Source organism: Sphingopyxis sp. Q841, assembly GCF_052384365.1.
Taxonomy (GTDB): Bacteria; Pseudomonadota; Alphaproteobacteria; order Sphingomonadales; family Sphingomonadaceae; genus Sphingopyxis; species Sphingopyxis terrae_A.
Genome location: NZ_JBQSUM010000006.1, coordinates 1 through 57,671, shown reverse-complemented (window position 1 = coordinate 57,671; position 57,671 = coordinate 1). Strand labels below are relative to the sequence as shown.

Genomic DNA, 57,671 nt, shown 5'->3' with positions numbered 1-57,671 from the left:
ACGTCCACTACGGCAAGGATGACTTCTCCAGTCAGGCGAAACTAGTGCGCACGCTCGGCCGCGAGCGCGGCAAGGACATGGCGAGCGATTACCGGGCCAAGAATATCGGGACGGAGCAGTCTCAGAAGGTGGCCGAACCGAGGCGTAGCATGTTCGACGGCCTGAAACTGACTGTCTCGCGGGCGGCGCTCGGCGACGTCGCGCCTGAGTGGCTACCTGAGAAAGAGCCGGCAAAGATACGTATCAGCGCGCGCGGCCTTGGTGCCCCGTCGCGGTACCCGCTCGACAAGGCGGTCGAACGCTATGCCCGCGCCCAGCGCGATATAGACCGCATGCATGCCAAAGGACTGTCTCCGATCAGCCACCAGCTGCGAAGCCTCGAGGCCGCGGCCCGCGACGTCGATGCACTCGGCAGCGGAGGAGCCAAAGATCTGGCCGCGGCGCTCCGCAAGGATCCCTCTCTCGCCAACGAGGCGGTAGCGGGCCGCACACAGCGCGCGGCGGAAGCAATGCGCGCCGAGACCAGGCTGCGGATCGAGGCGCCGGCGCGGGCGGATCGCTTCGTTGCCGAATGGCAAGCACGATCGATGGCGCTACGCGAACACAAGGCCGCCTATGACCATGCCGGCGCGAAGCGTGTCGGGGCAGAGCTTAACGACATGGCGAAGAGCCTGCACCGCGACCCGCAGCTCGAGTCGCTGCTCCGGAACCGCACCCACGACCTCGGTCTGAAATCACTTGAGAAAGGATCGGTGTCTCAGGCTCTCCAGGATTATCTCCGCCCCTCGCGTTCGCTTGGGCTGGGGCTGTAAGCCCCGGCTCATGACCGAAAATACATCCCAAGAGACCGGCGATGACCCGATCTCTCCCGATGACGTCCCGCTCGATGCCGCCTTTGGGCGGCTGTCGGGCCGGATCTCTACGCTGACGAGAGCGGTGGACCGCTTTGCCGATCGCCAGGACGAGCTTGTCGGCCGCGATTACAGCGAGGATCTTGCGAAGATCGCGCAGCGGTTCGAGGAAACGAGCGAGGAGCTTGAGAATCTCGCACGCCAGCCAGTCCTTCAGCTGACGCTCGACCGGCTCTCTGAACAGCTCGGAACTGCTAGCGCCCGCGTGCGAGCGGACGATCACGCCAAATGGCAGAGTGCCCAGAATCAGCTTGAAGGCGTTGCTCGCGCGCTGGGGCAAAGGCTTGGCGCCGCGCGCGCCCGCGACGAGCAGAACAGATGGATCGCCATCGGCGCCGGGATCGCAGCGGTCCTCGCCTTTGTTGCCGGATGCACGATACCGCCCGTCATCGCTCGCACGGCGCCCGAAAGCTGGCAATGGCCCGAGCGCCGCGCCGCCGACCTGCTCTCCAGCGATATGTGGGGCGCCGGCGTTCGGCTGATGCAGGCAGCAGACCCCGAGCGTTGGAATGTGCTGGCATGGGCATCTCGAATCCACGGTCAGAACGACAAGGCTATTGAGGGCTGTCGCAAGCAAGCTGACCGCCGGAAGAAGCCCGTAGCTTGCTCCATCCAGATCGAGCCGAGCAAGGTGTCATCCTAAATTTCGGCTTTGCGCCCGATCCAGGTCGTAGCCGGCTCCGGGGCCGCCGCCTGAAAGCTGCCACTCGCGAGGTCGCGACTATGTGGCAGCAATGCGCCTGATCGCGCGGGTTCCGCGACCTATCGGCCTTGAGCAGATATTCTTTTGGTACCTGACGGAGGCTGATGGCGGCGACGATGTTAACCGAAGCATGGCCGGGGAGCTCTCAAGATTTGGCTGTCTGCTGAATTGAAGCGCATATTCGCCAATCAACCCCCGCTTCAGCTCTGCATCCGCCCACGCTCGGTGACTTCCGTTCGTTGGCGCGCGATGTCCATTGCCTTTACGTTTCGGTTAGCCCGCGCGGCCCATTCGCTTTCGAGATTGAGGCCTTCGCCCAATGGCAACATATAACCATCGTCGATGAGCTGCCGATACCGCCGCACTGTGGGCTGATCTGCGCTTGCAATGTCCTTACCTAGGTCTACCGCAGCGGATAGGAGCTCCGCAGGCTTGAAAACCTGATTTACTAACCCCCATGCCAGAGCATCCTCCGCGCCAAGAAAGTTGCCGGACAGAGACAGCTGCTTGGCTCGGCCTAAACCGATCGCGCGCGAAAGTTTTTGCGACAGCCCCCATCCCGGCATCACGGAGCGGTTTACAATCACTTGGGACATGAGGATGCCTTCTTGACCGAGCGCGGCATCAAATCGCCCGGCCGACTACAAGTTTCAAAATCTCGGAGGTTCCTCCGTATATTCGCTGTACCCGCGCGTCGCGCCAGAGGCGGGCAATCGGATATTCGTTCATATATCCGGCGCCGCCGTGGATTTGCAGGGCCGCATCGACGATGTCCCATTGGCTCTCCGTGTGCCAAAGCTTGGCCGCTGAAGCTTCGACTGTCGAAAGTTCCCCCGCGACATGGCGTGTGATGGCCCAGTCGAGATGAGCCCATCCGACCTGCAGCTTTGCCGCGATATCGGCGAGAGTGAACCTCGTATGCTGAAAGTCTATGACCGTTTTACCGAAAGCCTTCCGGTCCCGCGCGAACCGCACGGCTTCGTCAAATGCCCTCTGAGCGCCGGCTTGGCCCATGATAGCCTGCGATAATCTTTCTTGCGGAAGAAGGTTCATGATCGAGGCGAAACCTCGACCCTCAGGGCCGAGCATGGCTGATGCCGGCACGCGGACGTCGGCGAAAAAGAGTTCCGACGTGTCCGCTGAATGCTGACCGATTTTGTCCAGCTTACGTCCGCGCTTGAAGCCGTCCATCCCATCGTCGACAATGAAGAGGCTCACGCCCTTCGCCCCGAGCGAGGGATCGGTCTTGGCCGCGACAATCACGAAATCGCAATTTTGCCCGCTCGAGATGAATGTCTTGGAGCCGTTGATCAGGAAGTCCGCGCCGTCGCGAACCGCGGTGGTGCGGATCGCCTGAAGATCGGAGCCGGCGCCCGGTTCGGTCATCGCGATGGCCGCGATTATGCTCCCGTCGACCATCCCAGGGAGATAGGAACGGCGCTGCGCCTCGCTGCCGATATGAACGAGATAATCGGCGATGATATCCGACTGTAGCGGGAGGCTCGCCGAGGACCCGCAGTAGCTGAGCTCTTCGGTAATGATCGCATTGAAGCTGAAATCGAGCCCCGGACCGCCATAGGCCTCATCAACCGTCGGGCACAGGAGCCCTGCGGCGCCGGCCTTCCGCCAGAAGGCCTTGTCGACGATTCGCTCCGCTTCCCATCGATCGAGGTCCAGTTCGGCAGCAAAGAATTTGCGCACGCTCTCGCGAAAAATGGTGTGTGTCTCGGTTTCAAATGAACGTCGCTGGGGGATGGGCATTACGCAAGCTCGATCCAGGCTGTGGCGTCGCATTGAACCAGCATGTTGCCCGGCAAACGCTCGTTCACGATAGTGTGGCGTGCGGGGCGTGATTTTGCGTCGGGAAAAACATGACGCCATACGGGATTGATGACTTCTCGTACCGCCGCGTCTTTCACATAAACCGTAATTTTGGCGATCGATTCCGCGGATCCGCCCGCAGCTTCCATGATCGAGACCAGATTGTCGAACATGAGGCGAGCTTGCTCGCTAGCCTCGTCGGGAATCACGCCGCGCGCGCGGTCCACGCCGAAAACGCCGCCCGTCATGAGCAAAGGGCCAACCAGAGACGCGGCGGGAATGGGCTGGTCGCCATGGCGAAAGCCCTCGATCTCGATGCTTCTTCTGAGCCTCATCTTTCCAACCTCTCCTTTTCTCGTCATCCGGCCCCACACAGTGGATCGCCGGTGCGCACTAATGTCGACCAAAAGGCGCAGAGCCCTTGGCAGGGCGCATAACCCAGCGCGCCAAGGCGAGCGCCGTCACGGATGCCGTCCACCCGCTGGACCGAGTTTTACTTTCCATCTGGACTATAATAAAGAGAAATATATTCCTCAAGGAGTGCGTAGGGAAAGGGTGGCGGGCATCGCTCGCCACGCCGTCCCATCCGGACATGCGTGTCAGCCTTCGCTCATGGCCACATATATTTTCCGGATCGACGATCTTGTTGTTGCTAAATTGTCCAATAGGGATAATATAGCGCAAAACTTATACCGAGGGGGTGGGTACATGTCGGAGGCTGAGGGCCTGTTTCGTCGCGCTTCAGGGGTTGGAACGGCGTCGTTACACGAGGCCGCGAAACGTCGCGGCGCCTTGCCCTGGTCGCTGAAACCCCTCTCGCCCCAAATGGCTGTCGCCGGTCCCGCCTTCACGGTCCGCTCGCCTTTGGGAGATAATCTCTGGCTCCATCGCGCGCTCGAACAGGCCGCTGCAGGCGACATCCTTGTCGTGGATGCGGGAAACGGGTCGGGCTTCGGATATTGGGGCGAAGTCATGGCCCGCGCTGCGCTTGCCCGGGGCATCGCAGGCCTCGTCCTGAGCGGCGGCGTTCGGGACAGCGCGCGTCTCATCGAGCTTGGCCTTCCGACATTCTGCCTCTCGGTCGCCATCCAGGGCACCGGCAAGAATTTCGCGGGCGATGGGGCGCTTGGCGAGCCCGTCCGGTTTGGTGACGTGCTTGTCAGGCAAAATGATCTGATCGTCGGCGATGCGGATGGTCTCTTCACGATCCCCATCGCCGAAGCGCCGGCGGTCATCGCCGAAGCCGAACGCCGCGAAATCGAGGAGAGCGCCATATTCGCGCGCTTGGCCGCCGGCGAGCTCACCCTCGACATCTACGGTCTACGCAACGGAGAACCGAAATCATGATCATCGACGCGCACGCCCATCTTGTCGCGCCTGCCTCCTTCTACGCCCATCGCAGCAATCTTCTCGTATCGGGAGGACAATATGGCGATCATCTCCACGCTGTCGTAAGCGACCGGGATCTTGCCGCCTGTGCCGACCAGAATGTCGAAATCATGGACGGCGTTGGCACCGACGCCCAGCTCCTCTCGCCGCGACCATTTCTGATGGTCAACGGGACGGCCCGTTGGCACGACATCATCGACTGGACAGTCGACAGCAACGACCTGATCGCGCGAACCGTGAAGCTGCACCCGACGCGCTTTCGCGGCGTCGGGTCGCTCCCGCAGCAGGCGGGCCGGCCCGTGGAATCCCTGTTTGACGAGATAGACCGGCTCGTCGGGGATCTTGGCTTTGTCGGCGTACTGCTCAACCCGGACCCGAGCGAGGGCATGAACGGCAGTCCGCCGCTCGGCGATCCCTATTGGTACCCGCTCTATGAACGGCTCTGCGAGCTCGATTTGCCGGCGCATATCCACTCCGGACAATGCTGCAACGGCCGCGAAACCTACGACGAGCACTTCATGGCAGAGGAGGGGCTCGCGATCACCTCGATCTACCGCGCTGGCGTATTCGACCGATTTCCGGACCTCAAGCTGATGATCAGTCATGGAGGCGGGCCGATCCCCTATCAGATCGGTCGGTGGCGCTCGCATCGCGAAATGGCCCGCGCGGGGGGGCGCGTGCCGCAAGATGCCCCGACGTTCGATGAGGTGCTACGCAAATTCTGGTTCGACACCGTCGTGCACAATCAAGACTCGCTCGAACTGCTGTTCAAGACCGTCGGGCACGATCGCTGCTGCTTCGGCACCGAGCGCCCGGGCTCGGGAGGCGGCATCGATCCCGTATCGGGTCGGCCCTACGACGATATCAAGCCATTTATCGATGCCATTCCTTCGCTCGGCGAGGAAGCCCGAACCGCGATTTTCGAAGGAAATGTCCGCCGCCTCTTTTCGCGACTGGATCTCTGATGGCTGAGATTGTCCTCGGTGTTGCGACATCGCACAGTCCGATGCTCACCCTTGAAGGCGATGATTGGCACAATCGTGCCAAAGCAGATTTGAAGAATGACCGGTTGAGCCTCGCTGACGGCAAGCTAGTCGATTATGAGACGCTCGTCGCAATTCGTGGAACGCCCTTTGAGCAGGACGCTCAGCTCGACGTCTTTCGCGAGATTTCCACGCGGTGCCAAGCCCATCTCGACCGGCTCGCCGAGGATATCGCCGAGGCGGCTCCCGACGTCATTGTCGTCATCGGAGACGATCAGGACGAGCTATACGCTCCCGGCAACATGCCTTCGGTTGCGATCTATTGGGGCGATGAAATCACGACCCATTCCGTGGATGACGAATTGCCGCCCTGGATGCAGCGCGTTGCCGAAGGCTATGGGATGGACGAGGTTCATGTCTTTCCAGGGCATTCGGCGCTCGCCCTCGATCTGATTGACGGGCTCATGGAGCGCGAGGTCGACCTCGCGATTGCAGATCGGGTGGCCGACCCGGACAAGGCCGGCTTCGGCCATGCATTCGGCTTTCCGGCAGAACGGCTGTTCGGCGGCAAGGCGATCCCGATGGTCCCGGTGCTGCTCAACACCTATTTCCCGCCAAATGTGCCCAGACCCTCGCGCTGCTTCGACATCGGACTGAAAATCCGCGAAGCGATCGAGGCGAGTCCTCTCGACCTCAAGGTTGCCATCATGGCTTCGGGTGGATTGAGCCATTTTGTCGTCGAAGAAGAGCTCGACCGCAGAGTGATCGAGGGGCTGCGCGAGCCCGAGGGGCATATCCTCCGTTCGCTGCCTTTCGAGGCCCTGAAGGAAGGCTCGTCGGAAATCCTCAATTGGGTGATGACTGCCGGAGCGGTGACGCATCTGCCCCTGTCGTGGATCGAGTATGAGCCCATTCGGCGAACCCCCGCGGGCACCGGGATCGGCTGCGGCTTCGCGACATGGAAGCCCAAGGCATGACTGCTCCCGACCATCATCTGCAGACCTTTCCGAGACCGGAGTTCGACCATGTCGTCTATTGATCACGCCGCGCGACTGCTCGCGCTGGACACGCCGACGCTGTCCGACGCGCTGGACGCTCTGGCGCTATCCGGTGCCGTTTTCGGCATCCGGGCGCTGACGGTGAAGACCAGAATAGCGGGACGAGCGCGCACGGTGAGCCTTGGCGCCCCGAAACAGCACGCGTCCAAGGTGCATCTCGGCACAGGAGCGATCATGGCGGCCGAGGCCGGGGACATCATCGTCGTCGACCATCGGGGCCGCCTCGACGTCTCGGGATGGGGCGGCCTGCTCTCCCGCGGCGCTATCGCGCGAGGGGTCGCGGGGGTCATCGTGGACGGCGCCGTTCGCGACGTGGACGAGGCGGCTGAGCTTGGCCTTCCTGTCTATGCGCGCAGCGGCGTCCCCATCACCGCGCGCGGGCGCGTTGCCGAACTCTCGTTCGAGCAACCAATCAGCTTTGCCGGCGTCGCGGTGGCCCCGGGCGACTGGGTGCTGGCGGATGCGAGTGGCGTCGTCTTTCTTCCGTCGGGCCGTATCGATGAAATCCTTGCACTCGCTGAGCGGATTTTTGCCCGCGAGCAGTTGATGGCGCGCGACATCGAGGCCGGAAAGCCGATCACCACGGTGATGGGCACCGACTATGAGGACATGCTTTCCAAGGTGACATCATGAACGACAATGACCTCGCAGCGCGCTTGCGTGACGCCGGAACCACGGCGCTTTCCGATGCGCTCGACAAGCTTTCCATCGACGGCCAGATTCTGGGCGTCATGCCGGTCATCCGGACGATGAAATTCGCGGGCCGCGCCTTCACGATCCGCATGCTCCCAGTTGGGGCGACGGGGGGCAGCGTCGGCGATTATATCGACGAAGTGCCCGAGGGCCAGGTCGTCGTGATCGACAATGACGGGCGGCTCGATGCGACCGTCTGGGGTGACATTCTGACGTCCGTGGCTTCCACCAAAGGCATCGCTGCCACGGTCATCGACGGTGTCTGCCGCGATTCCGACCGCTGTGTCGAGCTCGGATACCCGGTCTTTGCGCGCGGAAACACTATGCGTACCGGCAAGGATAGGGTGACGGCCGACAGCTATAATGTCGCGGTTCAGATTGCCGGCATCCGCGTCGAGCCGGGAGACTGGCTCGTCGGCGATGCCGATGGCGTCGTTGCCATTCCATCGTCAAAGGCATTCGAGGTTCTCGCTACCGCTGAAGCCATCGAAGCCACCGAGCAGAAGATTCGCGACCTGGTTCGCGGAGGCATGCGGCTGGACGAGGCGCGCCAGTCTCTCGGCTATCACAGCCTTCAAACTCCGACGTCTGAAGCCGCTCGGTTGGGAATCTAAAATATTCCAAATGGGAAGGTTTAGATTGCTAATGAGTTCTAGTTGTGAAATTATACAAAAAAATAATCTTCAAAGGAGGGGACTATGAGTCGTTATATCGGCCTTTTTGTCAGCGTATCGCTGTTGGCGTTTTCGGCGCCTGCTTTTGCCCAAACGGAGGAGGGTGTTGCCGCGGCCCCGTCCGATACCGCCGATGACGGCGAGGCCATTGTCGTCACCGCGCTAAAACGCAGCAGCAGCCTTCAGGACACGCCCGCCACCATCCAGGCGATCGAGCCGGAGCAGCTGGCGAATGCGCAGATTTCCGAGCTTACCAATCTCGGTCGCGTTGTGCCGAGCATGCAGATTTATACCAGTCCGCTCGGCAACCCCTCGCTCTTTCTGTACGGCATGGGCACGTCCGCAACCGGAACGACATTCGAGCAATCGGTCATGCCGTTTTTCAACGGCGTGGCAAACGGCCACGGGCGCTCGCTGCTGGTCGGAACATACGACCTCTCGAGCATCGAAGTGGTCAAGGGCACGCAGGCGATCCTGGGCAAGAATGCGAGCCTCGGGGCGGTGATGGTGAATACCCAGCTACCGCGCGGCGAGTTCGCCGCTTCGCTCACCGGACGTTACGAGTTCAATCTCAATTCGCCCTATATCGAGGGGATGGTGAATATCCCCGTCTCCGACACCCTTTCCGTCCGCTTCGCCGGGCAGTGGAAGAATGACAAAGGCTGGGTGCGCAATAGCTTCCTTGGCCGGGACGAGCCGCGCACCAAATCCTACAGCCTGCGCGCTTCGTTGCTGTGGGAGCCGAGCGACAATTTCAGCTATTCGCTCGTCTATCAGCACGATCAACGGCACCAGCGCGGCGTCAGCTTCGAGTCCGTCGGCTTTACGCCGAGCGCCGGAAATGGTCAGGCGCTCTGCGCGCTTGCCGGGATTACCTGCGATTTCACGCTGAACTTCGAGAACCAGCAGAATCCGGGAACGCGGTTTGGCTCCACGCGCGACTATCAGGAAGGGGACCGGGTGATCGGTACCGGGACGCTCGATCTTGGAGGGCTCACGCTGACCGCGATCAGCGGCTTCATCCGGTACGAGGTGGACTCGGTCGTCGACGTCGACCAGATGCCGCTGCCGCTCTTCACCGCCAACTTGCGCGAATCCGACACCCTCTACTCGCAGGAGCTGCGCCTGGCATCGGCGGAAGACCAACGTTTCCGCTGGCTGATCGGCGCCTATGTCGGGCATGACCGGTTTGCCTTGCCCATCACCTCGATCACCTCTCCGGTCATTGTGTCCGGTGGCACCACATTGTGGGCCATCAATGGCTCGGTGGACTTCGCCTATAGCCAGCGCGCAACCACCTTGTCGGCCTTCGCGCAAGGGTCGTACGACATCACCGACTCTCTCGAGCTGACCGGCGGCCTGCGCTACACAGATGAAACCAAAAAGGCGGTGATCGGCAATACGACCATCACGCCCGGGCTTTATTCCAATGTGCTCCAGCCGCCTTTCCCGCTCACCAAGGTGTCGCGCCACGACGCCACGCCCGACTATGGCGTGTCGCTGAAATATGAAGCCAATCCTGACCTCACCTTATATGTGTCGTACGGGCAGGGCACCAAGAGTGGCGGTTTCAACAACCAGCCGAAGCCTGGCGCAACCTATCAGACCTTCCGCGACAATGCGGAATATCAGGAAGAAACCGCACGGACGATCGAGGCCGGCGTCAAATATTCGCTCGGCCGAGCCGGCTATGTGAACTTGTCTGCCTTCCGCGTGAAGGTCAGCGATTTCCAGAACTCGACCAGCGTCGGTCCGCTGCTTGTTTATCTCTCACGCAATCAGCGCTCGCGTGGCGGTACGCTCGATGCGCTCATCCGGCCGATCCCCGACCTGTCGTTGCGGGCGCAGGTAACCTATGCCGACACGCACGACACCACGGCGAATTTGCCGCTCACCTATGCCCCCAAATGGAGCGGCATCGTCGGTGCCGATTATAAGGGCGATCTCGGCGGACTAAAGCTGGGGGCGGGGATGGAACTGGAGTTCCGCTCGAGCCAGTACAATCGCCAGCCGTCGTCCCCGACCCCGCCGCCGACCGAGTTCATCTACAACTTCGGCTCGGCCCAGCGGCTCAATGCTCGCGTAAGCCTCGCTACGGACGATGATCGTTATGAAATCGCGCTGCTGGGGCGGAATCTGACGAACGAACGCATCGTCGACAGCGCATATGGCGGAACAGGTTTCAGCGGCATTGGCGCAAGCTACGAACGCCCACGGACGATCGCCGTCCAGGTGACCGCCCGCTACTAAAGGATCCGCTTCTCCCAAAGCCTTGGTGCCCCGGCTCTCCTTGCGCCGGGGCTCTTTTTTGCGTGCGCGCGGCTCAAATGAGAGGAACGCGGTCTGTCAGTTGACCTGCCGGTTTCGACCCGCCCAATAGGGCTCGCGAAGCTCCTTTTTGAGTATCTTTCCGCTCGCATTGCGCGGCAGCGTATCGACGATATCAATGGACTTCGGCGCCTTGAAGCCCGCGAGCCGCTCACGCGTGAAGGCGATGAGGTCCTCAGGCGCAATGATCGCGTCAGGCTTGGCAACGATGATCGCCTTGACCGCTTCTCCCCATTTCTCGTCGGGTACCCCGATCACGGCTGCTTCTGCGACCTGAGGGTGAGCATAAAGAACCGCCTCGACTTCGGCAGGATAGACATTCTCGCCGCCGGTAAGGACCATGTCCTTCACCCGGTCGCAAATATATAGATAGCCGTCCGGGTCGAGGTAGCCCGCGTCGCCGGTTCGAAGCCATCCGTCTGCATCCACCGTGCTCCCCGTTGCTTCGGGAAGCTTCCAATATCCGGCCATATTGGCGTCGGAGCGCGTGGCGATTTCGCCGACTTCATTGGCGCCGAGCACTTCGCCCTCGTCGCCGAGAATGCGAATTTCGACGCCGGGAAGCGGCTTCCCAGCCGATTTCATCCGCTCATTGCCTCGGACATCATGATCCTCGGCGCCGAGTGCCACGATCGTTCCCGATGTCTCTGTCATTCCATATTGCTGAACCAGTCCGGCTCCGATGACGTCGATCGCTTCCTGCAGCAGTGGCAAGGGCATCGGGGACGCCCCGTACAAGATGTGGCGGACGCGGCTATAGTCGGTCGACCGCGCCTCGGGATGCCGTACGAGGATCTGGAGCGCGGTAGGGACGATGAAAAATTTGCTGACGCGCTCATTGCGGATCGTCTCAAGCACGATTTCCGGCGTGAACTCGCGAACGATAAGCCCTGTCGCACCGTGGAACAAGGCCATCAGGCCATAACCCGAACCACCGATGTGACCGACGGGCATGGCGATGAGCGCGACTTCATCCTCGCCCCATATATCCCAGTCGATGCGAGCCGCCTTGCATCGCATTCGCATCGCGAAGATATTGCGCGCGGTCAGCATGACTCCTTTGGGCTTGCCCGTGGTACCGGACGTGTAAAGCTGCAGAAAGACGGTGTCCGGGTCTTCGACCGGCGAGCCGGATGGGGTCAAGGCTCCGGCAAGAAACGTCTCGAAAGCCCTGGGATCCTCTGCGCCACCAACCGAGATGACGCGGCGCAGCGCCTTCGCCCGTTCCGAAACATATTTGCCGATCGCCGCCGTTTCGCTTTCCACGAACAAAAGCCGCGCTTCGGTGTCGTTGACGATATATTCGACCTCGGCAGACGCGAGGCGCCACCCGATCGGGACCATCACGGCCCCGAGCCGTGCCGCGCCGTAAAGCAGCAAAAAATAGGCGGCCGAGTTTTTTCCATAATAGGCGATGCGGTCGCCCATCGCGACGCCATCGGCTTCCAGCGCCGCGGCCGTCCGCGCGACCTCGCGCTCCAACGCCGCATAGCTGAGATCGCTTTCTTCGAAACGAAGGGCAAGCCGGTCGGGGTTTGCTTGCGCATGGCGCGCGATCAGCGAGCTTACCGTCGGGACGCTCGAGTCCTGACTGCAACTCGCACTGGCATTTACGGACATCAGGCTACCTCGGGGTCAAATCGATGAATCAGGTGTTGGCGGCAGGAAGCGCCGACGGCGCAGCCTTGAGGATCTGCGCCAGGTCGCCCGCTGCTGCCTCGATCATGGCGGCGTCGATCCGGAGGTGTCGCTGAAGCGCTCGCCGGATCACCTGAATGTCGCGCGGCCGATTGGCGGCGACGATACCGACGAGGCGGCCTTCGCGGAAATAGCACCAGCTTGCCTCGCCGCGCGATGCATCGCCGATCAGCATCGCGTCCGGCGAAGACACATCGCCGAGAATCTGCAAATTTATGTCATATTGGTCGGACCAGAACCATGGCGGCGACCGCTCGGGTCGCGGCAATCCCAGCATCGCCGCCGCGACCGCTTCGGCTTGCTCATTTGCATTTGCCCAGGACTCGGTGCGCACGAGGCCATGGTCGCGCTTCTCTTCGGCGACGTCTCCCGCCGCGAATATCCGGCGATCGCTCGTCCGTCCCTCGGCATCGACCACGATCCCGATCTCCACCGCAAGCTCGGCTTCCGCCGCAAGCTCCACGTTCGGGACCATGCCTACGCCAACCAGAACCATATCGGCCTCGATCGATTCCCCATCGTCCAGTTCGACGCGTTCGACGCAGTCGACCCCGGCAATCCGGCGGGCCTGCACACCGAGGCGTACATCAACGCCATGGTCGGTGTGAGCCTGCTGCAGGAAATTGGCAGGGCCCTCCGGTAATGCGCGGGCACACAGGCGGCTGCTGGTCTCGATCACGGTGACGGACAGGCCGGCCTTTCGCGCCGAGGCAGCTACTTCGAGGCCGATCCAGCCGCCGCCTACGACCACCAGTTTTTTGCCGGCAACCAGACGCGCGCCGATCGTTGCGGCGTCGGCCAGGGTCCGCAGGACGACAACGCCATCGAGAGTGATGCCGTCGATCGGCAACTCGCGTGGGCGACCGCCCGTGGCGAGAAGCAATCGATCATATGCAATCCGGGCGCCGCCTGGGGTATGAAGCATTGTCTGGTTGCGATCGATGCGTGTCACCCGATCGATGATCCACACGATGTCCAGCGCGGCGAGCTCGGCCTCGGTGGCGAAATAGGTCTCGTCGGCCTTCATCGAGCCAAGGAGCAGGGCTTTCGACAGGGGCGGGCGCTCATAGGGTGGATGATCCTCATCGCCGATAAGCGTGATGCGTCCCGAATATCCATCGCGGCGAAGAGCCTTTGCGGTCATCCAGCTTGCCTGGCCGCCGCCCACGAGCACGACCGAGCTATTCGCGTCAGCTATCACATCGTCCTGATCGCTCACGATCCCTCACCCCTCGCCATAAATATACCATCTTGCTTTGATTGGTATCGTTAGACTATCCAAAAGGAAAATAAATGTCTACATCTGCCGGCGCGATTTGTGCCGGCGGCAGAACCGGGGAGGGAGATGGCATGTTCGAAAGCGGGCGCGCGCAGCACGAGGCATCAAATGGTGCGGCATATGGCGCCTTGGCCATGCTGACCCTCATCCTCATCGTCTGCAACATCGACCGGATGATCATTGCGATCCTGTTCGATTCCATCAAGGCGGAGTTCCGCCTTCAGGACTGGCAGCTGGGGATCCTGTCCGGCCTGGCATTCACACTGTTTTACGGTGTCGGCAGCCTGTTCATTGCCCGGGTCGCCGAAAGACGGGATCGCATTGCGATTCTCTCGGCATCCCTTGCCGTATGGAGCGCTCTGACCATGGCGTGCGGCCTGGCGACCTCTTATGTTCAGCTGCTTGTGCTGCGGATGGGCGTCGGCCTGTCCGAGTCCGGCTGCCAGCCCGCGTCCCATAGCCTTATCTCGGATCTGTTCGACGAGGACCGCCGACCATTTGCAACGGGGATTTACGCCGCCGGAGCCTTGGCGGGCGGATTGGTGGCACTTCCGCTGGGCGGTATCCTCGCACAGCATTACGGATGGCGGGGCGCGCTCCTCATCGTCGGCGCGCCAGGGCTGATCATCGCCGTACTGGTACGATTTGCCATGCGCGACCCGCGCCGTCGGCGCGGCGCAGCGCAGGCGGCCGCGACCAAGCCCGAACCAGCCGCGGCGGCATTCCGCACAATTTTCAGCGACCGCGCAATGCGGAACATCATCCTCGCCGGCGTGCTCTACGCCATGGCGAGCGCGGCATCACTCTCCTTCGGTCCGGCATTTCTGATGCGCAAGTTCGACATCAGTCCCGCCGAGGCCGGTATTTATTTCGGTCTGCTATCGGGAATCCCCGCCATCGTCACTAATGTCGTCGTGGGGTGGTTCGCCAGCCGACTCGCGCGCCGCGACCTTGCGTGGCTGCAATGGATCGCCGCTGCGGGGGCGCTTCTCGCAATCCCCGCGACAATTGTTTTCCTGCTCGCGCCATCGCTCGAAATCGCTCTGGCGGGTCTCGTCATCCAATCCTGCTTCTCGGTCTTCTGGCTCGGGCCGTCGATCGCGGCAATGCAGTCCGCAGCGGGCGCCGAGCGCCGCGCGACTGCCGCGGCTTGCTTTGTTGCGAGCTACACGGTGCTCGGTTTCGGACTTGGCCCCGTGGTCGCGGGCGCGATCAGTGACGTGCTCACGCTGCGGCTCGGAGGACAAGGGCTTGGCGGCGGACTCCTCGCGCTGCAGCCGCTGGCCGTCTGGGCGGCCGCGCATTTTCTTTTAGCGGCCAATGCCTTGCGCGCGCCGCGGGCTGAAGTGGAGAAATGATGCGAGCCTTGTTGAGCAAAGTGCCTGGAGGACCGGACTCTCTTGAAATCTCGGAGTTGCCGGATCCAGACTGCGGTCCGGGGGAGGTCGTCGTCGATGTGTACGCATGCGGCGTGAATTTTCCCGATCTTCTGATCATCGAAGATCGGTACCAGTTCCGGCCGCCCCGTCCCTTTGCACCCGGCGGCGAAGTGGCGGGAACGATCCGCCGCGTCGGCGAGGGCGTGGAAAAATTCGCTGTCGGCGACCGCGTCATTGCAGGGGTCGGATGGAACGGCATGGCCGATCAGGTGGCATGTGACGCCGCCAAATGCGTCGCGATGCCGGAGGCCATGTCCTTTGAGCACGGAGCCGCGTTCTTCGGCACCTACGGCACATCCTATCATGCGCTCAAGCAGCGCGCGAATTTGCAGCCGGGAGATCATCTCTTGGTGCTCGGCGCTGCGGGAGGCGTGGGTAGCGCTGCCGTCGAACTGGGACGCGCCATGGGCGCCGACGTGGTCGCCGCGGTATCGACCCCGGAAAAAGCGGATTTCGCATTGGCCCATGGCGCGCATCGCTCGCTTGTCTATCCGTCTGACACAATTGACACCAAAGCACTTGCGCGATTGTTCAAGGAAGCCGCACCAAGTGGCGGTTTCGATAAGGTCTATGACAGTGTGGGCGGCGCCTATGCCGAGGCCGCCTTCCGCTCGCTCGCTTGGCGCGGCCGCTTTCTTGTCGTCGGGTTTCCGGCGGGTATCCCGTCGCTTCCGTTAAATCTTGCCCTGCTTAAAGGCGCCGAGGCCGTGGGCGTCTTTTACGGCGCGTTCGTCGAAAAAGAGCCCGAGGCCTATCTCGAAAATGTCCGCGATCTCTTCGGCCTTTATGAGGCGGGCCGCATATGTCCCGCCATATCTCATGTCGCGGCGCTCGAAGAGGCTGGCTCGGCGCTGAAACTCCTCGGCTCGAGACAGGCCCGGGGCAAGATCGTCATCAAGTTGCGCTAACGTCATGCCCCAAGCTACTAAAATACCGAAGCAAATCTCGCTTTCGACAATCCGCGATCATGTCGGCTGCGAACTCGGCGTCTCGGGCTGGATAGACGTCGATCAGCCTATGATCGACCTGTTCGCCGATCTCACCGGCGACCGGCAATGGGTGCATGTGGATGTGGCTCGGGCCCAAAAGGCGCTCGGACACACCATCGCCCATGGCTATCTGACCCTGTCTCTTCTGCCGGCCTTTACAGCCGAGATATTCGAGCTCACCGGTGTCGGCCACGGATTGAACTACGGTCTCGACAAGGTGCGCTTTCTGGCCGTCGTGCCGGCAGGGGCTCGCTTGCGGGGACGGCAAACACTGACGGGAGCCGAGGCCAAAGGGGATGGCATTCTTCTCTCGCTTCGGACCATCATCGAGATCGAGGGTGGCGATAAGCCGGCCGCCATATCGGACTCGCTCGTCCTTGTGTTCCCGGATGGCGCTGATGCTTGAGCCTTCCCCTCCGTTAGACGGCCTTGAGGCCGGACTGGACCGGACCCTGCGCCGCTGCGGCCTTGGGAGGATCGTCCCGGAAAGCCTGGTAAGACTGACAGCGGGGGCCAGTCAGGAAACCTGGGCCTTTGACGCCAAAGGCAACCACCAGCAGATTCCGTTGATCCTGCGCCGGCTGCCCGCGGGCGCGTCGCCGCTTGACGCAGCAATCGGGCCCGAACTCGAAGCCATCGTAATCAGGGCCGCGGATGCCGCTGGCGTGGCGGTCCCTTCGGTCCGGCACGTCCTCGAGCCAATCGACGAACTTGGACGCGGGTTTATCTGCGACCGGGTCGAAGGTGAGACGTTACCGAGAAAAATTCTCCGGGATGCGAGGTTCGACGCGATCCGTCCGCGCATGGCGGCCGAATGTGGAACGATCCTCGCCCATATTCACGGCGTGCGCCTGGACTCGCTTCGGGAGCTCCCTGAAGTCGGCCCGCGTGAAAAGCTGACACGTCTCGCGTCGCTTTATCGGCGACTGGGGATGCGCCGGCCCGTCTTTGAAGCGGCGTTTCGGTGGCTGGAAGATCGCTTGCCGGATCCCGGGCCTGTGACGCTGGTCCATGGCGACTTTCGAAACGGCAATCTCATCGTCGGGCCCGAGGGCGTACGCGCCGTGCTCGATTGGGAGGTCGCGCACCTCGGGGACCCGGCCGAGGATCTGGGATGGATCATGGTGAACAGCTGGCGCTTCGGCAACCGGGACAAGAAGGTTGGCGGATTTGGCGACCTGTCCGAACTCCGCTCGGCATATGAACAAGCTGGCGGCAGAGCAATATCGGAGCGCCATATTGCATTCTGGCGGACGCTCGGTTCCCTGAACTGGGGGATAGGCTGCCTCGAAATGGCGTTGCCGCCGAGTACCGAACAAGCTGCAACCATCGAGCGCTGCATGATCGGCCGCCGGTCGTCAGAGACTGAAATCGATATTCTGGACGAGATCCTTTCCGATGAAACATCACGATAATTATCCGGATGCCAGCGAAATCCTGGCAGCAGCCGCGCGCTTTTTGCGGAATGAGCTCATGCCGAAGCTCGCGGGGGGTGATGCGTTCAACGTGCGCGTAACGGCGAACGCCCTTGATCTGGTCCGCCGCGAAATTGCGCTTCGAGCGGACGCCGAAGAAAAGGAGCGGACCCTGCTGGTCGCCGCTCTGAAGCGTGAAGGCGATATATATTCGCTGCGCGACGAGCTTTGCGATTTGGTGGCGTCGGGGCCGACGGCTCTCGCCGATCCGCTCGTCCGTTCGGCACTACGGGAAACGGTTCTCGATCGGCTCGCGATCGATCAGCCATCCTACTCGGGCTATGTCGCCGGCAGGTCTTAATAAGGCTCGAGATTCGGCTCCTTGCGGAAAAACAGCCCGAGACATGTTTTGGCATGCGTTTCGACGAAGGATGGATCGAAAGGCGAGCGCCCCAATATTTTCTCGACCTCGGCAGACAGCATGAAGACGCGTGTCACCATTCCGATGAAAAGATAATAGAGATATTTCGGTTCGCCCTCGACGAAATGCCCCGACTTCTGCGCGCCTTCGATCATCGTCTCGACCGTCGAGAAGCCGCGGTCGAGCTGTGTCTCGTAAAGCCAATCAAGCTGCGGGTTCGGCGTGGAGGCCACATGACCCATGATCCATGCGAACTCCGGGCAATCAGCAGAATAGTGCACGAAGTCTTCGAGATAGAGGTAGAGCTTGATCGCCGCCCCAACACCGCGCAGGCCTTCCAGCCGGGCCTGCAGACGCTCGAACCTTTCGTGGGAATAATATCTGAGCGTCTCCTGCCAAAGACCCTCCTTGCCCCCGAAATGATAGGTGACCAGCGTGTGCTGCACGCCTGCTGCGGCGGCAATCGACCGCGTGGCTGCGCCATCGAAACCCTTGGCCGCAAACTCGCTGCCCGCGGCCCGGATGATCCGCTCGCGCGTTTCGACGGCGCGCTTTTGCTCGCGGCGCTTTCGCGGGGCCTTTGTTGCCTCCAATGATGCTTCTGCGCCAGTCAAGCGATTTTCCTCGTTTCGTATCAGCGTTTGCGCGTGGATACGGGACACACCAAACTAGGGCAGAAACGACAAAGCGGTCAAGTTGACAAACCGGGAGAGGAAACGCGCTTGGGCTGACATCCAATTTCGGAACGGATTTTTTTATAGTCCACTGTGATAGAGTCGACTTGTTTTATTGACCTAAAGGAAAAATTTTATAAAGGTTGATCGACTGGCGAAGACGCCGGGCCGCGCGCAGGTGGCGGCAAAGGGAGAGAGGGAGTGGCATGCTGAGCGATGAACAGAATGAACTGATGTGCCGCGTCGAGGGCGATGCCCCGATGGGGCAGATGATCCGTCAGCATTTTTGGCTTCCCGCATGCCGCTTGGCGCGCATCGAGGCCGACGGCGCGCCCGTCCGCGTCCGTCTCCTTGGGGAAGATTTTGTCGCCTGGCGAGCAACCGATGGACGCGTTGCCTTCTTTGACGAGGGGTGCCCGCATCGAGGCGTGAGCTTGGCGCTCGGCGTGAACAAGGATTGCTCGCTCACATGCATTTTCCATGGCTGGCGATTCGGGGTAGACGGCAAGGTTCTCGAAGTGCCCACCGAGGGTGAGAATAGCGACGCCTTCGCGCAGACCGTGCCGCTCAAGCATTATCCTGTACGCGAAGCAGCCGGAATTCTCTGGGTCTGGCTCGGCAGCGGCGTTGAACCCGCTTTCTGGAACCTGCCGTTCATGGATCTGCCGGCGGACCGATATTATGTCCAGTGCCAGCCCCTCGATGCCAATTGGGTTCAGGGCGTCGAAGGTACAATCGATTCATCGCACGTGGGCGTTCTCCACCAGAGCTGGATGGTACAGGACTGGGCCAAGGGCATGTCGTCCACGCAAAAGTCGACGGCCGTCGAATATGAATTCGAAGACCGACCCTATGGCTACACCGCGTCGGCTACCCGCCACATCGGCGATGACCAGAAATATGTACGTGTGACCGAGTTCATATTGCCCTGGTTTGGCATGATCCCGCCGGAAAATCCGCCTTACGGCGACCGCACGGCAATCTTCGCGGTGCCCACCGACGATACGCACATGATGCAGTTTTTCGTGCGGTTCAATCCTTACACCAGCGCCGGTCTCGATGGCGCGACCAAGCCTGACAGCAACCCTGATGCATTTGCACCGATCGGAACGGCAGAAGATCATTGGGGGCAGGATCGCGCACTGATGAAAGAGGGGCATTGGACCGGCTTCAGGCATCTCGTCGCCGAAGATTTTGCAACCCAGGTCAGTCAAGGCGCGCTCGTCGACCGGAAGAAGGAATATCTCTCCTCGAGCGACCAGTTCGTCATTCGTGTACGCCGGGGTCTGCTACGCGCGGTGCGCGAGTTTATCGATGGCGGTCGGCCGCGATGTGCTCCAGGGGGCGATGTCGATTTCTCGGAAATCATGCCGCGTGCCGCTACCATCGGCGCGGACGAGTCCTGGCGGGAGATCGCGGCACCCGAACCGCTGCAACAGGCGTGAGCAAGATGGGCACGGATGTAATGACTAATTGGCATAAGCTCGTCGAAGCCGAGAAGGTTGTCGACGGACGTCCATATTCCGCAACGATCGGAAATCTGAAGATCGGGGTTTTCGAGGTCGACGGCGACTATTACGCGATCGGAAACGTCTGCACCCACGCCTTCGCGCTGCTGACCAATGGTTTTCAAGAAGGATGTCTGGTCGAGTGCCCGCTCCATGCCGGCTTCTTCGACATCAAGACGGGTCGCGCCCAAGGCGGCATCGTCGACAAGGACGTCGACACCTTTTCCGTGAAGAAAGAGGACGGGTGGCTGTACATAGCCGTCGACGATGAGCGTGCCGGCTGATTTCTGACGACCGCCTTCCTAGCCACCCAATTTCAGGACTAATCACGCGGCCTCACGGCCATGTGGGGGCGATCTGGCGCATTCTCCAAAAGGATCTGGACGATGGATTTTGCCGTACCGGCCGATTTGCAGGCCTATCTGGACGAACTCGACGCCTTCATCGAAGCGGAGATCAAGCCGCTGGAGTTGGCGGACGACAATATCCGTTTCTTCGACCATCGCCGCGAGCACGCGCGCACCGACTGGGACAATCAGGGCCTGCCGCGCCACGAATGGGAGCAGCTGCTGAAGGCCGCGACGCGCAAAGCCGATGCGGCAGGCCACTGGCGCTTTTCGGCGCCCAAGAAATACGGCGGCAAGGACGGCAGCAACCTTTGGATGGCGGTGATCCGCGAGCATTTCGCGGCCAAGGGCCTCGGCCTCCACAACGACCTTCAGAACGAGCATAGCATCGTCGGCAATTTCCCCTTCGTCGAGATGTTCGAACAATTCGCGACGAGCGACGAGCAGAAGCAGGAATTCATCCTCGGCGGCTTCGAGGGCAAGCGCCGCACCGCCTTCGGCCTGACCGAACCCGACCATGGCAGCGACGCGACGCATATGGAAACGCGTGGCGTTCGCGAGACCCGCGACGGGGTCGAAGGCTGGCTAATCAACGGCCGCAAGATGTGGATCACCGGCATGCATGTCGCGACGCATTGCGCGACCTTCTGCCGGACCGACGGCAAGGACGGCGATGCGAAGGGCATTACCTGCCTGCTCGTGCCGACGGGCACCGAGGGCATGACGGTCGACGAATATATGTGGACCTTCAACATGCCGACCGACCATCCGCGCATGACCTTCACCGATGTGTGGGTGCCCGACAGCGCGCGGCTCGGGCCCGTCGGCGGCGGGCTGTCGATCGCGCAGAGCTTCGTCCACCAGAACCGCATCCGCCAGGCGGCAAGCTCGCTGGGCGCCGCGGTCTTCTGCATCGAGGAAAGCGTGCGTTACGCGCGCGAGCGCAAGCCGTTCGGCGAGGCGCTGGCGAGGAATCAGGCGATCCAGTTCCCGCTGGTCGAACTGGCGACGCAGGCCGAAATGCTGCGCCTGCTGATCCGCAAGACCGCGTGGGAGATGGACAATATGCCGCACAAGGAGGTCGAGCATCGACTGTCTGACCGTGTGAGCATGTGCAATTACTGGGCGAATCGCCTCTGCTGCGAAGCCGCCGACCGGGCGATGCAGGTGCATGGCGGCATCGGCTATTCGCGGCACAAGCCGTTCGAGCATATCTATCGCCACCACCGTCGCTATCGCATCACCGAGGGTGCTGAGGAAATCCAGATGCGCAAGGTCGGCGCCTACCTGTTCGGCTATCTTGGCCCACGCCGCGAGACGTTGGGGAAGATCTGAAGCAATTTTTGGAGCGGCGAACGCTGAGTTTCGCTACTTGAGTAAGGACTTTTGATGGACGCCGAAACCGCCGCAGCAGTGCTCACGGAGCGCCGCGGTCACATCCTGATTGTCACCATCAATCGGGCAGACGCCCGTAATGCCGTAAATGCCGCTATTCATGTCGGCCTCGGTACAGCGTTGAAAGAGGCGGACGAAGATCCGGAAATTCGTGCCGTCATCTTGACGGGGGCGGGCGATCGGAGTTTTTGCGCTGGTGCCGACTTGGTCGCAATTTCTCGCGGGGAGCCAATCGAGCCGGGTGATGACGAAAGAAGAGCGTGGGGTTTCGGGGGAATGGCCTCTCACCCGATTTCGAAGCCCAACATCGCAGCCGTCAATGGCTATGCCTTTGGCGGAGGTTTCGAGCTAGTCCTCGCGTCCGACCTGGTTGTAGCTGCCGAGCATGCGAAGTTCGGTCTGCCCGAAGTTAAAGTCGGTCTGTTCGCTGCCGCAGGCGGAGCGTTCCGGATCATCGAGCAGCTTCCCCGCAAAATTGCTCTGGAACTTCTTCTGACAGGCGAGCCGTTTGATGCGGAGACCGCTCAGCGCTTCGGTTTCGCGAACGCGGTCGTGCCATCTACCAAGCTTTTGGCCACAGCAATTGATTTGGCCGAACGGATATGCCGCAATGCACCACTCTCTGTTCAGGTTTCGAAGCGCGTGGCCTATGGTATTTTTGCTGGCTCGATTGCAGGCGAAGAGCCGAAGTGGAGTGTAAACTCGGCAGAGCTTGGATTGCTGTTGCAGAGCGAAGACGCGCACGAAGGTCCGCGAGCATTTGCCGAAAAGCGTGACCCGATTTGGAGATGCCTTTGAGTCTCGATTGACACCGTGGGATATAGAATCTGGCTCAACGAGCGGCTCCGCGGTGCGATACATTTGCCCGCGATCGATGGAAAGTTTGGACACAGGTAGCGACCGCTTGGCGCCTCTTGTCGGCCGTTCCGGTGCTGATTAAGCCGTGCCCGAAAGCGGTCATTTGATCGCAACAAGGTTATGCCCCGGCCCGATCAATCCGATCGGATCCCTTTCCTGGTCCTGGCAAATATCAAATCGATGATACTTGACCGCAAGGTCGTCGCGGCAGGAATGGGTGATCGCTTCGTCGAAATTCATCTCATCTCACAATCCGATGTCGGGCGACCGACCTAGCGCGCCGGCGGCCCGCGCTCAATCTTGGACCGACTGCTGCAACGGGGCGCCGCACGCCAGCGATCGCCGCCGCCTTCGACCTGTCGGCCTCTCCCGCGACTACATTCGAATAAACGCGTCGCCGCCCTTTTCGACATGCCGGTGGTTGAGCAGCAGCGTCGTGATGTAGCAGCTGAGGCCGTAGGACGTCTTGTGACTGTGATAGGGGAAAGGCTCATAGACATAATGGGCTTCAGTCGATCTCACGGCCATGACCGCGGCGAGCGCCGACACTTCCTTCGCGACGAGGGGCTCCTCGAACGTGACCGGCAAGCGGGCATGCGCAAAGCAGTTCCGGATCCGGCGAATACGTTGCATATCGTCCGCCACGCGCTCCGCGATCAGCCCGAAGGCCTGCGCGATCAGGATCTTCGAGTTGAAATCGGACAGCGGTCCCCGATTCTCGAAGAGGCGCTGCTTGAGCGTTCTAGCGTTGCTTTGAACGGCCGCAACCAGGAGATGCTCCAGCGCCGATTCAACAAGGGACGCCCCAACGATCGCGGCCGTCCGGTCATCCTGCGTTTGAAGGCCGAGCAGCATGGTTTCAACTTCCGCAGGGTCCGGATTGCGGACCGAGAGGCTGTGCAGCGTTTCCTTGGCCAGTGGCTCGTCCTCTCGTCGTCCGTTTGGAACTTTGAATCCAGAATGCCGGTCAGGGCAGCTGATCGCGCAGCCATGTTGTCAGCCCGGCGTCGATCTGCGCGTCGACATAGACATCGCAGCGCTCGACATGGCCAGCCGTCATGTCGATCACGAGGTGAAGTCCGGCGGCATAGCCGTAGGATCCCGCTTGCTCGGTCATCCCCTCGAGTTTCCAGATGTCGCCCTCATAATCGTCGTTGCTCGATTTCTTGACCTCGACGACGAGCAGATTCTCGCGCTTGCCGACACGGTGGATCAAAAGGTCGGGTACGATCGCGCCTTCGCGCTCGAGCTCCTCGTCGGTCAGCCCGTAGCGCAGGCGCTTGACCATATTCTCGCGCCGATTCCATTCGATGCTTATCGACCAGCCCGGGAACTTGCCTTCGAGCAAGACCGCAAGCCGGCCGACAAGTGCGCGCTCCGCGGGGTCGGCATAAGCAAGATCCTCGTCCAGCAGCAGTTCGACGACCGCTTTGGCGAAGATGGCAAGCGCCGCTTGTGGATCGGCGATCATCCCATACATGTAGCATCAAATCATCGCAGCGGAAGGATCTATGGTGCGGATCGAACAGGGAGAAGTGCAGGACTATGCTGTCTATCTGAAGGACAAGTCGCGCCCGCCGAGCCGCGGTGGAAACAGCCGCGCATGGCATCAGCATGTCCTGAAAATCGACGGCGAGACCTATTCCTTCCTCGCTCCATGGTCCGGAAAATTCGTGTACAAGGGCGAGACCGCAAGCTTCGACTGGGATTGGGACGCCACCCAAAGCTATCGCAACATTGAGGTTCTTACCGTCGTCGCATCGGCGCGCGACGGGACCGAAAAGCGGCGCGGCGAGCGCGGACAGAAGACCTGGCGCACCGCGAACACCCGGCCTCCCGGGCGGCGCAGCGAGTGCAAAGACTGACCTAGCGCCCCGGTCTGCAAGTCAGGCGAGGGATTCTTCGGGCATCGGGGGCGGGGACACGAGGTCGATAATATTCCAGCCCTGCTGTTCGGCGGCGAGCAAAACCGGCGCTGGCATCGCTGCCTTGCGAACGGCAAGCCCAAGAAGCTCGCGCGGACGGGTTATCGCGACGAAGATGTTCGTCGCGGCGGTCAACTCGACCCCGGCAAAATTCCTGTTCGCGACGCCAAAGGCATGGGGAAGGACCGTTGCCAGATCCATGCACCTGTCCTTCGCGGCAACGCCCTTCCAGACCTCGCTTTCGACGACGAGAATGCCGTCAACGCTCTTGCCCTTCACCGAATGGATCGAACCCAAGCGGATGGTTGCGTGGTCGCTTCTGAAATACTTTGTCGAGCCGCGCTCGGGATCGAGCGTATCGGCCTCCTGCTCTGCGACAAACTGGCAAAAATCCGCGATGTCGGTCGCGGTCCCGAGTGGCGGCGGATCAAAAAGCGGCCGCAGCGCGCCCAGGAAATCGATCCAGCTTTCCTTGTTCCATACCGCGTCGCCGGCAAGCACATGGTCGCGGAGCAGGCGCCTGACCTTGCGCGGCATCGCGAGATCGCAATGAGCGAGGGCGGCCCATATATTATGCGTGTTGATCGGCCGATCATTCGGCGCTCTCATTCGATAGTGTCGCGCCAGGCCGCCGATGCCCGTCGCCAGCATGTCGGCCACTTCGACCGGTGGACGGCCTGCCGCATGATGCAGTGCAGCTTTCTGGAGCTGGCGGCAGAGCAAATTCGCCTTCCCGCGCGTGCCGCTCTCGGCGCGATAGGGGGGATGATAATCGACTAGGCTCTTGGGCAGCCAGCCGCCCTTCGCCTGTGCGGGCTGGCTGTGCCTCGAAGCCACTGCCCAGAGGTCGCGATCGGGACAATCATCGCCCCAATGAGCGCGCGCGGATGTCGCAAAGGCGGGGATGACGCGATCGATCGTCGTCTCGTCGAACAGATATAGGATGCGCGAGCCGGGGTGTGAGGCCTGGCCGACAATGACTTGCGCTTTGCGCGCTGTCAGCCGGCTCGCGAAACTGGCGATGTCGGCTCCGAAGCGCCGGCTCGTATCGAGCGGAATGCTGTCGGACGAAGGCGTCCAATAGGATGCGAACTCGGCGTCATCCTCATACAGGGTCTGGTTGCTGTCGCCGAGCCTCTGAAACGCCGTCTCATCCCGCTTGAACAAATATTCGAGCAATTTCAGCTGCTCGCCATGGGTGTCTTGGGCTTCGTCGAGGATCACCAGCGGGAAGCGCGCGCGAATGCGATCGGCGAGGCCTTCGCTGGTCCGCAGCGCGCGCCAGGCGAGCGCGGTCATATCCGCATAACGGTAGAACCCGCTGCGAACCATGCTTGCCTTCAGTCGCGCGAGCGCGGCCCCGATTTTCGTGTCGGCGCCATGCTGGCGCTTGCGGCGAAGGACCGCGAGACTCGCGGGCGTGGGGCCGCCGTCCGCAAAGGCGGGGTCGAGGTTGAGCCCCGTGATCCACTGCTCCAGCAGGGTCTTGCTTCCGTGCTGAGCCTTGTTCGCGAACCAGTTGAGGATATCGTAGGACGGGTAACGCCGCAGCGCTTCCGCAGCAAATGCATCATCGTCGATCTGGCGGACCGACCAGCCAAGCCCGCGAAGATAGGGCAAGGCGATGAACTGGTTGACGAACGCGGTCACCGTGCCGGTGAAATGAGGATAACTCATGAGGCGCGCTGCGGCGGGATGGCGGGCGACCAGATCCTCGACTTCGGTGCGTGCGGCATTGGTATGCGAGATCACGCATACGCCGTGGCGCCGGCTCGACCAGTTTCGCGAGAGCAGGGCGAGCTTCGCGGCGAGCAGCGTCGTCTTGCCATTGCCGGGCGCCGCCTGAACATCACACGCGCCGACGTGCGCGAGAAATTCGGATTGGCTCCTTTCGCTGAAATCACAGCCGCCAATCTCGGCGCCGAGCGCGTCGAGAAGGGCAGGCGTGACGGGCAATATCTCAAACATCGGCTATTATGCCGGTCTAGCGGCGGCCGGATCGATGGTCTCCGGCTCCGCTTTAACGGCGGCCTGATAGCCCCCCGTGACATAGTCGATCGCACGCACGAGATAGGGCGGCAGGATCTTGCGCATCGCATCCGCGGTTTCGGTCCGTTTGCGCAACAGAGCTGCGAGCTGCTCGGCGGCTTCGGCCTTCGATGCCTCCTTGTTGAGGAGCGGCTCATAGATACGGACGGCGATCTCCGTGGCCGAAAGTCCGGCCTTTTGCCACCCGCCATAGGTCTCGCTCGCCCGCTCGCGTATCTTCGCCAGCCAGTCGGGATTGCGGCTCGTGGTTTTGGCAAGCTGGATCGCCTGATGGACATTCTCGGCGATTCCGGGCGCGCGTGCGAGATCATATTCGAGGGTCCAATGATCGGCGATGAAGGCCTCGACGGGGTCGCCGACATCGCGCCGCAGCGTTTGCACATGTGCGGCAATGTCCTCCACCGACCATTCATCCTCGGTCCTACGTTTTCCGACGAGGTGCTTCGCCTCCGAAGGCGGAATATCGCGATCGGGGACAAGCGCGACCGGGATGCTCATCGCCGGGCCGCTGCTGCGCTGAAGGATGCGGCTGTAGCGAAACAGGCCCCGGTGGCCGACGTTGATCGTCGACACCCCATGGCGGCTGAGCGGCCGTCCGATCTTCTCGGCGAGAGCCGGCAGGAGAAGATGCTCGCCATCGCCTTCGACCATGATCAGCCCGCGGGCAAAAAAGAGATTGGCCTTCGTCGCGTCGAGAAAGCGGCGCAGGAATTCATAATCTCCCGCCTCAAGCTTCGTCTGCGCTTGGGCGAGCGGATAGGCGCGATGGCCCACGACCATCGTCATCGTTTCGAGCTCGGCGCCTGCAGCGAGCTGCGGGCTGTGCGTCGTGAGCAGGATCTGCACCTGCTGCTGACCATTTTCCTGTTCGGGATCAGCTTTTGCCGCGCGCGCGGCCAGCACCTCCATGAACAGCGTTTGGTGTTGCGGATGAAGGTGCGCCTCTGGCTCTTCGATCAACAGGAAGGGCACTTGGTCGGGATGCGACTGAAGCAGCAGCAGTTCAGCGGCCATGAAAAGGAGATTATTATACCCGAGGCCGCGTTGAACGCGCTCGGTTCCCTTCCTGGCGTTGAGGTAGAGCTCGAAGCGCTCGAGGATCTGATCGAACGAACCGCCCGAACCTAGATCGAGGGTCGCCATCAGCGGATCGTCGGCGAACGACAATTTCCCCAGAAAGTCGCTGTTGACGCTCAATTCGACCCCACCGATGGCCGGGTTTTGCCGGACAGCCTTGTCGGCTGCAAACAGCGTGTCGTGCAATGTCGGCGCAGCCCCCGGCGGTGCACTCTTATTCTCCGCCCCCATCGCCGGCATGGCACCGAGAATGCGGGACAGGCGGGACCGGCGGCCAGCGCGCAATTCGCGTTCGGCATCGCGCAGCGGCTTGAGATAGGTCGCCTTGAGATATTCGCGAAGTTCGCCATCGAGCGGCAGGCCCTCGCCGTCCACGCCCGAGCGGTGCTGGCTTGTCACGACGCTGCCTCCGCCGGCCGACGCGCGCAAAGCGCCGCGCATGCAGACATGAAGCCGAAGCGTTCCATTCTCGTTGGTACACCATTCGAGAAAACGGGACTCTTCGTCCGGCGTCAGTCCATCGAAGGAGCAGCGGATGAGAAACTCGGTGGTCCGGGTTCCGTCGTCAGCCACATGGAAGTCATGCAGATCGGCGCGAATATAGTCGTCGCCGCGGGTCCAGAGCACATAGCGCGCGGCATCCACAATTGCGCTCTTGCCCGCGTCGTTCGGGCCAACCAATATGTTGAGACCCGGCGAAAGCGGCAGCTTTAGCGGAGCCGTCGCTGCAAAGCAGCGAAAGCCGCTCGCGAAGATCTCGGAAATATGCACAGCCCCTCCCTGGGTTCAGCAGCCTGAATTCATCAATAATGCCTTTATACCGTCTACGAGAGGTCAGCCACGTTTGGGAACTGACGATCGCGTGATTAATAGCCAAACTGGAAGTATGTTTAATTTGGCAGCCTGACCCCATGTCATGCAAGTGCAAGCGAGACAGGGGATGCTCGCGAGCGTCGTGTCATGATCGGACTTTGCCGACAACTACCGCATCGGCCGCGCCAATTTCGTCAAGAACGGCACGGCGCCCGATCTACACGATCCTGCCGAGAATCACTTGGGCCGGTCGTCGCGCGACGTCTGTTCTCCGGATTTGCGTTTGAGCTCAGGGGGCGTTCCCGGCCAGCCGACCTAGGGGGTCAAGGTCAATCCGCGCGATTTTCGCTGAGCGGATTTGTGGCTAGAGAGCGCTGGAGGGAGGAATGCGTTGACCGAAAACAGTCTGGATCCGCAGCTCGAGCAGCTCGCGGCGATGGTCGACGAGGCCGCCGATACGGGCGATGCCGCGCGCACCGATGCGGCGTTGGTCCTGTCGGAAGCGATCGGCGTGCGCACCGATCTCGGGGATGACAACCGGGCGCTGCTCCATTATTTCCGCGCCAACGCGTATAGCAATAAATTGCACGAAGCTGGTCAGACCGGCGGCTGGCAATGGGATATCCCCCATCTCGAAAGCATATTGCTCGAACTGCGCAGCGCCGTACGTCACGAGGGATTCGAGGCCATCGGCCGGTTCCGCCAGTGCCAGATCCTGACCAATCTCGGTAACAATCTGAGCTCGGTCGGCCGTCCCGTCGAAGCACTGGCGCATTGGGACCGCGCGATCGCGCTCATCCCGCACTTCGCCATGGCGCAGGCCAATCGCGCGCACGGACTCATCGCCTATAGCCAGTCGCTCTACGATCGCGGCCATTCCGGCCTGCTCATGCTTGCCGCCTACGACGGCTTTGTCGCCGCGTGCGACGAGAATGCCCTGTTCGACGCGCCCGAGAATCTCGCGCACACGCGCATGTTCGAGGGGACGGCGACCCAGATCGCCGAGCGCCTGTCGCTCCCGGCGGCGCGCGAGGATCTGGCGCGCGAATATTCGCTCGGCCGCTCGAAGCTCGAGCGCCGGTACCGGCGCTGGGCGCTCGACCATCGCCTGTTCCTCAACCCGCTCAACGATCTCGGCGCCTATACGATCGCGGCCAATGACGTGCTGCACCTGCCATCTCTCAGGGTGTCGATCGACGAGGGCGGGCCCGGCCCGCCGACCGCTTTTGGCTTCTTCAACCAGCTCAAGCAGGAATTTATTTCGGCGCGGCTGCTCTACTTCGAGGGACAGGATGCGATGCGGCCGCATTTCAGCGACCGCGATGCGCATCTGTTCGACCTGCTTAATCTTCCGGCCTATTCGCTCGGCGTCGAGAAGACGAAGATCGCGCTGCGCCTCGCTTACTCGCTGCTCGACAAGATCGCCTTCTTCATCAACGATTATTTCGCCGTCGGCCTGCCCGAAAAGGCCGTGAGCTTCCGCAGCGTCTGGTACGAACGCCGCGGCGATCCGAAGGCGCTCGCGGCGGTCTTCAGGGACCGCGAGAACTGGCCGCTGCGCGGCCTCTACTGGCTCTCGAAGGACATGTTCGAGCCGAGCTTCCAGGACGTCGCCGAGCCCGAGGCCGAAGGGCTTGCCCAGCTTCGCAACCATATCGAGCATAAATATTGCCAGGTTCATGAGGATCTCGGGCTCGGCTACAGCCGCTTCGCGCTCGCCGAAAACGACGGCCGGCTCGGCTATCGCATCGGCCGCGACATGCTCGAGGCCAAGTCGCTCCATATCCTCAAAAAGGCGCGCGCCGCGCTGATCTACCTGTCGCTCGCGGTCCACCGCGAAGAGCGGGTGCGCGCCAAGGCCTCTACGGGACTCATCATACCCGCCATACCGCTGATGCCCTATCGCGACATCGGGCGTCTCGACGGGTAGCCGGGCGGGGCGTTTCGGGCGCGGCCCGGGATGGGCGGCTACGGCGCGAAGCCCATGCCGGCGGGTGCGGGCTGTATCGGACAAGGATGCCCCGGCAGCGCAGTAACGGAGATTCGCGGTGTAGTGGCGCCGTACTGGCACCATACTAGCACCGCGGTACGATATGCTGCGCCTGGGGGATGAAGGGGGTCACCGGACGTTAATGTCCGGTGTATATAAGAAGGACCCATCCCCAACTACTGGACATGGCTGTCCGGTGCGTACTTGAACCGAACGGCCGTATCGACTACATAGGGATGGCAGGGAGACCTGTAAGGCGACTTGTCCCGACCGCGTGTTGGGCGGGCGCCGTGGCTACCCAGGGCTACATACCCTGGTTGCCGGCCACCATCTCCCGCACTACTTCTGAGCCGCCCTTCGGGGCGGCTCTTTCCTTTAAAGCACCGCGATTCCGAAGCGATCGCGCAGCCCCTGCGCATTGAGCTCCTCCGAGACGATCCATTTGCGCGCGTGCGCGACGACGTCGGCGAGCTGCAACAGCCGCGACGCCGCCGAATCGATCGTCACGACGCGATTGACGCCGCGAAAGCGGCCATCCTCGCGTTGCGCGCGCGCGATCTCGTTTGCGAACAGCGGATGGTCGTTGTGCTGGTTGACGTCGGTGACGATATCGACATTCGCGATCCGGTCGCGGCCAAGCTTCTTGCGAAAGCCTTTGAGCCCGATCTTCACCGTCTCGACGACGGCCTGCGCATAGAGAAGCGGCGCTTCGCCCGGCCGCGGCGCGAAGCGCTGGTTCTGCAGCAGCAGGCGATCCTGCGGCGCGGCCGCCTTCAGCCGCTGCAGCAGCCCCTGCAGATAGCCGTCGGCCAGATGGACGCCATGGATCTCGTTCGCGTTCGGCTCGAGCAGGTCGCTGAAGCATTTATCGAGCCGGCCCGCATCCTGCGCGAGCACGAATACGGCGCCTAGATGGAACGGCCCCATCCCCGCCGTGCCATGCTCGTCGATGAAGCACAGAATTTTCTTGTTGAGACGGATAGCCACTTAAACCTCTTCGGCCGCAGCCGTTTTGGGCCGGCGCAGGCGCAGGCCGGGCCGCGCCGCCGCGGCGCGTGCCGCCTGCGCGCGTTCCTTGCTCTCGCGAAAGTCGGGTTCGATCTCGCCGAGCTTCTCGACGAGCCCCGACAGATCATATTCGTTCGAGATCTTGCCGCGGTGCGCCGCGCGGCGCTCGATCCGCTTGACAAATCCCGCCTCTTCGAGCTCGGCGATATAGCGCTGCACCTGCCTATCGCTCAGCCCGAGCCGCTCGGCGAGGTCGGCCTTTTTGGGAAAGGGCTTGCGCCCCGCGTCCCACCAGAAATCGGCCAGCTGGATCAGCACGGCGAGCTGCGTCGGGTTGAGCCTGAGCCGCCGCTGCGCACGCAGCAGCAGCGACGGCAGGATGCAGAAGCCGAGCGCGATCACCTTCTTGCCCCATTTGTCGGCCGATGCGGTCTTGGCGGCGCTGGCGGCGGGTTTGGATTTGGTCTTGTCATTCACCATCATTCTCCTTACCGTCCCAGATGCGGTCGAAAACAGCGGCTGGCAAGAGCAGGCGACCGGACATACATGTCCGATAGGGACTGGTCAAGGATGACCGGTAGGTGGAGGCCTGAATGTCCGGACTTAATAAGGACGCAGGGAATCCGGATAATTGGGAAGCGGATTAACCGAGTAAGAGAAGGTACCGGACGCCGGTGTCCGGTCGGTAGGTTTAATTTTTCCGAATCGCCTTTCGTGTGCGACTCAATCAATCGTTGTTGTTTTGGCGATCGGGCCACTGTCGTTGCTGGCCGGATAGGAACGCGCTCCGTCCGCTGTATTTCTGTAACCGATGCGGTTCTGGCTGGATCGTCTTGATCGGCGCGCGCGGCCACTGAGCTCACGCGACGTCCTCAATTGGTCGCTTTACGTCGTCCACCGCGATACTGGCGAATGTCGGCTATCTTGGATTGGCGCCCGGAAGCTGCCTGTCTGAAATCGGCCATCAGCGGAGATAGCGCCGAACCTTCTCCGACAGCTCGGCGACATAGAACCCGCTGCGGCAGACGAACCATATGTGCCCGGTTTCGGGCACGAAGCTGTTGATCGACATGCAACTGTCGGTCTTTCCTGAAAGCGGGCCGGGAGGAGATGGCGCGTCGATTACGCCAGGATGATAATAGGCCACCTCGCGCGGATGGGTCGGATCTCGAAGGTCGACGATTCGGACGCCCGAACCCATGAAACTGAACATGCCGATCGCGGCATCGCCCCAAGCATCGTCAACGACGGCATTATAGTGGAGGCCATACGACCCCGCCGCGTTCGCCTTCGCCCAAATCGGGTCTTCAAGGCAGCGGTCGTTCGCCTCGAGCCGGAACTCGCCGACCATGCGCAGCGCCTTCTCGTCGGTCATGTCGAAGATGCGCGGAAAGGCCGTGCAGCGTAGCTCGTTCGCGGCGACGAGATATGAACGGCCGCGCACCCGCAGCAGCGGCGCGTGATGATCGCCCTGGCCGCGAACTTCGCTGGTTCCCACGAACGCGATCGTCGGCCACTGCGGATTGGGCTTGCCGATCTGGCTAATGTCCCAGATGCTTGGTGCGGAATCGCCCTTGCGCGCCTCGATCATCGGGACGCTGCCTGCGCAGATCAGTCGTGTCTGTTCCTCATTGATCCACATATCGTGGCAGCGCTGCGCCTTGCCGTCGGGCAGAACGAGCGGGAACTCGCCCATATAGACGGGCTTGGCAGGGTCGCTGATGTCGAGGGCCATCAGCCCGTCGGTGCCATATTCCCGGCTCGCATAGACGCGCATGCCGTCCGGGGAAATTTTGGGAACATGGATGTTCGCGGGCCAGTAAAACGTCGTGAGCAGCCTGGGCTTGGTGCAGTCGCTGATATCGTAGATGTCGAGCGGTGCAGGGCCGGGCGGCTTCAGCCCGCCGCTATAGTCGCCGGCAACAAGCAGATGGCGATTGCCGACATCCATGACATCCATCGTCTCCGAGCCGCCTATGGCGCCCGGAGTGTCGAGCAGTCCGACGGCCTTCGGCGCTTTGGGATCGCTTGCGTCGATAACCGCTATCCCTTTGCGTTCGCCCGAGCCGTGGACATAAGCGCACTGGCGCGAGCGCTTGAGCATGAAATTGTCGCCCCGACCCCACGGGTCGAGCTTGCCGACGATGTGCAGCCCGCAGACATAAGGCTTGGCTGTCCGTCCCGCTTCGAGGTCGGCGAGCGGGGTTTCGCCCTGCATGCCGGGTTCCGGATTGTCGCTGGGACCGCAAAGCGCCGTCGCGCGGCCGGGCGCTTTCGCGAATGCCGGAACGGTGGGGAAGGGCAGGGGAGCGGCGAGCGAACACAATGCGGCGGCTCCGGCCAGTAGCCGGGCGGGGCGGCTCATTTGCCGCCCTTGGCCGCGGCCGCTTCCTGCTTCTTCAGTTCCTCGACAAAGTCGAAGGCACGGGCCGCGACGAGACAGCGATAGCCTTGCGGATCGATGAAGGGATTGCTGCCGGGCTCGGCGAGCATCGCTTCATATTTGTCGACATTGTTGTGCTGCCAGGGGTGGCCGCCAAACCAGACGTCGGGTTTCAGCGACAGAAGCTTTTCCCACCCTTCGATCTGGTCTTTCACGATGCCGGGATAACCTTCGGGAACGAGCTTTTCGGCGGCCTGCTGGCTGCCCAACAAAAGGACGTCGTATGTCTTGCCATTCTCGGTCGTCTTCCATTCGAACGACGATGCGCCGGGGGTATGGCCGGCGGTTTTCCAGACGAGAATGGTTACGTCGCCGAGGGTCACCTTGTCGCCGTCATGGAGGATCTGGTCGACTTTCACCGGGGGCATGCCCCGGCCGATGCCGGCAACGCCGGGAGCGCCCTTTTCGACCGTCTCGGCATCGCCCTCCATGATCATCAGCTTCGCGCCCGGCACACGCGCCTTCATCCAGGCACTGCCGCCCTGATGGTCGAGATGGGCATGGCTGCCGAGGATGATCTTGATGTCTGCAAGTCTGAAGCCGAGCTTTTCAATCGATTCCGCCACCCAAGGCGCCGTATCGTCGAAGGTGGTGTCGATCAGAATGAGGCCATCGCTCGTCTTGATGAGATAGGCGGTAACCGCCGAGATGCCCACCGAATAGGTGTTGCCGATCACCTTGAAGGCGGGAAATTTCCGATGGTCCCAACCTGTCGTTGTGCGCGTTGCATCCATCAGGGCGATAGCCGGGCGGCCGCACTCCACCTCTTTGGGATCGATATGGAGGAGGGGCGAGCCGGGTGCGATTTGTGCCGGAGCTTGAACGGCCGGCGCGGCGATCGCCAGCGGACCCAGCGCCAGTGCGCACAGCGATCCGGCCAGTCGCCAGCCCGTCATAGTCAAATTAGACATCTCTTCTCCCATTATTCGGAATGCGAATTTATATTTGTCAAGATTGGTTTTGATATCCCGTCGCTGACCGTTGTCAAGCTCGGCGGGCGCGTGGCCGACTCGCTACTGGCGCAAATTCACGCTCCGCCAGATGGGCGCGCTGCTTGCCGGAGATCGCCTGCGCCTTCGCGGAATCCAAGAAAATCAGGCGCTTCCGCTTTTTGACGAGACGCTATTTACAAGCCGCCCAAAATCCATATGCTTAGAAATGCGAATATAAGTTCGCTATCCGAATAATGCATTTTTGTTTCGGCATAGCAGAACCGCCCGACGATCGGGCACGCTTTGGGAAACCGTTCGGGAGGGATGAATGAGAAGCCAATTGTTTACATCGAAGATCAGGCTCGCCTGCGGTGCTGCCGCTATTTTGCTTACTGGCGCACCGGCAATGGCGCAGGAAGCGCCCGCCGATGCCGGATCGGCCGATGGTGCGGCGACGGCCGATGCGGGCAATGCTGCGATCATCGTGACCGGCACGCGCGTTAATCGCGAAGGTTATCTTGCCCCGACGCCGGTTACCGCCATCGGCCGCGACACGATCGATGCGCAAGCGGCGACGACGATCGCGGATGTTCTTTATGATATTCCCTCGGTTCGCCCGTCGCCTAACTTTCCCGCGACGTCGCAGGCGAGCGGCAACTATGTAAACCTGCGCGGTCTTGGCGCTACGCGCACGCTGACGCTGGTCGATGGTCGCCGCTTCGTGCCCTCGAACGGCGCCGAAAACACCGGTGGCAGCTCAGTCGACATCAACCTTATCCCCGAAGCCCTCGTCGAACGCCTTGATGTGGTGAGCGGCGGCGCTTCGGCCGCCTGGGGCTCGGACGCCGTGGGCGGCGTCGTCAACATCGTCCTCAAGCGCAAGCTCGAGGGCATCCAGGGCAAGGTTCAATATGGTGTGTCGGACTATGGCGACGCCCAGGAAATCAGTCTCAGTCTGGCAGCCGGTACATCGTTCGCCGACGGGCGGGGCGAACTCATGCTCGCTGGCGAATATAGCAAATCCTGGGATGTCCCCACGACCAACGATCGGCCATATGGCAAGGACCAATGTGGCTGGTTTCCAGGCACCGTCAACGGGACCTTCTATCTCGGGCTGCAAACCTGCGGGCTCACGCACAATAGCTACACGCGCGGCGGGGTTCTGGTCGCCGCCGACGGCAATCCCCTCGCGTCGACCGATCCCCTTTATGGTCGGCAGTTCCTGAGCTCGACGAGTTCGTCGCCGTTCGACTATGGCCAGATCGGTCCGATCAACCGCAGCGTCTCGATCGGCGGCGATGGCGAGTGGCGCGGCGTGCGCAATCTCCAGGCGCCGCTCGAGCGAAAGATCCTGTTCGGGCGCGCGCTCTACGAGTTTTCGCCCGACCTTTCGGGCTTCCTCGAAGCCTCCTATGGGGAATCAGGCACCAAAACCGACTTGTTCGTAAATGCGATTCCGTCGTCGACCGACTATCCGATCGCGATCAAGAACGGCAATCCCTATATCCCCGCGGACATCCAGGCGATCATGGATGCCAACGGTATCGACACAATCTATCTCTCGAAGATCGCGCCTGAACTGGGTTCGGCGACGTCGGATTCGAACAACCGCGTATTCCGCGTCGCGTCCGGGCTCGAAGGACAACTTGGCAAGGGCTGGTCGTTCAAGGCTTATGGGACCTTCGGTCGCGACTGGTACGATACCGTTCTCGGCAACAATATCGTGGTTTCGAACCTCGCCGCGGCGACCGACGTCGTCATCAACCCCTTGACCGGCCAGCCCGACTGCCGCGTGAATGTTGAGGGCCCCGCAGCCCCTGGCGAACTCGCTTATGGCGCCGCGTCCTTCTGTGTGCCCGCCAATCCCTTCGGCCCCGGTTCGCTTGCCTCGGCGAAAGACTATATTGTCGACGATCTGCACCAGAACTCAGTGTACACGCAGGTCGCCGCCGGCGCGTCGATCAACGGCGAACCCTTCTCGACTTGGGCGGGGCCGGTCTCCTTTGCCGCCGGCATCGACTATCGCTGGGAAAAGGTGACGCAGGATGTCAGCTTCTATGCCGACTTTCTCAATCCGCCGCTCTTTGCGTCGGGAGGCTTCCAGCAGTCCAACCCCAAGAGCTTTGCGGGTGACTACAGGGTGATCGAAGGGTTCAGCGAAGTCGTCGTCCCGCTCCTGGCCGACATGAAAGGTGCCGAGGCGCTGGATCTCAATGGCGCGATCCGCGTGACAGACTACAGCACCAGCGGCACCGTCGTGACCTGGAAGGTCGGCACGACCTACGAACCCCTCCCGGGCCTGCGTTTCCGCGCCGCATACTCGAAAGACATTCGGGCGCCTTCGCTGTTCGAATCCTATGGCGCGAATACCACCTACTCATCGGTGATCACGCGCGGACCGGGCGGCGTGGAAACCGGCTCGGCCAATGCCGTCTCGCCTGGGCGCAACAACCTCGGTCTCAGCCCCGAGCGCGCGTTCAGCACCACGGTCGGCGTCACCATGGAGAATCTGCTCACGCCCGGGCTCAATCTCTCGATCGACGGCTACCGCATCAAACTTAAGGATGTGATCGGGAAGCTCGGTGCGCAGGGTATCATCGACGGCTGCTTTGGCGGCGGCACCGCTGCGGGGCGCGATCCCAATCCGGCGCTTTGCGATCTTATCAACGCCGATCAGACGGTCATCATCGATCCGTTCCTCAACCTCGGTTCGATCGAGACCCAAGGCATCGAATTCGACCTTGGCTATCGCTTCGGCGCCGATGTCCTTTTTGGCAATTCGACGGGGCAATTCTCGGTCCGGCTTCTCGCGAACTATGTCGACAAATATAAGGAGAATAGTTCGGGTCTCAATCCACGCGATCTGGCGGGCGATCTGTCGGGAGTGCCGCATTGGCGATGGAACGCGACGCTGGCCTATAATGACGAAAAGCTTGGCGTCAGTCTGCGCGGCAACTTCATCGACAGCATGTACAGGTACAAGTTCGCGGCCGCGAACACCTATCTCGACGAGAAGATCCCGGCCTACTTCTATCTCGACGCGAACATTCGCTACAATCTCGTTTCGGGCGACACGTCGAAGGTTCAGCTCTTTGCCAACATCGACAATATCCTGAACACCAAGCCGCCCTTCTCGCCGGGGACCGGATCGACCGGATGGTTTGGACTGCCGGGCAAGTTTGCGCAGTACAGCTCATATACCAATGGCACCTTCTATGACGTGCTCGGACGCACGTACAAGATCGGCGCCCGGTTCTCCTTCTGACGATGATGCACCTCGCTCCATCCTGGCGGTCGGGGGACGCCGAACAGTCGATGCTCGGGCCTCGCGCGCCCGAGCGCCGGACGCCGGCTTCTCGTCGGCCGACCGCGCCAAGGCGCCCGTCAGGATGGAGCTGTGCGTCATACGCTGTTTTTGGCCGCGCCGCGCTGATAGGAACCGACCGCATGAGGATTTCGAGCGGGAGTTTCCTGATGAGCGACGAAAAGAACGAGAAGAATACTGTCAAGTCGGTGGCCAAGGCCTTCGCTGTCCTGAAGGCGTTCGGACCCGACAGCGAGGAACTGGTGATTGCCGAAGTGGCTCGAGCGGCCGGAACCGACAATGCGACCGCCTTCCGGATGCTGAACACGCTGGTCGATCTTGGCTATGTCGAGCGGGTAGGCGAGACGAAGCGCTTCCGGCTGACCCTGAAGTGCCTCGACCTCGGATTCAACGCCATAGCCCGCTCGGATATCCGAAGCCTTGGTCGGCCATTGCTTCGTTCGCTCGTCGACGATCATATCGAGGCCGCATCGATCGGCGTGCTCGATGCTTATGAAGTTGTCTACATCGAACGTATTCAGGCCGGATTACAGCGCCTCGCCGTGGATGTCCGGGTAGGCAACCGCGTTCCCGCCTTCTCTTCGGCGCTTGGGCGCGCGATCCTTGCGCATTTGCCGGTCGCGACCGAGCGCGAGATACTGGAAGCGAATCCGCCGAAACAGCTCACCGAATATACAATGGTCGATATCAACCGGCTGCTCGACGAGATCGCGAAGGTCCGCGCCGACGGCTTTGCGGTATCCGACCAGGAAACGGTGACCGGACTGCGCGTTCTGGCTGCTCCAATCACCGACATCGACGGCGTGCCCCTTGCAGCGCTCAGCGTGGCGGCGCCGGCGTTCGGTCAGACACTCGAAGATTTTATCACGCGCGCGCGCGACATCACCTGCGAGGCCGCGCGCCAGCTTTCATTCGCCGTTCGCGCCGCAGGCGGAACGGCGGCTCAATCCTTAGCACCATAGCAACAATTGGAGACTTTTACCGGTGACTTCCGCTATCGATTTCAAGGGCCTGATCCCCGCCATCGCCGTCCCGTTCAATGAGGATTTCAGCATTGACGAAGGCGGCCTCGCACGGCTGGCGCGCTGGCTTTCCGAGCAGCGCCACATCAAGGCGATCATGACGAACGGTCACACCGGCGAAGTCTTCTCGCTGACCCCCGCCGAACGCGCCGAGGTTACGTCGATCGTCGCAAAAGCCGTCGATGGTCGGATACCCGTTATTTCCTCGATCGTTTGCGAAGGCATCTTGGACGCCTGCGAACAGGCTGTTGTCGCGCGTGAAGCGGGTGCCAGCGCGCTCGACATCATGCCGCCGCATCATTGGCTCCGCTTTGGTTTCCGGCCCTCCCATGTCACGGAATATTTTGAAGCGATCGGCAAGGCATCGGGCCTGCCCCTCATCGTCCATGTCTATCCCGCCTGGACCAAGGCAAGCTTCTCGTCAGAACTTCTCGCTCAGCTCGCCGGGCTCGACGCGGTGCAGGCCTTCAAGATCGGCACGCGCGAGATGAACAAATATGATCGCGACCTCAAGGCGATCCGAGCGGTTGCGCCTGGAAAGGCGTTGCTCACCTGCCACGATGAGTATCTGCTCGCCTCTATGGTACAGGGCGTCGATGGCGCGCTCGTCGGCTTTGCCTCGGTCATCCCGGGCCTGATAGCCGATCTGCTCGACGCGGTGAACGGCGGTGATCTCAAGGAAGCGCAGCGCGTCCAGGCGCTGATCGATCCGCTCAAGCAGGCCGTCTACGGCGATGGCGAGCCGACGGGCGAGGCGCATGCGTGCATGAAAGCCGCAATGGCGGCGGCCGGCCTGATCGCGCGCGGCACCGTGCGTCCGCCGACGGTGCCGCCGAGCGCCGAGGAGCTTCGCCGCATCGACGCTGCGGTGCGCGGTGCGGGCCTCGTCGAACCGGCGCTCGCCTGATCCATGGCGTCGCTTGCGCCTCGAACCGCGGTAGTTACCGGTGCGGCTTCCGGCATCGGGGCGGCGATCGCCGGGCGTCTCGTTCGTGATGGCTGGTCGGTGATCGGCATCGACCGGACCGAAGCGCAGGACGCCGCGGGGGTGCGCTTCGAGATCGTGGACCTGGTCGATCCAAATGCCATCAAGACGGCGTGCGATCGCATCGGAAAAGTCGATGCTCTGGTTCATGCCGCGGGCTTCATGCGGACGGGGGCGATCGACGAGTTCGATGCGGCCGACGGCGACCTTATGTACGCCGTGCATGTCCGCGCGCTCGCGCTTCTTGTCCAAAACCTGACACCGGACATGGGCGCGGGCGCGCGGATCGTTGCGATCGGCAGCCGGACCAGTCGCGGTGCGAAGGGCAAGGCGCAATATGCCGGGACCAAGGCCGCGCTGACGGGCCTCTTGCGCTCTTTTGCAATTGAACTCGCGCCGCGCGGAATCACCGCCAATATCGTTTCGCCCGCCGCCACGGCGACGCCGTTTCTGACCCGCGGCGATCGGGCGGGCGTCCCGCCCGTGCTGCCGCCGATCGGGCGCTATATCGAGCCCAGCGAAATCGCAGGGACCGTGGCGTTTCTGCTTGGGCCCGATGCCGTTGCCATAACCGGGCAGGACATTCTCGTTTGCGGCGGCGCGTCGCTCTAACGCCCCCCATCAGCTTCAAGGTAAGATACAGTGACCCAGCCCCAGATCATCGACATCGTCGAGGTGACCAAGCCCATCTCGTCCCCTATTCGCAATGCCTATATCGATTTTACGAAGATGACAGCGAGCCTCGTCGCGGTCGTCACCAACGTGGTGCGCGACGGCCGCCGCGTCGTCGGTTACGGCTTCAATTCCAATGGCCGTTACGGACAGGGCGGGCTGATCCGTGAGCGTTTCCGAGATCGGCTGATTGAGGCCGAGCCCGCGAGCCTGCTCGATGCGACGGGCGAGAATCTCGATCCGGAAAAGATCTGGAAAACGCTGATGACCAATGAAAAACCCGGCGGTCATGGCGAACGCTCGGTCGCGGTCGGGACGATCGACATGGCGGTATGGGATGCGGTCGCGAAGATTGCCGAAAAGCCGCTGTTTCGGCTGCTCGCGGAGATGAAGGGTCGCGAGGCGAACCCGCGCGTCTTCGTCTATGCCGCCGGCGGCTATTATTATCCGGGCAAGGATGATGACGCGCTGCGCGCCGAGATGCGCGGCTATATCGACCGCGGCTATAACGTCGTGAAGATGAAGATCGGCGGCGAAAGCCTGGCGATTGACCGGCGCCGCATCGAATCCGTGCTGAAAGAGATCGAAGGCGATGCGCAACTTGCGGTCGATGCCAACGGCCGTTTCGATACGCTGACCGCGATCGAATATGCCAAGGCGCTGCGCGAATATCCGCTCTTCTGGTACGAGGAAGCGGGCGATCCGCTCGATTACAGGCTCCAGGCCGCACTCGCCGAATTCTATCCGGGTCCCATGGCGACTGGCGAAAATCTCTTCAGTCATCAGGATGCCCGCAATCTGCTGCGTTACGGCGGGATGCGGCCCGACCGGGACTATCTGCAGATGGATTGCGCGCTGTCCTATGGGCTCGTCGAATATCTGCGTACCCTCGATGCGCTCGCCGAATGCGGTTGGTCGCCGTCGCGCTGCATCCCGCACGGTGGGCATCAGATGTCGCTCAATATTGCGGCCGGTCTCGGGCTGGGCGGCAATGAGAGCTATCCGGACCTCTTTCAGCCCTATGGCGGATTTCCCGATACGGTGAAGGTCGAGGACGGACACATCGTCATGCCCGATCTCCCGGGCATCGGCTTCGAGGGCAAGAGCGATCTCATCAAGGTGATGCGCGAACTTGCCGAATAATTTGGGTTACCGCTGCCGCACGAACGGCTGATTGGCGGAACGGGAGAGAAATATGGGTCATTTTGCGCCGTCGGCGACGATTTTCATCATGGGATCGGTCGTTCTCTACATCGCCTTCACCAGCTGGTTGACCTACCGGCTGCGCAGCAAGAGCAATGCCGACTATATGGTGGGTTCGCGCGCGCTCCCCGCCATCGTCGTCGGCGTTCTTCTGATGTCGGAATTCATCGGCGCGAAGTCGACCGTCGGCACCGCGCAAGAGGCGTTCAACTCGGGCATGGCGGCCACATGGTCGGTGCTCGGCGCGTCGATCGGCTTCCTGCTCTTCGGCCTCTTCTTCGCAAAGAGGATCTACGGATCGGGCGAATATACGATCTCTGCGGCGATCGAGAAGAAATATGACCGCACGACGATGACAGTTGTCTCGCTCATCATGATCTATGCGCTGCTGTTGGTGAATGTCGGCAATTACATTAGCGGCGCGGCGGCGATTCAGGAGGTCATGAAGATCGGTCTTCTGCCGGCAATGGCGATCATCGCGGTGGTCAGCACCTTCTATTATTTCTTCGGGGGACTGAAAGGCATTGCTTATGTGACCTTGCTTCACAGCGGCATCAAGCTGGTCGGTATCGCGATCCTTGCGGCCGTGGCGTTGACGGCGACGAAGGGCTTTGCGCCAATGCAGGCCGGGCTGCCGGCGCATTACTTCACATGGGACGGCACGATCGGTTTCGCCACCATCGCGGCGTGGACGATCGCGACCATCGGTGCGATCTTCTCGACGCAATATATCATCCAGGCGATCTCCTCGACAAAAAGCCCGGCGGATGCCGCCAGGGCTGCGCTTTGGGCGTCACTCTTCTGCTTTCCGATCGGCTTCGCGCTCGCCGCGATCGGCGTTGCGGCCCGCTATCTGCGTCCCGAACTCGACAGCCTCTACGCGCTGCCGATGTTCCTCGAAGTGATGCCAACCTGGGCAGCCGCGGTCGTAACGGTCTCGCTGGTCGCCTCGATCTTCGTCAGCGTCAGCACGGTCGCGCTGGCTATCGCATCGCTGGTTATTCGCGACTTCTACGTGCCCTATCGCAATCCCAGCGAGGAACAGCAGTTCCGCATGACGCGGATGGCGGCGATCGTCATCGCCTTTGTGCCGCTGATCTTCGCGCTGTTCGTGCCCGAGATTCTCAAGCTGAGCTTCTTCACCCGTGCGCTGCGTCTGTCGATCTCGATCGTTGCGGTGATAGGCTTCACCTTGCCTTTCTACGCCAGCTCGCGCGGGGCGACCCTCGCGCTCGCCGGATCGGCCATCCTGACGACGGTCTGGTACATGCTCGATAACCCCTATGGCATCGACAATATCTATATCTCGCTTGTCGTGCCGCTTGCCGTGATCGTGCTGGAAAGGCTGCTTCGACCGGGCGGCTCCGCTGTGCCAGAGCCGGTCACCGTGCCGAATGAGGAGAAAAGCCAATGATGGGAAAACTCGGCATTGCAGCGGCGCTTTTGATCCCGGCCATATCATCGGCGGGGGCACAGGATGTGGCCGTCAGTCCCGATGGCGCCATCACTTTCCCGGCGCTGACCGTTCCAAACAGCGACCTGATGAGCAACGAAGGCAATCGTTCGCGCGTCGAGCATATCTTGACCGAACGGACGCTGAAGGGGCGGTCGGTCGAGGATCTCAACGCCGCGCTCTTTGGACCTCGTCTCGGGTATATGAAGACCGCCTATCCGGACGTCTCGGTCCGCGAGGATCGCATCGCCGGGGTCCGTGTCTTAATCTACGAACCCGGGCGCGCGAAGCTCAAGGCGCGCAACCCGCGGCTGCTGATCAACGTCCATGGCGGTGGTTTCGTCGGCTGTTTCACCGAATGCGGCGGCGTGGAGTCGATCCCGATCGCCGCTTTGACTGGCGTACCGGTCGTCAGTATCGACTATCGGCTTGCCCCGGGCGCCCGCTTTCCCGCAGCGTCGGAGGATGTCGCTGCGGTCTATGGCGCCCTGCTGAAAAGCACAGCCGCGAGACGCATCGGCCTTTACGGCTGTTCGGCGGGCGGGCTGCTGACGGCCCAGTCCCTCGCCTGGTTCCAGTCGCACGGGCTACCGGCGCCTGCCGCCGCCGGAATCTTCTGCGCGGGCGGCGATCCGTCGATGAGCGGTGACAGCCGCTACATCGGTCTCGTCCTGGGCGATGGCGAAGCGCCGCGTGCCGGTCCCGGTCTCGCGCCGCGGCTCGGCTATATGACCGGCACGTCGGACGACGATGCGAACGCCTTTCCCGCGAAGAACCCCGCGGTTCTTGCAAAGTTTCCGCCGACGCTGGTCATCACCGGTACCCGCGATTTCGGGATGAGCAGCGCGGTCAATCTGCACAGCCGGCTCGTTGCGAGCGGTGTCGATGCACGGCTTCATGTGTGGGAGGGCGGGCGCCACGCCTTTTTCTATGACGTGCGCGTCCCGGAATCGCGCGAGGTTTACGCCGTCGTCGCGAAATTCTTCGAAGAACGGTTGAAGTAGCCGCGACATCGAGCAACATCGAGATGGAGAGAAATCATGCGCTTTGCTATCCTGTTGCCGACGCTGGCTGCCGCTGTGGCGGCAAGCAGTCCGGCGTCCTCGCAGACGGTGCTCTCCAATCCCGAAGCGCGCAGTTCGGACGTCTCGGTGCGAATTGCCGCTTCGCTCGAGCGTCTGACCTACCGGCCTGACCTGGCCGGAGTTAGCGGAGCGATCGCGCTGCTCGAAAGCGAGGCGAAGCTCGATGATGTCGGGAAGACGGGGTTGGCGGCTCTCAAGCAGCAGGTTGAGGCGTCCTATCGTGCCGGTCGGATCGGCGATGCCCAGCGTAGCGCCTATCAAGCGATCAGCCTCCTTCGCGGGGGAAATTGGGCAGCCGATGCCTTTCCTTCATCATTGACTTTCGATCTCGAGTCAGTGGTCGATCCAGCCGACCCGTTCCTTGTGCGCGTACGTGGCACCTGGGCCGAGGCGGCTCCGGCGGGCGCTACAATCGCGCTGCGCCTCTCGACCTTCGCCGATGGGCGACAGGTTCGGGACCTTGGTCGGCATGTGTTTTTGAGCCGTGACCTTGTAGCGCGGCCGGAGCGCTTCGCCGTTGACCTGACTGGCATCACTCCCGGCGCTTATCGGCTTGACGGCACGATCGAGGTGGAGGGCCGAAGCATCGGCGAAATCAGGGCGCCGGTGTCGCTCGTCGCCAATCTTGCGCGCGAGCGTGCCGAAATCGAAACGGTGTTGGCAGGCATCGCGGGCCATGACGATGCGAAAGCTACGATCCGATATCCCTTCAGTCTCGCGCAGGAGCTGTTCGCGGGCACCCGTGAGGTCCGCTCCTATGACTTTGCAGCAGGGATAGAGCGGTCGCGCCAACTTCTTGCTGAGCTTCAGGCGGGCAGGGACCCTGTCGTCCGCGCAAAGGGCAACATCCGCCGCGCCTATTATATGGCCGAAGCTGGAACCATCGTGCCTTTTCGGCTCTATGTGCCGAAAGCGTGGGACGGAAAGGCGAAGCTGCCGCTCATGATCTTCCTGCACGGGGCGAACCTCGACGAGGATGACAGTATGGAGCGGGCGGGCGGGCTGCTGCCCAGGCTGGCCGAAGAGAAGGGCGTCATCGTGCTAGCGCCGCTTGGTTACCGCTTGAACTCAATGTATGGCGCCCCCGTTCCTGGGCAATTTGTCGCGTCAAGCTCGCCGATCGCCGGCATCGATGCGCGGCGTGCGGCGCTTAGCGAGAAGGACGTGCTGAACCTCACCGACCTGATCTCGGCCGAATATGATGTCGACCGACGCCGCATCTATCTTTCGGGGAATTCGATGGGCGGAATGGGGACCTGGCACCTCGCGCAGAAATACCCGGAGCGCTGGGCCGCTATTGCACCGGCGGCGGCAGGCGCAACGGATCCCGATTACGATTTCAGCCGCCTTCGCGGCATTCCGATCATGCCGGTGGCCGGAGAGTATGATTTTCTGCGCCCCATGGTCGAGGGAACGGTTGCCCAAGCAAGGGCTGCGGGCCTCAAGCCGCAATATGATCTGGTCCCCGGGGGCGATCACGGCACCGGGGTAGAAATCGCCATGCCGAAAATCTTAGACTTCTTTTTGAAATCGCGGCGGCGCGTTCGCTAGCTGACGACTATAGGTAATTTATCTGTCCGGTTTTGCCGTTTGGTTGGCCTAAAGCTGCCATTCCGCAACCGGCCAGAGTTGGCGGTTTCGGCCGCTGGCGGGACGAAGGGAAGGCCGATGCCACCGAGCTTCTCGGAGAAGCCAAGTGCGCACATCCCGGCGTCGGCAAAGTCGCGAATGGAGTTCCACACGGCAGGCAGAACCCTAACCGCGTCGTTCACGAGCCGAGGTGCAATCAGGTCGGCTTCCTTGTAGCGGGGAAGGAACGAGTTGAGAGCCACACGCTCGAGATCAAGCGTCGCCTGCCTGGTTTCGCGATCATAGTCGGCAAAAGCTAGGCGCTCGAACAGGCGATCTGTGCCGAGTGAGTCAAAGAAGAAAGTCGATATCCTCGCGGCGCAGCAACGGACTGGTCATGTGGTTTCTCTCTGAAAGGCACGTGCGAGCGCGATGTAGTCTGCAAGACACTCTGGATTGGCCATGGCGGACGGATCGATGACGTTTTCGATTGCGGAGCCCTCGAACAGGCGTTTGATCGGAAGCTCCTGGCGTTTCGAGGACAGGGTGCGGGGAACCGCGCGCACAGCCAGAATTTGGTCTGGGACAAAGCGTGGTGACAGGGACACGCGGATGGCATGGGTGATGCGCGCGCTCAGGTCCGGTGGAACGGCGTTACCATCGGAAGGAACCACGAATAGCAACAGGCGGCTGTCCGCCGCATCGACGCGAACATCCACGACGAGCGAATCAGTCACGCCGTCGAGCTGCTCGATTGCGTTGTAGATCTCGCTCGTCCCCATTCGATGGCCGCCACGATTGATGGTCGCATCGCTGCGACCGAATATTTCGCAGCTGCCATCCGGGTCGATCCGGAGCCAGTCGCCGTGCCGCCAGACGCCGGGAAAATGCGCGAAATATGAATCGTGATAGCGTTCGCCGTCGGGATCGCCCCACAGGTACAGCGGCATGTTCGGGAGGGGGCGGGTGCAGACGAGTTCGCCCACTTCCCCAGTCACCGGAAGGCCAATTTCGTCCCACGCCTCGACCCCAGCGCCGAGCTGGCGGCACTGCAGTCTGCCAGGCGCGTCGGGCAACTCGCGATTGCCGGTGCAGAAAGCGCCGCAGATGTCGGTGCCGCCAGCGCTGTTGAACCACCAAGGGGACGCTGCGCCAGCCGCACGGATGCCTGACGAAACCGCCATCTGCACGTTGGCCGGTAATGGCGAAGCAGTGCTGCCCAATGAGCGGAGAGGAGAAAGGTCACCCGCATTCGCAAAGTCGAAGCCCGCCTTAACTGTCGACGTGTAGAATTGCGCGCCTGAGCCGAAGAAAGTCACGCGGTTGCGGGCCGCAAAGCGCCAGAGCACGCCAAGATCGGGCTCATCGCGCGCTCCGGTGGGGCTCCCATCGAAGATACAAATCGTCGTGCCGCAGAGCAGACCGCCCACCTGCATGTTCCACATCATCCAGCCGGTGGAGCTGAACCAGTGGAACCGTTCCCCCGGCGTCCGCCGATCGTAGCTGGCGCCAAGATCGGAATGCAGTCGACCAGCGGCCGCAGCCAAGAGAATACCGCCATGACTATGGACCAGCGCCTTGGGCTTGCCGGTTGTGCCGCTAGAATAGACGATCCACAACGGATGCGTGAACGGCACCCACTCGGGCTCGAAAGCAGCTTCCGTTTCGATGTCAGCGCGCGAGGCATCCATGAAATCGACTGCTTCGGGAAGTTCTCTGGTGGCATGACCGGATCGAATGAGGAAGACTGTCTCGACCGTCGGCAATTCGGCGATCAGCTGTCGCACGATATCGCTGCGGTCATGTGTTCTCCCTGCGTAGCGCACGCCGTCGGTCGCGACGAGAATCCGCGGCTCGATCTGACGAAAGCGATCAAGGATCGCCGGGACGCCCATATCGGGCGCGCATATTGCCCAGATCGCCCCGATCGATGCGCAGGCGAGGAACGCGATCACCGCCTCAGGTCGATTAGGCAGATACGCGACGACGCGATCCCCACGGCGTATGCCGCGTGCCTTCAGCGAGTTGGCGAAGGCCGCGACGCACGCTTGCAGCTCGTTCCATCCGATCTGCGCCACGGCCCCCTGTTCGTCCTCGGCAATGATCGCAGGGTGCCCCGCCGCGTGCGCCGCCGCGACATGGCGAAACACTTGCGCAGTATAGTTGACCGTGGTGCCTGTGAACCATTGCGTCCCAGGCATTGGCTGCGATCCGACGACGCGCTCCGGCAACGGCGTGGGTGATGCGATGCCTTCAAATTCCCAGACTACCCGCCAGAATTCATCCGGCTGATTCACGGACCACGCGTACAGAGCATGATAGTCGGGAAACTGTCGGCCAGTCTTTTCGGCAGCATGCTCGCGAAATTGACGGATCAGTGGCGTGACGCTGGCTGACGTAGACATTTTATTACCTCAATGGGCATCGGCGACCAGATAGCCCTGCGATGTCGGCAGCAGGCTGTGGCATGCACCGTTCGAGCGGGCTTCAGTCTTCGGTTGTCTGATGGCCAAATGCGGTCGAGATGATCTCGGCGGTCTTTCGCAAATGCGCCACGGTCAGCTCAACAAGTGCGTCCGCATTCCGCGCAAGCGCCAGCTGCAGCATGCCGTGATGCTCATCGTCCAGATTGCGATTCGTCTGCACGTGGAACATCAGCCCGCGATAGCGCTCGGACTGTTCATATAACTGAGCATGCAATGCGAGCATGCGCTGGTTCCCGCACGCGCTGACCAGCGCGCGATGGAAACTCGCATGGCTCGACATCCATGTTTCGCGCATTTGAGCCTCGGGCAAATCCTTGGGCAAGTTTCGCAGGCGATGTTCCGCCGCCAGTATATCGGCTTCCCAATTCACGTCGCCGCGTTCCACGGAACGAGCCAGCGCCGCAGCCTCGATCTCGCATCGGAAGTCAGTCAGGTCGGTCAGGTCGGCGAGCGAAAGCGGCGCCACGACGAAACCGCGCTGGTCCCGCGATATGACGAGCTGTTCAGGCACAAGCCGTGACAGTGCCTCGCGCACCGCCGCCTGACTGACGCCAAGCTCGGTGGCGAGTTCCAGGATTTTCAGCTTCTTATCGGGGACGTGGTGTCCCCGCAGGATATCGGCGCGGATCGCCTGGTAGGCGACGCTCGTCTGGCTGCGCGGCGCATCCAGCGTGATATCCGATCCGACAGGCATGCGAAGTATCGCCGTTTTTCCTTCACTTTCAACCATTTGCCGCGCTTCCAATTTCGTCTGCGGGAGAGGTGCTACTTTCTCGTAAAGTCTGCTTCATGCCAGCCGCTCGGGATGCTTGCCAACCTGCCACGACAGGGAACACGTCTGTCCAGCGATCGCCCCGCCAAGCGACGTGCTGATCCGGCCGGACGAGCGCCAGGCTTGCGCCGATCAGATCCATGAAGTCGATCGATTGCGGTTGCTGGACGGCCAGCGGTACCCCATGCGTCGCTGCGTCGCGTTGGGCACGCGCGATATCCTCCGGGCTCGCGTCGGGCGCTGCGATCAGCGTAAATTCTGCTCCAAGGCAATCATATAGCGATTCTCCGTCTTCCAGCCACGCATGAGGCAGAAGATAGCCCGGCCGCGCTGTTGGAACATAGACCTCTGTGTCGTGCAAAGGCGGAGGGCCATCCTCGCAGCAGACGATTGGGGAGCCTTCATAGCCAAGCCCAAGCACGGTGCCGAGCGTGTGAAATTCACGCCCCTTGGTTTTCTGGACAAGGGCGCCGAGATGCCTGCGCTGCTCGACGCCCTGCGGCGTATCATCTTCAATACTGGCTGGCAGGGCGGATGCCGCCATCGCCAAATTTGCGACCGCCTCATCGAGCACTTTGCGATGGATCGGGCGGCGCTCGGCTTCATAGCTGGCCACAAGCTGTGGACCACCCCAGCCTTGCAACGTCGCGGCGATTTTCCACCCAAGATCGACGCCGTCGGCGATCCCCATGTTCATGCCATAGCCGCCGAAGGGGGGATGCAGGTGGCACGCGTCGCCGACCAGGATCATGCGGCCGTGGGAATATCGATCCGCCATCAGCTCGTTCGAATACCACGCATCCGCGCTAAGAATCTCGTAGGGCAGATCGATCCCAGTCCGCGCGCGGATCATATCGGCGGCCTGTTCGGGGGTTAGCGTCTCGTCCGGACCCAGGGCAGGACCGAAAAACCAGATATCGTCGCGGTCCATCGGACCGATTCCGCTGAAGCCATCGCGGCCGATCTGGAAATAGATCGCAGCCGGGCCGAATCCGTGTGCCTTAGAAAGGCCGGGCGCGCGGAAGATGACATTATAGCTGCGCGCCAGACCGTGGCGTCCCTCCATGCGGGCACCGATCAGATCGCGCACCCTGCTGCGCGAGCCATCTGCGCCGACCAGATAGCGCGCCGTGACCGCCATTGGACTGCCCGCTACATCGATCAAGGCCGACACTTGCGCGCCATCCTGGGTCGCATCATTCAACCTGGCGTCAAACCTCACAGCCACGGAGCCGAGCGAACGAAGCTTCGCAAGCAGCACCTTTTCAAGCGCGTATTGAGGAATCCATTGCGCATGTTCGGGGTAGAGCGGCGAACGCACGGGCGCGGCGTCGAACGCATTTTCAAACCGCGCCAGTTCATGCCCGCCCGGCCCCAGCCGCGTCACGAAAACCATGTTGTTGGGATAGTCGATGCCGAACGGAGCCTCCGCCGCCAGGCGGTAAGCAATGCCCCAGCGTCGCAGATGCGTTCGGGTTCGGACATTGGTCGTCTTGGCACGAGGCGAGACACCGCCGCGCTCGTTCTGCTCCACAACGAGCACACGAATGTTTCGAATGCCAAGCTCGATCGCCGTAGCGAGTCCGGCAGGGCCGGCGCCGACGATGATCACGTCGTAATCGAGCTGAGTGGGTGTGGTCATTGCCTCTCTTCCCGCCGCTCAGTTAGCTGACCGCGCCAGCACCTTGTTCTCGATAGCGCCGATTCCGTCGATCTCGCATCGGACGACGTCACCGGCATTGAGATATCTTGGCGGCGTCATCGCGACGCCGACACCGCCCGGCGTGCCCGTCGCGAGCAAATCACCGGAGTCGAGCGTGAAGGCGGTCGAGAGATAAGAAATCTGCTCCCAAACATTGTAGACGAGTCCTGACGTATCACCATCTTGGCGCAACTCGCCATTGACGAAACAGCGCAGCCGCAGCGCGTGCGGATCGGCGATCTCGTCCGCCGTGACGATCCACGGGCCGATCGGGCCGTGCGTGTCAAATGACTTGCCCACCGTGAAAGTCGGGGAATGCATCTGCCAGTCCCGCGCCGATACATCATTGCAGACGAGATAGCCGAAGACGTGATTGGGTGCGTCGGCAACGGCGACATTCTTCGCAGGTTTGCCAATCACAACCCCAAGCTCGACTTCATAATCCAGTGATTCGCTAACGCCGGGATCGGTGTCGGCGTAAGGGCCAACGATGCAACTCGTCTGCTTGTTGAACCAAAACTGCTTTTCCGGAATGACGCCGCCAAGGCGCTTCACCTCCGCGACATGTGCCTTGTAGTTCATTCCGATCGCCATGAATTTGCCGGGCCGCTCGATCGGTGCGAGTAACTTGAGCGTGCTCAGCGCCAACAATTCTCCGCCGCCGTCGATCACCGCCTGCGCCGCCGCAAGTGCCGCGTCCCCGCCAGCGATCAGTGCAAGCATCGTCGGGTAGCGATCGACCAAGACATCCAGCGGCTTGACCGCATCACCGACCACGGCCCCCAGCCGCGGCGCACCCCCATCGTCGAACCTGATCAGCCGCATGCACCGCTCCTAGCCATAAATATTTAATTGCAGCGGTATTGGCGCAGAGATTCTGTATTTTCCAGAAAAAAATCAACTTGACCGCAAAAAAATAAATTTTATGGCTGGCATTGAAGAAAGTGCGCTTCAAGGCGGGCAAATCAGGAGTGGATCAAATGACGTCAGAAGCAGGCGCGCCTCATCCGGCAAACCGCGACATCTTCGTGTCGCATTCCTTCCCCGAGCAGCAAGTCGACCTCGGCGAAATCACGTTGAATTATGTGGAGGCAGGAGACGCCAGCAAGCCTGCGCTGCTGCTGGTGCCCGAGCAGACCGGCTCGTGGTGGAGCTACGAGCCGAGCATCGCCTTGCTCGCCGAGAACTTTCATGTTTTCGCCGTCGATCTGCGCGGCCAAGGTCGCAGCGATTGGACCCCGCGGCGTTACAGCCTCGATAACTTCGGTAACGACCTCGTTCGCTTCATCGCGTTGGTGATCAAGCGGCCGACGATCGTGGCGGGAAATTCCTCGGGCGGCGTTCTGGCGGCCTGGTTGTCGGCCTATGCGATGCCGGGGCAGATCCGCGGCGCGTTGTGCGAGGATGCCCCCTTCTTCGCCTCTGAACTGACGCCGGCATATGGTCACCCGATTCGACAGGCGGCAGGACCGGCCTTTGCTTTGATGCGTGATTATCTAGGCGACCAGTGGTCGGTGGGAAATTGGGAGGGCTTTGCGGCGGCAACCAAGGCGTCCCGCTCCCCCATCGCGCGGCTGTTCTTCGCCACTGACGAAGCGCCGCAGAACCTCAAGGAATATGATCCGGAATGGGGACGGGCTTTCTTCGAGGGGACAGTCGCATTGCATTGCCCGCACGACCGGATGCTCGCCCAGATTAAAAAGCCTATCCTGCTGACGCATCACGCACACCACATCGACCCGGAGACGGGCGATCTCGTTGGTGCGCTGAGCGATTTCCAGGCCCAAAAGGTGCAGGAAATTGTCCGATCGACGGGTGTGAGGTTCGACTATCGGTCGTTCCCCGAAGCACTGCACATGATGCATTTGTTCGATCCGCCCCTCTACACCCAGGTGTTGCGCGAGTGGGCGGCCACCTTACCAGACGCATAGGAGAGATGTGATGAGCCTCATCAAGGTCGTCGACATCGCGTTCGTCCGCTTCCAGGCGCCTGATCTGGACAGGATGCGCAGCTTTCTAGAGGATTTCGGCCTGCGCTGTTTTGACGCGGACGGCAGGTTGTTCGCCGCCGGAAGCGACGGATCGCCGTTCGCACATGTCACGCAGATTGGCTCACCCGCCTTTCAGGGGTTGGGTTTTCGGGCCGAGACGCTCGCCGATCTCGAACGGCTGGCCCAGTCAGAGGGAGAGGCCATTCAGCGCGCAGACACCCCTGGCGGCGGTTACCGCGTACGCCTTACCGACCCCGACGGCTTTGAAGTCGATGTCGTCGCCGGGCAGGAATGGGAAACGGCAAGCCCGCTCGACCCGGACGTTCCGTTCAATACCGCGGCCGAGCGCCGCAGGTTGCGGACCGCTGTGCGCGTCCGCTCTGGTCCTTCGCAGGTCCGCCGCCTCGGCCACGCCGTCCTCATGGTGTCCGACTTCGGCAGGTCGGAGCGCTGGTACAAGGATCGCTTCGGCTTGATTACGTCGGACCGGGTCGAAATCGAGCCAGGCAGCCCGATAGGCGCCTTTCTGCGCTGCAATCGAGGCGAACTGCCAACCGATCACCATACGTTGTTTCTGGCCCAGGCGCCGCAAGGACCGGGGTTCAACCATGCCGCGTTCGAGGTCGGCGGGTTTGACGATCTGATGGCCGGCCACTCCTATTTGAAATCGAGGCAGCACAGCCCGGCATGGGGAGTGGGCCGGCACGTGCTGGGCAGTCAGATCTTTGACTACTGGAAGGACCCGTGGGGCCATGAGCTCGAACATTGGACCGATGGGGACCTACTGACCGTCGACGACGCCCCCGGTGTCGTTGGACTTGAAGAGTTGCTCGGCACGCAATGGGGATCACCGCATCCGCTGCAAGACAACCAGAACTGAGCGTGTCGCTTTGATGGCGGCAATAGAGCCAAAAACAGAAGAAAAAGGGGAGAGATATGCAGTATGTGAATTTCAGGAGAACACTGCTCCTAAGCGGGATTGCGGTGGCCATCGGTCCGCTCCCGGTCTTGGCGCAGACCGCTACCACCCGGAGTGAGGAGCAAGCGCCGTCCGATGCCTCGGTCACGCCCGAGATCGTTGTCACTGCCCTCAAGCGCGATCAGAGCCTGCAGACGGTTCCCGCGACGGTTCTGAATGTCGATGCGGAAGCCATCACCACGCGCGGTGTAACCACCTTCGAGGATATTTCCCGGGTCGCACCGGCGGTCAACATCAACACTGCGCCGACGGCGTCCAACTTCTCGATCACAATTCGCGGGCTCGGTTCAGAGCCCGGCGAGGCAGCGTTCGACAGCTCGGTATCTCTCTTCGTCGATGGCGTATACACGCCACGGTCGCGCGAGTTCAGCGCTTCGCTGTTTGATGTTGACTCAATCCAGGTTGTGAAGGGCGGCCAAGCTGCATTGCTCGGCAAGAATACCAGCCTGGGCGCGGTCGCGCTGTCGACGCGCAAACCGGGTGCCAATTATGCGGGCGATTTCCGGGTGGGTCACGAGTTGGAGCTTGGCTCCATACTGGCCGAAGGTGGCGTCGACCTTCCCGTTAGCGATAAATTTTCGATCCGCGTTGCAGGCCGGTATCTCCGAGATGTGGGCGCGACCGTCAACGTCATCGACGGCAGTCGCGCGACCGCAACGTCGCGCGCCGGACGCATAGTGGCGCGCTGGTCTCCCACCACTGATGTGGACGTGACGGCGATGTACCAAATCGCCGCGTCAAGCGCGGTCGGCACCCGAGCCGAACTGATCCGCTCTGCCGGCGCGTCGCAGGCGTTGGGAGCCGCAGCCGGGTATCCGGGCCGAGTCGAAGCCGTTCTGGACTATCGCACCGCGATCTATTCGCCCACGCTGGACGGATCGTCGTTCGAATATATCGATGCGCAGCGCGGGGCGCTCACCATCGATTGGCAACTGGGCGCCTATAATCTGACCGCACAGACAGGCTACACCCGATCAGACTTCAAGCAGGAGGTCGATGGCGACTTCGTGCCCGGCGACTATTCGGTCTTTGGCGCAACGGATCGGTCGCGCCAGTTCACCCAAGAACTGCGGCTCGTCTCGCCGACTGGCGAGACGTTCGACTTCATCGTGGGGGCGCTCTTCCTGCGCGGCATCTACGCGAACGATGCGACCTATAATCAGAACTTCCCGTCGCCTGCGCCAGGGGTACCAGCCATCTTCGGTTCTACGCTGACCAATTTCTATCAGCGGAACAGCGCCGTTTCGGTTTTCGGGCAAGGCAATTTGTCGCTGACGGAGGCGCTGAAGGCTTCCGTCGGCCTGCGCTACACCAGCGAGAAGAAATCGGCAGATCTGGCGCGAACCGCGACCGTTCCCGGTTTCTACAGCCTCGTCGCATCGCCACCGTTCGCGCCGTTCTCCCTTTCAAAGCGCGAAGGCAATGTCGATGCCTCATTTGGACTAAGCTATCAAATGAGCGGCCAGGCGCTGATCTATGCATCGGTCGGACAGGGCACCAAGGCCGGCGGCTATGCATCCTCGGTCACCGATCTGCGGACCGCGCGTTACGAGCCCGAACGCGCGCGCACCGCCGAACTCGGGATCAAGACCCAGTTCGACGATCGCCGGATAACGGTGAACGTCGCGGGTTTCTACACGCGGGTCGATGACTATCAACTCGTATCCTACAACGGCGTCGCGTTCGTGACGGGAAACACCGACCTGCGTTCCTATGGCGTCGAATCGCAGCTGTCTTGGGTGCCGTCCCGCAACTTCACCATCTATTCGAACAACACTTGGGCCAAGGCCAAGGATTTGCGGCTGGGACTGGAGGCGACGCATGCGCCGGTTTGGAGCGGGGTTGCCGGTTTCGATGCAGGCCACGATGTGGGGAGCTCGCTCCGCTTGTCCGCGCAGGGCGCCTTAAATTATCGGTCGAGCCAGATCGGGCAACGTGCCGCTGGATTACCGCGCCTTCCGGCGTCCACACGCATTGACCTCTCGCTCGGCGTCGAGGATCGGGATTCGGGTGTTGCCCTTCGACTTATCGGCAAGAACCTGAATAACGAGCGCAAGTTCGGTTTTCTGTTTCCGGCCCCGCTCCAGCCCGGCAGCGTCGTCGGCATCCCAATGCCGCCGCGCACGATCATGCTGCAGCTGAGCTATGGATCGCGGTAATAGCCCGCCGCCGGTTTGAATCAAGGAGAAGACGTTGCCCATATTCCCGATGACCGGGCGGTTCGCCCGTCCGCTTACAGCCGCATTGCTGCTGACGCTGTCGTCCCATTCGGTCATCGGAACGGGTGCTGCTGCGCAGGACGCATCGGCAAAGCCGGCAATGTGGATCGAGCTTGGCACCCAGGCGGGCCCGGTGCCCATTTCCGACCGTTCGCAACCGGCGCATCTATTGCAATGGGGCGATCAGGCAATCCTGATCGATGTCGGCGACGGCGCGGCGCAGCAACTTGCCAAGGTGGGCGTCATGCCGGCCGATATCGATGTGATCGTCATCAGCCATCTGCATTTCGATCATATCGGCGGTCTCTTCGGGCTACTCGGGATGCGGTATCAGGCCAGTCTGGCCGGCGCGTCTCCGCTCGTCATTTATGGCCCGCCGGGGACACAGGCGATTATCGACAATCTGCTCGCCGCATTCACGCCGGCGACGGCGTTAACCCGCATGGCCGCGCCGACCTATAAGGTCCATGAACTACGTGATGGGTCGCGCCTGGACATTGACGGAATCGCAGTGACGGTGGCTGGCAATAGCCATTATGACTTGTGGCCAGATGCCGCCTCGCGTCCGGTGTCGCTATCCTATCGCTTCGATACGCCCGGCCGGTCGATCGTCTACACCGGCGACACCGGCCCAAGCCGTGCCCTGGAAACGCTTGCGGCGGGGGCGGATCTGCTGGTGAGCGAGATCATGGACGTGGAGAGCGCCTTAGCGCCGATCCAAAGCGGAAGGGCGAAGCTGACAGAAAAAGACGAGGCCTATATCCGAGACCATTTTACCAAGCAGCATCTAGTTCCCGATGAGGTCGGCAAACTTGCAGCGGCTGCCAAGGTCAAATCGCTGCTCGTAACGCATTTCGGCGGCGCCTCGAGCGACCCGGCACAGGTTCCGCAACTCACCAAGCAGATCGCTCGGCATTACAAAGGACCCATCACCTTCGCGCGTGATCTCGACAGGTTTTGATCGCCCGCGCGGCCATCGCGCGTAGGCCTACGATTTGGAGTGCGAGAATGCGTGGCTGAAGCGGCCTGTCGCGGAACTCGCGCTGGACAAGGCGATCCTGCAAGAGGCGCCGAAGCTCACTTTTTGAGTCCCTACCGTCGCCGCGAGGCGATCGAGCGGGTCCGTCGTGCATTACCGGTATCGGAACGACGGACACGCCGCGTGCTCGACCAGCACCGCTCGACACAGCGGCATCCTTCGAGAGATGATGCCGACGAGCGGCGCCTGGCGGCCGACATTATCGCGCTGGCGAAGAATTATGGCCGTTACGGCTGTCTGTCGTCAGAACACTTGGCGCAGATCGCGGCGTAGATTAGCGGAGCGCGGGCCTCGTCCTGGGGTTGATATTAAGCGGCGAGCTTGCGGTGCTGCAAGCGTCGGTGTTCGA

General features: G+C 61.8%; 50 protein-coding genes and 1 pseudogene (1 of these 51 running past the window's edge). 32 read left to right on the top strand and 19 right to left on the bottom strand.

What is annotated here, in order from left to right; translation table 11 throughout:
* Nucleotides 1–812, top strand: the final stretch of a protein-coding gene (traA, locus tag ACT17R_RS17220; protein ID WP_444809939.1) for a Ti-type conjugative transfer relaxase TraA. It extends 2,107 nt beyond the left edge of the window; only the last 812 of its 2,919 coding nucleotides appear in the window; its start codon lies off the left edge, out of view; the stop codon is at nt 810–812.
* Nucleotides 796–1,554, top strand: a complete 759-nt coding sequence (locus ACT17R_RS17215) for a DUF6118 family protein (RefSeq protein ID WP_444809938.1) — start codon at nt 796–798, stop codon at nt 1,552–1,554. The genes traA and ACT17R_RS17215 overlap by 17 nt, the downstream gene beginning before the upstream one ends.
* 260 nt (nt 1,555–1,814) lie before the next feature.
* Here the strand turns inward: ACT17R_RS17215 and ACT17R_RS17210 are convergent, their stop codons facing one another.
* The 3 genes from ACT17R_RS17210 to ACT17R_RS17200 are packed head-to-tail and all read right to left on the bottom strand — an operon-like array spanning nt 1,815 to nt 3,770.
* Entirely contained in the window at nt 1,815–2,210 is a 396-nt protein-coding gene (locus tag ACT17R_RS17210) for an enoyl-CoA hydratase-related protein (protein ID WP_444809937.1), read from the bottom strand.
* 28 nt (nt 2,211–2,238) lie between these two features.
* Nucleotides 2,239–3,375: an acyl-CoA dehydrogenase family protein gene (locus tag ACT17R_RS17205; protein WP_444809936.1), complete on the bottom strand. Its 1,137-nt coding sequence runs from the start codon at nt 3,373–3,375 to the stop codon at nt 2,239–2,241.
* Nucleotides 3,375–3,770: a RidA family protein gene (locus tag ACT17R_RS17200; protein WP_444809935.1), complete on the bottom strand. Its 396-nt coding sequence runs from the start codon at nt 3,768–3,770 to the stop codon at nt 3,375–3,377. Before ACT17R_RS17200 ends, ACT17R_RS17205 begins: the two co-directional genes overlap by 1 nt.
* A gap of 277 nt (nt 3,771–4,047) precedes the next feature.
* Between ACT17R_RS17200 and ACT17R_RS17195 the strand changes: the two genes are divergently transcribed.
* The 6 genes from ACT17R_RS17195 (at nt 4,048) to ACT17R_RS17170 (ending at nt 10,482) form a co-directional block, all read left to right on the top strand.
* Nucleotides 4,048–4,782 (top strand): RraA family protein, encoded by a 735-nt coding sequence (locus ACT17R_RS17195; protein ID WP_444809934.1) that lies wholly within the window; start codon nt 4,048–4,050, stop codon nt 4,780–4,782.
* Entirely contained in the window at nt 4,779–5,789 is a 1,011-nt protein-coding gene (locus ACT17R_RS17190) for an amidohydrolase family protein (protein ID WP_444809933.1), read from the top strand. Before ACT17R_RS17195 ends, ACT17R_RS17190 begins: the two co-directional genes overlap by 4 nt.
* Complete coding sequence (locus ACT17R_RS17185) at nt 5,789–6,784, top strand: hypothetical protein (protein ID WP_444809932.1); 996 nt, start codon at nt 5,789–5,791, stop codon at nt 6,782–6,784. The genes ACT17R_RS17190 and ACT17R_RS17185 overlap by 1 nt, the downstream gene beginning before the upstream one ends.
* A 48-nt stretch (nt 6,785–6,832) precedes the next feature.
* Nucleotides 6,833–7,498 carry an RraA family protein gene (locus tag ACT17R_RS17180; protein ID WP_444809931.1) on the top strand — a complete coding sequence of 222 codons (666 nt, stop codon included), beginning with the start codon at nt 6,833–6,835 and terminating at the stop codon, nt 7,496–7,498.
* Nucleotides 7,495–8,172 carry an RraA family protein gene (locus ACT17R_RS17175; RefSeq protein WP_444809930.1) on the top strand — a complete coding sequence of 226 codons (678 nt, stop codon included), beginning with the start codon at nt 7,495–7,497 and terminating at the stop codon, nt 8,170–8,172. The genes ACT17R_RS17180 and ACT17R_RS17175 overlap by 4 nt, the downstream gene beginning before the upstream one ends.
* A gap of 84 nt (nt 8,173–8,256) precedes the next feature.
* A complete protein-coding gene (locus ACT17R_RS17170; protein WP_444809929.1) occupies nt 8,257–10,482 on the top strand; it encodes a TonB-dependent receptor in 2,226 nt (741 codons plus the stop codon).
* A 96-nt stretch (nt 10,483–10,578) separates the two neighbouring features.
* Here the strand turns inward: ACT17R_RS17170 and ACT17R_RS17165 are convergent, their stop codons facing one another.
* Both ACT17R_RS17165 and ACT17R_RS17160 read right to left on the bottom strand, forming a co-directional pair.
* A complete protein-coding gene (locus ACT17R_RS17165; protein ID WP_444809928.1) occupies nt 10,579–12,180 on the bottom strand; it encodes a fatty acid--CoA ligase in 1,602 nt (533 codons plus the stop codon).
* Nucleotides 12,181–12,208: 28 nt separating this feature from the next.
* Nucleotides 12,209–13,426, bottom strand: coding sequence for an NAD(P)/FAD-dependent oxidoreductase (locus ACT17R_RS17160; protein WP_444809943.1), 1,218 nt, complete (start codon nt 13,424–13,426; stop codon nt 12,209–12,211).
* 182 nt (nt 13,427–13,608) lie between these two features.
* Between ACT17R_RS17160 and ACT17R_RS17155 the strand changes: the two genes are divergently transcribed.
* Genes ACT17R_RS17155 through ACT17R_RS17135 form a run of 5 tightly spaced genes read left to right on the top strand, consistent with a single transcriptional unit; the run spans nt 13,609 to nt 17,741 of the window.
* On the top strand, nt 13,609–14,895 hold the full coding sequence (locus tag ACT17R_RS17155; protein ID WP_444809927.1) for an MFS transporter: 1,287 nt from the start codon (nt 13,609–13,611) through the stop codon (nt 14,893–14,895).
* The gene (locus ACT17R_RS17150) at nt 14,892–15,884 is read left to right on the top strand and encodes an NADPH:quinone oxidoreductase family protein (RefSeq protein ID WP_444809926.1); all 993 of its coding nucleotides are present in this window, start codon (nt 14,892–14,894) and stop codon (nt 15,882–15,884) included. Before ACT17R_RS17155 ends, ACT17R_RS17150 begins: the two co-directional genes overlap by 4 nt.
* A gap of 4 nt (nt 15,885–15,888) precedes the next feature.
* A complete protein-coding gene (locus tag ACT17R_RS17145; protein WP_444809925.1) occupies nt 15,889–16,371 on the top strand; it encodes a MaoC family dehydratase in 483 nt (160 codons plus the stop codon).
* Nucleotides 16,355–17,380: a phosphotransferase family protein gene (locus ACT17R_RS17140; protein ID WP_444809924.1), complete on the top strand. Its 1,026-nt coding sequence runs from the start codon at nt 16,355–16,357 to the stop codon at nt 17,378–17,380. The genes ACT17R_RS17145 and ACT17R_RS17140 overlap by 17 nt, the downstream gene beginning before the upstream one ends.
* A 58-nt stretch (nt 17,381–17,438) precedes the next feature.
* On the top strand, nt 17,439–17,741 hold the full coding sequence (locus tag ACT17R_RS17135; RefSeq protein WP_444809923.1) for a DUF6285 domain-containing protein: 303 nt from the start codon (nt 17,439–17,441) through the stop codon (nt 17,739–17,741).
* Here ACT17R_RS17135 and ACT17R_RS17130 read toward each other — a convergent pair.
* A complete protein-coding gene (locus ACT17R_RS17130) occupies nt 17,738–18,463 on the bottom strand; it encodes a TetR/AcrR family transcriptional regulator (RefSeq protein WP_444809922.1) in 726 nt (241 codons plus the stop codon). The two genes, ACT17R_RS17135 and ACT17R_RS17130, sit on opposite strands and share 4 nt — an antisense overlap.
* Nucleotides 18,464–18,681: 218 nt before the next feature.
* On the opposite strand from ACT17R_RS17130, the gene ACT17R_RS17125 reads away from it, so the two are divergent.
* The 4 genes from ACT17R_RS17125 (at nt 18,682) to ACT17R_RS17110 (ending at nt 22,523) form a co-directional block, all read left to right on the top strand.
* Nucleotides 18,682–19,920 carry a Rieske 2Fe-2S domain-containing protein gene (locus tag ACT17R_RS17125; protein WP_444809921.1) on the top strand — a complete coding sequence of 413 codons (1,239 nt, stop codon included), beginning with the start codon at nt 18,682–18,684 and terminating at the stop codon, nt 19,918–19,920.
* A 5-nt stretch (nt 19,921–19,925) separates the two neighbouring features.
* On the top strand, nt 19,926–20,267 hold the full coding sequence (locus ACT17R_RS17120; protein ID WP_444809920.1) for a non-heme iron oxygenase ferredoxin subunit: 342 nt from the start codon (nt 19,926–19,928) through the stop codon (nt 20,265–20,267).
* A 102-nt stretch (nt 20,268–20,369) separates the two neighbouring features.
* The gene (locus ACT17R_RS17115; protein ID WP_444809919.1) at nt 20,370–21,665 is read left to right on the top strand and encodes an acyl-CoA dehydrogenase family protein; all 1,296 of its coding nucleotides are present in this window, start codon (nt 20,370–20,372) and stop codon (nt 21,663–21,665) included.
* A gap of 54 nt (nt 21,666–21,719) precedes the next feature.
* The gene (locus ACT17R_RS17110; protein WP_444809918.1) at nt 21,720–22,523 is read left to right on the top strand and encodes an enoyl-CoA hydratase-related protein; all 804 of its coding nucleotides are present in this window, start codon (nt 21,720–21,722) and stop codon (nt 22,521–22,523) included.
* A gap of 159 nt (nt 22,524–22,682) precedes the next feature.
* Here ACT17R_RS17110 and ACT17R_RS17105 read toward each other — a convergent pair whose 3' ends face one another.
* The 3 genes from ACT17R_RS17105 to ACT17R_RS17095 form a co-directional block, all read right to left on the bottom strand.
* Complete coding sequence (locus ACT17R_RS17105; RefSeq protein ID WP_444809917.1) at nt 22,683–22,823, bottom strand: hypothetical protein; 141 nt, start codon at nt 22,821–22,823, stop codon at nt 22,683–22,685.
* A 135-nt stretch (nt 22,824–22,958) separates the two neighbouring features.
* Nucleotides 22,959–23,438: a hypothetical protein gene (locus ACT17R_RS17100; RefSeq protein ID WP_444809916.1), complete on the bottom strand. Its 480-nt coding sequence runs from the start codon at nt 23,436–23,438 to the stop codon at nt 22,959–22,961.
* Nucleotides 23,439–23,550: 112 nt separating this feature from the next.
* Nucleotides 23,551–24,054 (bottom strand): hypothetical protein, encoded by a 504-nt coding sequence (locus ACT17R_RS17095; RefSeq protein ID WP_444809915.1) that lies wholly within the window; start codon nt 24,052–24,054, stop codon nt 23,551–23,553.
* Nucleotides 24,055–24,094: 40 nt separating this feature from the next.
* Between ACT17R_RS17095 and ACT17R_RS17090 the strand changes: the two genes are divergently transcribed.
* Complete coding sequence (locus tag ACT17R_RS17090; protein ID WP_444809914.1) at nt 24,095–24,448, top strand: hypothetical protein; 354 nt, start codon at nt 24,095–24,097, stop codon at nt 24,446–24,448.
* Nucleotides 24,449–24,469: 21 nt separating this feature from the next.
* On the opposite strand, the gene ACT17R_RS17085 is transcribed toward ACT17R_RS17090, so the two are convergent.
* A complete protein-coding gene (locus tag ACT17R_RS17085) occupies nt 24,470–26,476 on the bottom strand; it encodes a UvrD-helicase domain-containing protein (protein WP_444809913.1) in 2,007 nt (668 codons plus the stop codon).
* A 6-nt stretch (nt 26,477–26,482) separates the two neighbouring features.
* Complete coding sequence (locus ACT17R_RS17080) at nt 26,483–28,405, bottom strand: ATP-dependent nuclease (protein WP_444809912.1); 1,923 nt, start codon at nt 28,403–28,405, stop codon at nt 26,483–26,485.
* Nucleotides 28,406–28,838: 433 nt separating this feature from the next.
* Here ACT17R_RS17080 and ACT17R_RS17075 point away from each other — a divergent pair, with 433 nt between their 5' ends.
* Complete coding sequence (locus ACT17R_RS17075) at nt 28,839–30,377, top strand: LA2681 family HEPN domain-containing protein (protein ID WP_444809911.1); 1,539 nt, start codon at nt 28,839–28,841, stop codon at nt 30,375–30,377.
* A gap of 435 nt (nt 30,378–30,812) precedes the next feature.
* Here the strand turns inward: ACT17R_RS17075 and ACT17R_RS17070 are convergent, their stop codons facing one another.
* The 4 genes from ACT17R_RS17070 to bla all read right to left on the bottom strand — a co-directional run bounded on the left by ACT17R_RS17070 (nt 30,813) and on the right by bla (nt 34,799).
* Complete coding sequence (locus tag ACT17R_RS17070; RefSeq protein ID WP_444809910.1) at nt 30,813–31,424, bottom strand: DUF3800 domain-containing protein; 612 nt, start codon at nt 31,422–31,424, stop codon at nt 30,813–30,815.
* Complete coding sequence (locus ACT17R_RS17065) at nt 31,425–31,928, bottom strand: helix-turn-helix domain-containing protein (protein WP_444809909.1); 504 nt, start codon at nt 31,926–31,928, stop codon at nt 31,425–31,427.
* Between the two features lie 481 nt (nt 31,929–32,409).
* The gene (locus ACT17R_RS17060) at nt 32,410–33,810 is read right to left on the bottom strand and encodes an LVIVD repeat-containing protein (RefSeq protein ID WP_444809908.1); all 1,401 of its coding nucleotides are present in this window, start codon (nt 33,808–33,810) and stop codon (nt 32,410–32,412) included.
* A complete protein-coding gene (bla, locus tag ACT17R_RS17055; protein WP_444809907.1) occupies nt 33,807–34,799 on the bottom strand; it encodes a metallo-beta-lactamase in 993 nt (330 codons plus the stop codon). Before bla ends, ACT17R_RS17060 begins: the two co-directional genes overlap by 4 nt.
* Before the next feature lie 427 nt (nt 34,800–35,226).
* On the opposite strand from bla, the gene ACT17R_RS17050 reads away from it, so the two are divergent.
* The 8 genes from ACT17R_RS17050 (at nt 35,227) to ACT17R_RS17015 (ending at nt 46,116) form a co-directional block, all read left to right on the top strand.
* Entirely contained in the window at nt 35,227–38,085 is a 2,859-nt protein-coding gene (locus tag ACT17R_RS17050) for a TonB-dependent receptor domain-containing protein (protein WP_444809906.1), read from the top strand.
* Nucleotides 38,086–38,294: 209 nt separating this feature from the next.
* Entirely contained in the window at nt 38,295–39,107 is an 813-nt protein-coding gene (locus ACT17R_RS17045) for an IclR family transcriptional regulator (RefSeq protein ID WP_444809905.1), read from the top strand.
* A 22-nt stretch (nt 39,108–39,129) separates the two neighbouring features.
* Nucleotides 39,130–40,074: a dihydrodipicolinate synthase family protein gene (locus ACT17R_RS17040; RefSeq protein WP_444809904.1), complete on the top strand. Its 945-nt coding sequence runs from the start codon at nt 39,130–39,132 to the stop codon at nt 40,072–40,074.
* A gap of 3 nt (nt 40,075–40,077) precedes the next feature.
* Nucleotides 40,078–40,764, top strand: a complete 687-nt coding sequence (locus tag ACT17R_RS17035; RefSeq protein WP_444809903.1) for an SDR family NAD(P)-dependent oxidoreductase — start codon at nt 40,078–40,080, stop codon at nt 40,762–40,764.
* A 30-nt stretch (nt 40,765–40,794) separates the two neighbouring features.
* Complete coding sequence (locus ACT17R_RS17030; RefSeq protein ID WP_444809902.1) at nt 40,795–41,967, top strand: mandelate racemase/muconate lactonizing enzyme family protein; 1,173 nt, start codon at nt 40,795–40,797, stop codon at nt 41,965–41,967.
* A gap of 52 nt (nt 41,968–42,019) precedes the next feature.
* Complete coding sequence (locus ACT17R_RS17025) at nt 42,020–43,441, top strand: sodium:solute symporter family protein (RefSeq protein WP_444809901.1); 1,422 nt, start codon at nt 42,020–42,022, stop codon at nt 43,439–43,441.
* Complete coding sequence (locus ACT17R_RS17020; protein WP_444809900.1) at nt 43,438–44,484, top strand: alpha/beta hydrolase; 1,047 nt, start codon at nt 43,438–43,440, stop codon at nt 44,482–44,484. The genes ACT17R_RS17025 and ACT17R_RS17020 overlap by 4 nt, the downstream gene beginning before the upstream one ends.
* Before the next feature lie 36 nt (nt 44,485–44,520).
* Nucleotides 44,521–46,116, top strand: coding sequence for an alpha/beta hydrolase-fold protein (locus ACT17R_RS17015; RefSeq protein WP_444809899.1), 1,596 nt, complete (start codon nt 44,521–44,523; stop codon nt 46,114–46,116).
* A 413-nt stretch (nt 46,117–46,529) separates the two neighbouring features.
* Here the strand turns inward: ACT17R_RS17015 and ACT17R_RS17010 are convergent, their stop codons facing one another.
* From ACT17R_RS17010 to ACT17R_RS16995, 4 genes are all read right to left on the bottom strand, one after another.
* Nucleotides 46,530–48,539: an acetoacetate--CoA ligase gene (locus ACT17R_RS17010; RefSeq protein WP_444809898.1), complete on the bottom strand. Its 2,010-nt coding sequence runs from the start codon at nt 48,537–48,539 to the stop codon at nt 46,530–46,532.
* Between the two features lie 82 nt (nt 48,540–48,621).
* Nucleotides 48,622–49,350, bottom strand: a complete 729-nt coding sequence (locus ACT17R_RS17005; protein ID WP_444809897.1) for a GntR family transcriptional regulator — start codon at nt 49,348–49,350, stop codon at nt 48,622–48,624.
* Nucleotides 49,343–51,034 (bottom strand): FAD-dependent oxidoreductase, encoded by a 1,692-nt coding sequence (locus ACT17R_RS17000; protein WP_444809896.1) that lies wholly within the window; start codon nt 51,032–51,034, stop codon nt 49,343–49,345. The genes ACT17R_RS17005 and ACT17R_RS17000 overlap by 8 nt, the downstream gene beginning before the upstream one ends.
* 18 nt (nt 51,035–51,052) lie before the next feature.
* Nucleotides 51,053–51,919, bottom strand: coding sequence for a fumarylacetoacetate hydrolase family protein (locus tag ACT17R_RS16995; protein ID WP_444809895.1), 867 nt, complete (start codon nt 51,917–51,919; stop codon nt 51,053–51,055).
* Between the two features lie 119 nt (nt 51,920–52,038).
* On the opposite strand from ACT17R_RS16995, the gene ACT17R_RS16990 reads away from it, so the two are divergent.
* The 5 genes and pseudogenes from ACT17R_RS16990 to ACT17R_RS16970 all read left to right on the top strand — a co-directional run.
* Entirely contained in the window at nt 52,039–53,025 is a 987-nt protein-coding gene (locus tag ACT17R_RS16990; protein ID WP_444809942.1) for an alpha/beta hydrolase, read from the top strand.
* 10 nt (nt 53,026–53,035) lie between these two features.
* Nucleotides 53,036–53,965, top strand: a complete 930-nt coding sequence (locus ACT17R_RS16985; RefSeq protein WP_444809894.1) for a VOC family protein — start codon at nt 53,036–53,038, stop codon at nt 53,963–53,965.
* A 56-nt stretch (nt 53,966–54,021) separates the two neighbouring features.
* Entirely contained in the window at nt 54,022–56,223 is a 2,202-nt protein-coding gene (locus tag ACT17R_RS16980; RefSeq protein WP_444809893.1) for a TonB-dependent receptor, read from the top strand.
* 49 nt (nt 56,224–56,272) lie between these two features.
* Entirely contained in the window at nt 56,273–57,244 is a 972-nt protein-coding gene (locus tag ACT17R_RS16975) for an MBL fold metallo-hydrolase (protein WP_444809892.1), read from the top strand.
* Nucleotides 57,245–57,275: 31 nt separating this feature from the next.
* Nucleotides 57,276–57,556 (top strand): annotated as a pseudogene (locus ACT17R_RS16970) (IS3 family transposase); the annotation flags it as partial.
* Between the last annotated feature and the right edge of the window lie 115 nt (nt 57,557–57,671).

Coding starts and splice junctions, on each gene's coding strand:
- ACT17R_RS17045 (WP_444809905.1), top strand. CDS start 38,295: ATGAGCGACGAAAAGAACGAGAAGAATACTGTCAAGTCGGTGGCCAAG.
- ACT17R_RS17050 (WP_444809906.1), top strand. CDS start 35,227: ATGGCGCAGGAAGCGCCCGCCGATGCCGGATCGGCCGATGGTGCGGCG.
- ACT17R_RS17095 (WP_444809915.1), bottom strand. CDS start 24,054: ATGATCGCCGATCCACAAGCGGCGCTTGCCATCTTCGCCAAAGCGGTC.
- ACT17R_RS17125 (WP_444809921.1), top strand. CDS start 18,682: ATGCTGAGCGATGAACAGAATGAACTGATGTGCCGCGTCGAGGGCGAT.
- bla (WP_444809907.1), bottom strand. CDS start 34,799: ATGTCTAATTTGACTATGACGGGCTGGCGACTGGCCGGATCGCTGTGC.
- ACT17R_RS17060 (WP_444809908.1), bottom strand. CDS start 33,810: ATGAGCCGCCCCGCCCGGCTACTGGCCGGAGCCGCCGCATTGTGTTCG.
- ACT17R_RS17090 (WP_444809914.1), top strand. CDS start 24,095: ATGGTGCGGATCGAACAGGGAGAAGTGCAGGACTATGCTGTCTATCTG.
- ACT17R_RS17110 (WP_444809918.1), top strand. CDS start 21,720: ATGGACGCCGAAACCGCCGCAGCAGTGCTCACGGAGCGCCGCGGTCAC.
- ACT17R_RS17020 (WP_444809900.1), top strand. CDS start 43,438: ATGATGGGAAAACTCGGCATTGCAGCGGCGCTTTTGATCCCGGCCATA.
- ACT17R_RS17000 (WP_444809896.1), bottom strand. CDS start 51,034: ATGACCACACCCACTCAGCTCGATTACGACGTGATCATCGTCGGCGCC.
- ACT17R_RS17165 (WP_444809928.1), bottom strand. CDS start 12,180: ATGTCCGTAAATGCCAGTGCGAGTTGCAGTCAGGACTCGAGCGTCCCG.
- ACT17R_RS16995 (WP_444809895.1), bottom strand. CDS start 51,919: ATGCGGCTGATCAGGTTCGACGATGGGGGTGCGCCGCGGCTGGGGGCC.
- ACT17R_RS17010 (WP_444809898.1), bottom strand. CDS start 48,539: ATGTCTACGTCAGCCAGCGTCACGCCACTGATCCGTCAATTTCGCGAG.
- ACT17R_RS17065 (WP_444809909.1), bottom strand. CDS start 31,928: ATGATGGTGAATGACAAGACCAAATCCAAACCCGCCGCCAGCGCCGCC.
- ACT17R_RS17185 (WP_444809932.1), top strand. CDS start 5,789: ATGGCTGAGATTGTCCTCGGTGTTGCGACATCGCACAGTCCGATGCTC.
- ACT17R_RS17100 (WP_444809916.1), bottom strand. CDS start 23,438: ATGCTGCTCGGCCTTCAAACGCAGGATGACCGGACGGCCGCGATCGTT.
- ACT17R_RS17115 (WP_444809919.1), top strand. CDS start 20,370: ATGGATTTTGCCGTACCGGCCGATTTGCAGGCCTATCTGGACGAACTC.
- ACT17R_RS16975 (WP_444809892.1), top strand. CDS start 56,273: ATGACCGGGCGGTTCGCCCGTCCGCTTACAGCCGCATTGCTGCTGACG.
- ACT17R_RS17190 (WP_444809933.1), top strand. CDS start 4,779: ATGATCATCGACGCGCACGCCCATCTTGTCGCGCCTGCCTCCTTCTAC.
- ACT17R_RS17140 (WP_444809924.1), top strand. CDS start 16,355: ATGGCGCTGATGCTTGAGCCTTCCCCTCCGTTAGACGGCCTTGAGGCC.
- ACT17R_RS17145 (WP_444809925.1), top strand. CDS start 15,889: ATGCCCCAAGCTACTAAAATACCGAAGCAAATCTCGCTTTCGACAATC.
- ACT17R_RS17200 (WP_444809935.1), bottom strand. CDS start 3,770: ATGAGGCTCAGAAGAAGCATCGAGATCGAGGGCTTTCGCCATGGCGAC.
- ACT17R_RS17035 (WP_444809903.1), top strand. CDS start 40,078: ATGGCGTCGCTTGCGCCTCGAACCGCGGTAGTTACCGGTGCGGCTTCC.
- ACT17R_RS17155 (WP_444809927.1), top strand. CDS start 13,609: ATGTTCGAAAGCGGGCGCGCGCAGCACGAGGCATCAAATGGTGCGGCA.
- ACT17R_RS17015 (WP_444809899.1), top strand. CDS start 44,521: ATGCGCTTTGCTATCCTGTTGCCGACGCTGGCTGCCGCTGTGGCGGCA.
- ACT17R_RS17210 (WP_444809937.1), bottom strand. CDS start 2,210: ATGTCCCAAGTGATTGTAAACCGCTCCGTGATGCCGGGATGGGGGCTG.
- ACT17R_RS17120 (WP_444809920.1), top strand. CDS start 19,926: ATGGGCACGGATGTAATGACTAATTGGCATAAGCTCGTCGAAGCCGAG.
- ACT17R_RS17135 (WP_444809923.1), top strand. CDS start 17,439: ATGCCGAAGCTCGCGGGGGGTGATGCGTTCAACGTGCGCGTAACGGCG.
- ACT17R_RS17085 (WP_444809913.1), bottom strand. CDS start 26,476: ATGTTTGAGATATTGCCCGTCACGCCTGCCCTTCTCGACGCGCTCGGC.
- ACT17R_RS17150 (WP_444809926.1), top strand. CDS start 14,892: ATGATGCGAGCCTTGTTGAGCAAAGTGCCTGGAGGACCGGACTCTCTT.
- ACT17R_RS17175 (WP_444809930.1), top strand. CDS start 7,495: ATGAACGACAATGACCTCGCAGCGCGCTTGCGTGACGCCGGAACCACG.
- ACT17R_RS17005 (WP_444809897.1), bottom strand. CDS start 49,350: ATGGTTGAAAGTGAAGGAAAAACGGCGATACTTCGCATGCCTGTCGGA.
- ACT17R_RS16980 (WP_444809893.1), top strand. CDS start 54,022: ATGCAGTATGTGAATTTCAGGAGAACACTGCTCCTAAGCGGGATTGCG.
- ACT17R_RS17170 (WP_444809929.1), top strand. CDS start 8,257: ATGAGTCGTTATATCGGCCTTTTTGTCAGCGTATCGCTGTTGGCGTTT.
- ACT17R_RS17205 (WP_444809936.1), bottom strand. CDS start 3,375: ATGCCCATCCCCCAGCGACGTTCATTTGAAACCGAGACACACACCATT.
- ACT17R_RS16985 (WP_444809894.1), top strand. CDS start 53,036: ATGAGCCTCATCAAGGTCGTCGACATCGCGTTCGTCCGCTTCCAGGCG.
- ACT17R_RS17195 (WP_444809934.1), top strand. CDS start 4,048: ATGGCCACATATATTTTCCGGATCGACGATCTTGTTGTTGCTAAATTG.
- ACT17R_RS17105 (WP_444809917.1), bottom strand. CDS start 22,823: ATGAATTTCGACGAAGCGATCACCCATTCCTGCCGCGACGACCTTGCG.
- ACT17R_RS17180 (WP_444809931.1), top strand. CDS start 6,833: ATGTCGTCTATTGATCACGCCGCGCGACTGCTCGCGCTGGACACGCCG.
- ACT17R_RS17025 (WP_444809901.1), top strand. CDS start 42,020: ATGGGTCATTTTGCGCCGTCGGCGACGATTTTCATCATGGGATCGGTC.